A 57,671-nucleotide genomic window follows, 5' to 3' on the forward strand; every position below is an offset into this window, starting at 1 on the left:
GTTGCTGGTGGTATCCCAATCATTAAAGTGATTCGTGAAGGATTAGCGGCAAATAGAATTGACTGGCTGGCTGGTATTATTAATGGTACAGGCAACTTCATTCTCAGTGAAATGCGTGAAAAAGGGCGTGCTTTTGAGGATGTTCTGAAAGAAGCACAAGAACTCGGTTATGCCGAAGCAGACCCAACCTTTGATGTCGAAGGTATTGACGCCGCACATAAACTGACCATTTTGGCTTCATGTGCCTTTGGTATTCCTTTGCAATTTGACAAAGTCTTTACCGAAGGAATAGCAAAAATCACTGCACAAGATGTGAAATATGCAGAAGACTTAGGTTTTCGAATCAAACATTTAGGTATTGCACGTCGTGCAGCAACAGGAATTGAACTGCGTGTTCATCCAACCCTCATTCCTGATGACCAACTAATTGCCAATGTAAATGGTGTGAAAAATGCCATATTGGTTCAAGCCAATGCCGTCGGGCCAACGTTATATTATGGTGCAGGCGCAGGTGCAGGTCCAACTGCTTCGGCTGTAGTAGCAGATGTCGTAGATATTGTCCGTGACATCATCTATACCGAAGATGGTGCAGGAACTATTCCACAATTGGCTTTTGAAGCTTTAAGTGACCTCACTATTCTTTCACGCGAAGAAATGACGACTGGATACTACATCCGTATTAATGCTGAAGATCAAACTGGCGTTCTTGCAGATGTCACCACAATTTTAAGCCGTGCTGGAATTAGCATTGATGCCATCATGCAGCAACCACGCTTAAAAGATTTGATTCCGATCGTGATTCTGACCGATCCTGTGATTGAGTCAAAAATGGATAAAGCGTTACAACAAATTCAAGCATTGCCTTTCATTCATGGCGAAATTGTACGAATTCGTTTAGAATCGCTTGAAAATTAATCACGTTTTTAAACTCCTCTAAATCCCCCTTTTTGAAAGGGGGGCTTATTCCTCATATTGGAACATCATCATGTCGAATGCCAATCGTTATACTGGTTTAGTTGACCGTTATCGCGACCGTTTACCCGTGTCTGCCACTACTCGTGCTATCTCATTAGGTGAAGGTAATACACCGCTGATTAAGCTTGAGAATATTCCACGTATTATTGGTAAAGATGTTGAAATTTATGTGAAGTACGAAGGCTTAAATCCAACGGGCTCATTTAAAGACCGTGGCATGACCATGGCTGTGACCAAAGCCGTGGAAGAAGGCTCTAAAGCGATTATCTGTGCCTCAACTGGTAATACTTCTGCTGCTGCTGCTGCTTATGCTGCACGCGCAGGCATTAAAGCATTTGTTTTAATTCCAGAAGGTAAAATTGCCATGGGTAAAATGGCACAGGCGATGATGTATGGTGCAATCACCATGCAAATTCGTGGTAACTTCGATGATGGCATGCGTCTGGTCAAAGAAGTTGCAGATCAAGCTCCTGTAACGATTGTAAATTCTATCAATCCGTATCGTTTGCAGGGTCAAAAAACCATTGCCTATGAAATTTTTGAAGCTTTAGGTCGTGCGCCTGATTATCACTGCTTACCAGTCGGTAATGCAGGTAATATCACTGCACACTGGATGGGTTATACCGAAGCGGTAGCCAATCAACCTGCTGATCAATTTGAACAAGTGATTTATGATGTGGCAACCGATGCTTTTACCGGTCCTAAACCTGAACGCTTACCTATCATGGTGGGTTATCAAGCCGATGGTGCTGCACCTTTTTTACGTGGCGCTCCTGTTGAACATCCTGAAACAGTCGCAACTGCGATTCGTATCGGCAATCCGCAAAGCTGGAACCATGCCAAAGCAGTCGTACGCGATTCGAAAGGTTGGTTTGATGAATTAAAAGACAGTGAAATTTTAGAAGCACAACGCTTACTTTCAATGTATGAAGGTGTATTCGTTGAACCTGCTTCTGCTGCTTCTATCGGAGGTGCAATCCGTGATATTAAAGCAGGTAAAATTGCTGAAGGCTCTGTTATTGTCTGTACCGTAACAGGAAATGGTTTGAAGGATCCAGATACTGCAATTAAACAGTGTTCTGATGCAGTTATGCTAACCATTGATGCCACTATGAATGATGTAAAAACTTCAATTCTTTCTAATATGGACCAATAATTTCGATTGTATCCAAATCAAAAAAAGCCTCGCAATTGTGAGGCTTTTTTTATAAATAAACTGAAATGATTTGATTAGATACGCTTTGGTAATTGCGTCACCCAACCCATTAAACGCGTTGCATCATTGGTACGTGCTTGAGAGGAAGAAGCACCGAGTAAGACTACAACGGCAGGACGATTATTCAAAGTGGTATGCATCACCACACAACGCCCTGCTTCATTGATAAATCCTGTTTTTGAAATATTAATGTTCCAGCCACCATTACGTACTAAAGCATTGGTATTGTTTGATTTCAATACACGATAACCTAAATTAAAATCATAACTCGGTGTCGTTGAAAATTGACGAATGAGACCATACTGATAAGCCGCACTTACTAAAATACCTAAATCTCGTGCAGAAGCAATATTATGCGGATCAAGTCCCGTAGACTCAACATAATGGGCTGAACTCATGCCTAAAGATTTGGCTTTAGCATTCATAGTCGCAATAAAAGCACTTCGACCACCAGGAAAAGTACGAGCGAGAGCAGCCGCTGCGGGATTCTCTGACTTCATTAAAGCCAACAATAAAGCTTCTGCACGGTTCATTGAATCGCCAGCACGCAACGTTGAACTGGAATTTTTACCGCCTGCACCAGCAAAATCAATTTGTTTTAAGGTGATTTCTTCAGACATATTTAAACGTGCATCTGCAATCACCACAGCCGTCATCAACTTGGTAATAGATGCAATCGGTAGAGCTGCATTTGAATTTTTACTATACAACACCTCACCTGTTTGAGAGTCCATCACCAATGCTGCACGAGCATTGACCTGAGGTTGATTACTGTAACCTGAATTACTTAAAATCTGGACTGTTTTGGGTGCTAACTGGGTTACTACACCATTAGAACTGCGTACAGAAGTGGTAATTTTGGTCGAACCTTGTGGCGAAACCTCTTCTACCAGTGCCGAAACATCACCATTAAGCAACTGTTGTGCATCTTCCGATGACCAACTTAGTGCTGCTTGACCGGTCCCCCCGGGAGCGTCCATGATCAGTTCTGCAAAACTAGTTGAACTCACACTTAGCAAGATCGATACACCCAGCACATGCATTAAAGATTTTTTTGAATTTTTCACTTTGGTTTACTCAACTCAGGGAGGTAAGATACATTTGTGTATTACCTCAAATATGCCTTACATTTAAACACAAAGATGAATATTTTTTAAGCATGCAACTTTGTGTTCAACATTTCATTTAAAGATAGAATAGGATTGCTAATTTTGTCATTTCATTGCAAGCTTATTTTGCTTTATGTAACAAAAAAGATGCTTTTTTTTATTTGAAGGAGAATTAGGTGATCACAGTTTTAGTGGTAGATGACCATGAATTAGTCCGTACTGGAATTTGCCGTATGCTCGAAGACCATTCAGGTGTTCAGGTGGTGGGTCAGGCTGAATCTGGAGAAGAAGCGATTACCTTGGTTCGTCAGTATCATCCAAATGTGGTCTTACTCGATGTCAATATGCCTGGTATTGGCGGTGTTGAAACGACCCGACGTTTATTACAAACGGCGCCCGAAACTAAAGTTTTGGCAGTCAGTGGTTTAGCTGAAGAACCTTATCCCTCATTATTGTTAAAAGCAGGTGCTAAAGGCTATATCACCAAAGGTGCACCCGTAACAGAAATGGTACGTGCCATTAATAAAGTCATGCAAGGAGGTAAATATTTTAGTGCAGATATTGCCGAACAACTGGCCAGCTCATATCTTTCTGATACCCAGCAATCCCCTTTTGATGCATTATCTGAGCGAGAAATGCAAGTGGCGATGATGGTGGTAAATTGTATTAGTGCACAAGAAATTGCTGATAAACTGTTTGTGAGTGTGAAAACCGTAAATACCTATCGTTATCGTATTTTTGAAAAATTGAGTTTAGATAGCGATGTAAAGCTGACTCATTTAGCAATTCGTTATGGCTTAATTAAACCTTAATAATGCCTTAAATTGGGCTTGCTAGAAGACATGCATGATACAAAAAAATTATAGTTTTGAGTTAAATCAATACCATTTGGCCATTTGGTATACGACATACAGACTCATTATCACGACATGTCTTTTACTGATTTTTTTACTGACCTATCCCAGTTTAAATGCAGATTATCAATACCCCCAATTCTATTCTTATGTGTTGATGGCTTATGTGGCCATCAGTTTTATCCAACTGATTTCGCTTAAAAATTTAAAATATAAAATACCCCTTCAATTGACACTGCTTTTCGTGGTTGATGTGGTCGCTTTAAGTTTAATGACCTTAGCCTTAGATGGCCCCAACCTACATTTAAGCCTTATTTTTGTCATTACTATTTTTGCCGCTTCCGTATTGCTCGATGCCCAAAAAGCGTTGATCATTACCTTAATTGCTGTCATCAGTGTGGTTTATCAGCTTTTTTTAGGCAGTTTATTTGATCTCTCCTCGCTCAATAAAATTGGAAACAGCGCTTTATTGGCTTTTCTATTTTTTATGGTTTATGGCAGTGGTCAAGTCGCGGTAAAACGTTTTCAAATTCTAGAAAATTTAAATTTTTCTCAATCTTTAGAATTAAAACGACTACAAAATCTAAATCGCTATATTTTAGAACAAATTGAATTGGGCTATTTAGTGCTGGATGAAAACTGCAATATCGTATTGAGTAATCCTGCCGCCTGTACACTATTGGGAATTGCCCAAATTTATGTTTATGACAAATATCCCCTCATCAAAGTACAACCTGATTTATTTGAACTACTCAAATTTGATCAGCTTAAAAATGGTGAAAAATTTCAATTTGAATCGCAACTCAGCCTTTTTTCGATACACATTGAAGTACAAAAATTAATTGTTCCTCATCAAATCCTCACCCTCTTGGTACTTCAAGATGCACGTAAACTTAATCAAAGAGTTCAACAATTAAAATTAGCCGCATTAGGCCAGTTATCCGCCAGTATTGCCCACGAAATTCGTAATCCTTTAGCAGCCATCGCTCAGGCCAATGAACTCTTTCTTGACAGTGATCCTGAGCAGCAAAGGCTTTTAAGTCAAATGATTGCGAAACAAGCGCAACGTATAGATCGAATCATACAAGACACCCTAACAATGGTGCGTAATAAAGAAACTTTTCCGACTCTAATTCAATTAAATCAGTTTATTTCTCAATTTATTCAAGAAGATTTATCCGATGTTGCAACACAAATTCGTTGTACCATCCAAAGCAAAATCTCGATTATTTTTGATGAAGCACAACTGCGTCAAATTTTAATTAATTTGATTCGCAATGCTATTCGACACAACTCCCCCGAATATCCCTATATTGAACTGAATATTTATACGTATGGCAGTCATATTCGCATTGATGTGCGCGATTTTGGTCAGGGCGTGGCTTCAAAAGATCAGGCCTATTTATTTCAACCTTTTTTTAGTACCGAAATCACAGGAACTGGTTTAGGATTGTATTTATCACATAGTTTTTGCGAAGCAAATGATGCCAAACTGGACTATGTACAACAAGAACAAGGGGCATGTTTTCAAATAGAATGCCTCAATGCCAATTTAAATGAATCTTTATAAATAAATATTGCTGGGGGATAATTGTGGAACGACAACCACTTGTTTTAATCGTGGATGATGAAGAAGATTTATGTACACTGATGCAAATGACTTTATCACGGATGGGCATCAAAACGCATATTGCATATCGTCTTGAACAAGCAAAAAAGCGGTTATGCGAACATGAATACGATGCATGTATAACCGATTTAAACTTGCCCGATGGCAATGGCATTCAACTGGTCGAGTGGATTACGCAAAAAATGCCCTCATTGCCTGTTGCAGTCCTGACCGCCTATGGCAACATGGATATCGCAATTGCTGCATTAAAAGCAGGTGCTTTTGATTTTGTCAGTAAACCTATTAATCAGAAACATTTAGAACAACTTTTACAAAAAGCATTTAACAAACCCATCGAACAGCTTCAAACCAAACAAGACAGTTTAGAACAACGGTTGTTAATTGGACAATCTTTTCCTATTCAACAATTAAGAATCACTTTAAATAAAATAGCTCGTTCTCAAGCACCTGTCTTTATTACTGGTGAATCAGGAACAGGAAAAGAAGTGATTGCTAATCTGGTGCATCGCCTCAGCAATCGTAATGAAGGCCCTTTTATTGCCATTAATTGCGGTGCGATTCCTACAGAACTGATGGAAAGTGAGCTTTTTGGACACAAAAAAGGGAGTTTCACAGGTGCAACACAAGACAAACAAGGGCTGATTCAGTCGGCACATGGCGGCAGCCTATTTTTAGATGAGATTGCAGAGTTACCGCTGAACATGCAGGTCAAACTACTGCGTGCGGTGCAGGAAAAGCGCATACGTCCAGTGGGTTCAGAACATGAAATTGATGTTGATTTTCGCGTGATTAGCGCCAGTCATCAGGATTTAGAAGCTTTGGTACAGCAAGGCAAGTTTCGACATGATTTGTTTTTCCGTATTCATGTGATGGATTTAGTTCTTCCTCCTCTACGTGAGCGTGGCGATGATATTATTTTACTCGCGCATCATTTTATTCAAAAAATTAGTCAGGAATGGGGAATTCCTGCCAAACAGCTCACTGAACGCGCAAAGAAATTTTTACTGGAGCAATATTATCCAGGAAATGTCAGAGAGTTACGCAATATCATTGAACGGGCAATCACTTTAAGTGATGATGAAAAAATTGATTTATCTCAGTTACAAAGTGCACCTTTACGTTATCCAAGAATGAATCCAGTCGATCTACAGGAATCTATTGTTCTACCTCGTACTGAAAGCACACTTTCTGGTAAAAAGCTGCCTGAAGAAGGTTTAGAGCTTTATTTAGAAAATATTGAAAAAGATATTTTACTCAATGCCTTGAACTTAACGCACTGGAACAGAACCGTGGCCGCCAAGAAACTGGGGATGTCCTTTCGCTCGTTACGATACCGTTTAAAAAAATTCGGACTTGATACAGAAGACGAATAATATTCTTATTAATGATTTAAAATAATTTCTGCAACGTGTTCCAGATAATTTTCATCTTTGGTGTCATGTTGTAGAAGATATTCTTGATTGGGCTGAATACCCACTCCTTCAATCATTTGGCCCTTTGGAGTGTAATAGTGCGATACCGTCATTTGTAAAGCAGCACCATTTGGCAACGGAAAGAGCTTTTGTACTACACCTTTTCCATAACTTTTTTCACCCACTACCCAAGCACGTCCATGCTCTTTTAAAGCCGCAGTAAAAACTTCAGCAGCAGATGCCGAACGACCATTGATTAAAATGCCTATTTTTAAATTTTGAAACTCAGAACTGGGTAAGGCCTGAAACTGCTGATCACCTTCAGAACGACTTTTGGTTGAAACAATAACACCTTGATTTAAAAACAAATCTGCCGTTTCAACTGCAGCTGAGAGTAAACCACCTGGATTATTCCTCAAATCTAACAAGACCGTTTTAATACGATTAGAAGAGTATTCCTCAATTAAGCGTTTGATTTCATTGGCAGTATCTTGCTGAAAAACTTTTACTTTAATGACCAGAACCTGATTATGCACAACATGAGCTTGAATGTCGGTTTCTATTTTTTTATTACGTACCAAACTGATAGGCTGACTGGTTGAACTCTGTTGCAGGCTTAAGGTCGAACCAATCGAACCGTTCAATAAGCTCATCACTTGGTCATGATTGAGTTTTTTTAACTCCTGCCCATCAATTTTAAAAATGCTGTTCCCATTACGTAAGCCTTGCTTAGCAGAATCAGCATGAGCGTTCAAACTCTGAATCATCCATTGATGTGACTGTTGGTCATAGTTCAAACCAAAATCTACAGAAGCCAGATCACCTTCGGTATATTGCACCAATTGTTTATAGTCTTCCGCGCTTAAATAACGTGAGTAACGATCTAAACCACTGACCAAACCTTTAATCGCTTGTTGAAATAATACATCATCCGTTTTTGTATCCACATAATTGTCTTTGACAATACTGTAGATTTGAACAAATTGCTGAATTGACTCCACAGGAACTTCAGCATAGTTATCGTTAATCTCATCATCAAAATCTAAAACAGATTGATTTTTTTCAGCGGCAAAAACAGAATGGCCTCCACACAGCATGAGCAGGGTAAGGGTGACAATAAAATTGCAGCGTCGTAAGACCATTCTTTTACCTGTTTATGGTTATCACATTATGGTTATCACAAAAATTATGCTGTTAAAGTCACCAAATTGCGACCCTGCATTTCTGCTGGTACAGGAACATGCATCAGACTTAATAAAGTCGGTGCCACATCAGCAAGAATACCCCCTTCAGCAATCGTTGCAGACGTCGGCCCCACATAAATGAATGGCACCAATTCTGTCGTATGTTGCGTATGCACTTGACCACTCTGATAATCCTGCATTTGCTCGACATTACCATGATCAGCCGTAACCAACATATGCCCTTTTTGTGCCATCACTGCTTCATATACTCGGCCCAAACAGGTATCGACTGCTTCTACTGCTTTTACTGCTGCATCAAACACACCCGTATGTCCTACCATATCACCATTGGCGAAGTTGACCACCAGCAAATCAAATTCGCATGAATTAATCGCAGCCACCAATTCATCGGTGACCTCATAAGCACTCATTTCTGGTTTTAAATCGTAAGTCGCTATATTGGGGGATGGAATCAGAATACGTTTTTCACCTGGATATTCATCTTCACGACCACCACTAAAGAAAAACGTAACGTGCGCATATTTTTCCGTCTCGGCAATTCGCAGTTGAGTTTTACCCAAGTCTGATAAATATTCACCAATCGAATTTTTCAACGCTTCAGGCATATAAGCTACAGGTGCATCAATCGTCGCTTGGTAACGAGTCAACATCACAAATTTAGATAATTCTGGAATGACTTTACGCTCAAAACCTGCAAACTCTTTTTCAACAAAAGCTTTGGTGATTTCACGAGCTCGGTCAGCACGAAAATTCATAAAGACAACACTATCTTGATCTTGAATTTTAACCGCCTCACCAATACGCGTGGCTTTGACAAATTCATCACTTTCACCAGCAGCATAGGCTTGTTCTAAGCCTTCAACTGCTGAAGCTGCATGATGTGCTGCTTCAGATTCAGTCAGTAAACGATAAGCTTGCTCAACACGATCCCAACGGTTATCACGATCCATCGCAAAATAACGACCAATCATACTAACAATGCGACCTTGCCCTGGATATTGGGCAAAAATCGCATCCAATTTTTCCAGTGAGGGTTGAGCACTTTTCGGTGGCGTATCACGACCATCGAGGAAGGCATGTAGATAGACGTTTGCACCACGTTTCAATGCCAACTCACACATCGCCACAATTTGGTCTTCATGTGAATGTACGCCACCTTGCGACAATAAACCCAAAATATGTACCGCAGCATTCGCAGCTTTGGCTTTTTCTACAGCATCTATCAAAACTTCATGTTCAAAAAAAGCACCGGTACGAATATCTTTGGTAATGCGGGTAAAATCTTGATACAACACGCGACCTGCACCCAGATTCATATGGCCCACTTCAGAGTTGCCCATCTGACCATCTGGCAAACCGACATCTTCACCTGAACCTGAAATTAAACTATGGGGATGCTTGTTTTGCATAGCTGTTAAATTCGGTCGTTTCGCAGCTAAAAAAGCATTGTCTTTGACCGCTTCACGATGCCCCACACCATCCATAATGACCAATACGTGAGGAATTTTGCCAGCAGTTGCATCCGCCATAATCAATACTCTTTGTTTACAATTTCATGGTGAATATCTTACCGAATTTTCGGTGAAGACTCTATCTACAGATTAGTCCAAACTAATCTCGGCATTCTATATAAAGCTCTCTAACTCTAACTCTAACTCTAACGCGCACGGCGCAGTAAATAACCGCCAACCAACATCATTAAAATAATGGGTACAAACACAAACCACGCCGGTGAAGGCGAATAAACTAAACTTGCATAACCCAAAAAATCTTGTAAATAGAAAAAACTTAAACCAATAAACAATGCAATCACCAAACGAAAGCCCATCGATTGTTGACGCAATGGGCCAAAAATAAATGAACAGGCAATGACCACTAACGCAATTAAGGCAAATGGCGAAGCCACTTTTTGCCAAAATGCGAGTTTATAGGTTTTAGGCACTTGACTGTATTCTTCCATATAGCTCATAAAACTGATCAATTGACTAGGTGATAAATCTTCTGGATCAATCGTGACCATGTGTACATATTTAGGTTGCAACGCCAGTGAAAGCGGAAGTTGTGCAGCATTGACCAAAGTTGCATTACCTTGAGGCAAAATATCAACTTGCGATACACGTTCTAGATTCCAATCACCATCTTTTACAAATTGACCTTGCGCAGCATTAAGCACGCCTTTTAAATGATAACCTTCATCGAAATCGACCACTTGAACGTGTTTAAGCTGCCCTTGAGCATTGGCATAATCAATATAAATAAAACGCTGCCCTTCTCGGGTCCAATAGCCTTTGACTTCACCTAGTGCATTTACACTTCGGTGATCTTTAACGCCTTTGGCTTGTTCGTTAGTGTATGGAATCACCCATTCACTCAGTGCAAAAGATAAAATCACTAAAATTAAAGCAGAACGAATGACCCAACCCACAATACGCCACAAGCTAATCCCGATTGAGCGCATGATGACCAATTCGCTATTGGATGCCAAGGTGCCCAAACCAAGTACCGCTCCAATCAGTGCAGCAATCGGTAAAATTTCATATAAATATCGAGGTGCGCCCCACATTACATAGAGTAAGGCTTGCCATGCGTTATAATTCTCATTTAAAGCGCCTAATTCACCCAAGTAAGTAAACAGGACTTGTAACACCGATAAGACCGCTGTTGCACCTAACATGGCTAATGCTGTGGTTTTGGTCACATGTTTGGCGACTATTCGACGTGCTAACATTTTATGACCTCACCTGTTGAATGCGCTTTTTAATTTTAGGTGCAAGTTTTTGTTTTCTCGAAAACAAAGCTGCTGCTATTCCATAGACCGCCAACACCAATGGATAAGCTGCAATACCCATTTCATCTTTACTAACTCGTGTTTTTACCGCCATTAAGGCCACAATTAAACTGGCAAAAATAAGTAAGGCAGGAAAAAGTTTTAAATAACGTCCCTGACGAGGACTCACTTCGGAAAGCGCCAGCGCTAAAGCCAAGGCCACAATCAGAGAAAATGGAACAAAAATACGCCAACCTAATTCACTAGCCACGACTGCATCATCGCGATTGCTCCATAGCTTGGAGATAGGCAGGGCTTCAACTTCTGCACTTTCAAACTTGGCTTCACTATCACTTTCTAAACGTAAACGATAAGACTGAAATTCTGCTTGTGTATATTTAGGTTGACCGGGAAAAATTTCATAACGACGTCCTTCCACCAAATCGACAATACTGGCAGTTTCATTGGCCACTTCTACGCGAGTAGCTTCTTTGGCCAAAATCATTACATCCGGTTTATCCGCTTTTTCAGCACGCTGATAAAAAAAGACATCTTTTAAATTACGCCGATCTTCCGACAAATCGCCAGCATAAATCGTATAGGGGCCAGAGGAAATAAATTCTTTAGGTCGAACCAAGTCAAAACCCGTCCGCACCGCTTGATTGGTGGTGAGTGCTTCAAATTGACGGATTCCCCAAGGTGACATCCAGATCATTAATACCGCTTGTACAACCAAAAAAACAACGGTGATGGGAATCAATAAGCGCCCCAACTGATGTCGACTCACCCCGCTTCCATTGAGAACCGCCATTTCATGGTCGACATACAAACGGCCAAACACCAACATTAAGCCAATAAAAAAGCCCAGTGGAAGAATAAGCGTTAAAAACTCAGGCAATCGATAGCCAATAATGCTAAACAAAATACTGACATCTAAACGCCCTTGCGCTGCAACGCCAAAGTACTTGATCAGTCGACCACCCATCATGATTAAGGTCAATAAGGCAATCACAACCAAGGATGTAGACACCACTTGCTTGACCAGATAACGCCGAATAATCAAATTAATTCTTCCAAAAAAGAGGCTAATAAAAACGAGTGTTAGTTTACCCGAATGTTGAAAATATAAAACCTATACTGCTGTTGTGCATTGAAACTCTATTCATATAAATGTTTCAATGGTTTAATGGTTTGCAAACGTTCAAAGGCACGAAGACAGCACATGAAACTCACAATTAATACGTCATTTCAAGAGAATACGTCTAGTCCATATTTGTTGATATTAGTGGATTCTGAGCACTTACAAAAGGTTGCTTCTACTTATAAAATCAATGATTTAAACACTATAATAGAGGCTGCACAATTTAAAAGCAGCTTAACTGAAAGCCTAACACTGATCGGCAAAGTTGCTGATTGTAATCATACTGTACTCATGGGTATCGATAAAGCGAACGATCTTTCCCCAGCCAAATTAGCAAAAATTGCACAAAGTATTATCAAAGCGTCACAAAAAAAATTCAAACAGATCAGTATTGATATCTCTGCACTAACATCTGAACAACATTATTTATTTGCTATGGCTTTAACGCAAGCCAATTATATTTTTGATGAATACAAATCGAAGAAAAATCACTGTATTCTTGAAACGATTCATCTTATTTCAACCGATAGTGCTTTAAATCCGCAACAACTCAACTTAATTCATGCAGTACAAACAGGTCAAAGTTGGGCAAGAGATTTAGGAAATCGTCCGGGTAATATTTGTTTCCCTGAATATTTGGCTGAGCAAGCGCAAGCCTTGGCCGTAGAATATCCTGAGCTACTCAAAGTGACTGTGATTAACGAACAGCAAATGGCAGATTTAGGCATGCATGCCTTTCTGGCCGTGAGCAAAGGATCAGACCGCCCAGGTCGTGTAATCACACTTGAATATAAAGTTCAAACTGAACAAGCTCCGATTGTGCTTGTCGGGAAAGGTGTAACTTTTGATACAGGTGGTATTTCACTGAAGCCCGGTCTTGGTATGGATGAAATGAAATATGATATGTGTGGAGCTGCCTCTGTATTAGGCACCATGCGTGCACTCTGTGAAGCAAAATTGCCCATTCATGTTGTGGGTGCAATTGCAGCCGCTGAAAATATGCCTTCTGGTCATGCGACACGTCCAGGTGACATTGTGACGACCATGAGTGGACAAACTGTCGAAATTTTAAATACCGATGCAGAAGGTCGTTTGGTACTCTGTGATACCTTGACCTATATCCAACGCTATAAACCAGCTTTAGTCATTGATATCGCAACATTAACAGGTGCTTGCGTAGTGGCTTTAGGTTCAGTTCTCACGGGTATGTTCACACCAGATGATGAACTTGCTACTGAAATTCAGGCTGCGGGACAAAGCTCATTTGACCGCGTATGGCGTATGCCAGTGATCGATGATTATCAAGAACAGTTAGACTCTCCATTTGCAGATATTGCCAATATTGGTGGTCCTAAAGCAGGTGCTGTGACTGCTGCCTGTTTCTTGCAACGCTTTACTCGTGAGTATCGCTGGGCACATTTGGATATTGCAGGAACAGCATGGAACTCAGGTGCGGCTAAAGGTGCAACAGGTCGTCCTGTACCCTTATTGATGCAATTTTTAGCCAATCGTGCACAAGCAAATGGCTAAAGTTAGCTTTTATTTATTTGAAAAAAGCAATGAACGGCAAGTGGAAAGTACTTGCCGTTTATGCCGTAAGATTTTGAAGAAATCAGAACGTATCTGGCTTTATTGCGACCATCCAGAATTGCAGCAGCAACTTGATGAACAGTTGTGGACTTTTGATGCCCGTAGTTTTATTCCACACGGCATTGACCAAGAGCAGGCCACGGTTTGCATTTCCTCTCGACTGCCTGAACAAGCAGATTGGATTGTGTTTAATTTTAACAATCAAGCGCTTGAACAGATTGATAAATTTGTTCACATTATAGAAATTATTGAAAATAACGAAGCGGCCAAACAACTGGGGCGTAAAAAGTTTAAGCAATATCGACAATTCGGTATTGAACCACGAACTTTCAAGCTGTAGCCGAACAATTGAAACAAGGAGATGCATGGTGGCATTAAATGTCGGTCAAGATTTTAAACAGCGCTGGTTAAATGTGCCTGATGCTGTTCGTCAGACATTTATTGATGACCTTTATCGTGTCTGTAACGTACTTAAACCTGAAACCAATACGCAAAAATGGTTAGAAAAAGATGAACTCGCGCAAAAACAATCGTTTGAGAAAATGGAAACTGCTTATGCAGAACGCAAAGCTCAACTGATTGAAGACGCACGGTTACGTCGTCAACATGCCTTAGAACAGTCTTTAGCAAATAAACGCGCAGCACAAAAAGCATTTGCTGAAAGCTTACAACAGGATGAAGTACGACAATTTATTGAGCAAACACAGACTTTAAATTTTATTCGTCAAAATCTAGAACGTGAAACGCAAACCTATACAGCGCGGTATCATAAAAATCCTGAAGGTTCAGCGCTAAATTTTGCCAAGGGCATACTTTCTATTCAGGATAATCAAATTTTATCAGAACTCGAAAGTGTACGTTTACGTCTCGAATTAGAAGCAGAAACCTTGATTGAACAAGCAGTGACTGTATTTCGTGCTAAATTGCACCAAGCCAGCCAAGAAGAAATTCAATATATTTTAGAGCATTCAGATTTTTCAGCAGAAAAACCAAAACCTTTGGTATAAGTTTTAAACAACTGAAATTGAATTTATTTTTTGTCATCTAAATAAAATATCGATATCAAAAAATGCTTATGTCTTAAAATCAATCTATTGAATGAGATGATCTAAATTCTCGTTGAATATGATTTCATTCAGGAAAAAAAACGGATATCTTGGATTAAATTTCAACTCAGATTGCTGCATTGAACTCAGGTGAAAATGCAGTATATCTACTTAAAAATTATTCATTCTTCCTACCAACTTTCACTCAATAGCTTCTATATTTCCCGTGAAGTGAAAAGGGGGGGGTTAAGCCTCACTAGCTGCACAACTAAGTTATTGGATAAGCCCTAGCGCCCTCATTCTTACCAAAGCTTAGAATCATTTAAAATTTATAATGGATCAAAAATTGAGTTAAATAGGTTTTAAACTTAAAAGCTAGAATGAATCAACAGCGACTTCTAGCAGATTGCCTGCACCATAACCTATTCCCAACAATAAGAAGATCCAAATCAAACTTCCTGCAATATTATATGCAGTAAAACTTAATATATTCATATGCCCTGCCCCCGCAGCAAAGGGTGCAAAAGAACGTACAAAAGGAATAAAGCGCGCCACTAAAATAGTTTTACCACCATGTTTGGTAAAATAATGATTGGTCTTCTTAATATATTCTGGTTTTAAAAATCGTGAATGTGCGTGAAAAAACTTAAACCCCAATACCTTACCCATATAATAATTAACGCTATAGCCCAATACAGCTGCACTAAAAAGTAACGCACCCATATAGGGTAAATGAATGACATCTGTCGTTGAACAAAGTGCACCAATTGCGATCAGCAAACTGTCTCCTGGCAGGAAAAACATAAACACTGAACCTGTTTCTGCAAAAATAATCAGAAATAATATGGCATAAATCCACAGACCATACTGGTCTAATAAGGTCGGCAACCATTGTTCAAGATGCATTAAAAACTCAAGCATTTTTACCTTTTCCAGCTTTTCTGTGTTCTGAATACAATAGCTTAAAATGATACAAAGACACAAAAAAAGCAGCCTAATTTTTCAATAAGACTGCTTTTTTATTTTATAGATTTTTATTTCAAGAAACCATTTTCGGCTAAAAAAGCCATACTTAATTTAGAAGTTTGCTGTGTATCAGCTGCTTGATCACCCAGCATTAAACGTTCGATATAACGAGCCAAAACATCCACTTCTAAATTGACTTTTACACCCGTTTTCCACGTGCCGATATTGGTTCGATCTGCAGTATGTGGAATCAAATTCAGGCTAATGATATTGCCGCGCAAATGATTAATGGTCAGACTAATGCCATCAACCGTCACGGAGCCCTTTTCGGCCAAATATTTGGCAATTTCAACGGGCGCAGTCACTTCATAATAAATTGAACGAGCATCTTCACGTACAACGGTAATTTCGCCCACAGCATCGACATGTCCACTGACAATATGTCCACCAAAACGTGTGGTTGGTAACATTGCTTTTTCAACATTAACGCGCTGTCCAACGTTCCAAGTGCCAAGCGTAGTACGGTTTAAACTTTCACGCGACACATCGGCTGCATACCAGTTTTCACCCCATTCAATCACAGTTAAACAAATACCATTGGTGGCAATCGAATCCCCTAAATGTACATCCGACATGTCTAACTCAGTTCCAATTCGTAAACGGACATCACCACCTACGCTTTGTACGCTTTCCACTTTGCCTAAGCTTTCAATAATACCTGTAAACATAATTTTTTCTCTATTTCTCTGATGGTTTTTACCACAAAGCAAGTTGTGTACTTACACCCGTGGTATCAACACCGCCCAATTCGGCAAAATGATATAACTGACCTAAAAGTTGGCGTAGTGGTGGTCCAGATTTGGCATGTGTATCAGTAATTACAATAAATTCTAACACTCGGGCGCGTTCTGATTGACGCTGCTTACTCACCCGATAACGTGGCACATCTTGAGTGAGTAAAGTGACCCGCCCACGTTTTAAATTGGCTTGCAATAAATCTGCGGCCTCAATATTACCATCGGTTGAATAACTGGTCAGAATATAACGTGCGTTGATGGTAGACACCAACTTTTCATAAGCTTCTTTGGCATACTTAGAAGAATTGTACTGACTTGGGCGCTCTTTACGCCATGCACGATCAATTCCGCTTTTAAACCCTTTAGTGTCTGGGGTAGGTAAATCGACCTGATCCCACAGGGTCAAAGCGTTTAACACATGATAATTACTGCTATAGGCATGTTGATTATAAGGTGGATCAAGATAAGCCACATCCACCTCAAAAGTACGCATTTGATTAGCCAAATGTTGTGCATCAACACACCACATTTCTGCAGCAGGTTTTTTCGGTTCACCCATCGGACAAAAGCGACTCGGTGTGAGCCACAGTAACGATTCAATTCGCTCTAAAGCGGTTTGAGTTTTCCCCCCCCAACCATGGTGAAAACTTTTAAATACACCACTGGTGTTACTGACAAAACTGGCCGAATACAATAACGGGGCCAGCAAAGCCGACATTTCAACATCGTCAATCGCGCCTTGTGCCTGCCAAGTGGCAATTTGCTGACGAATCGCATCAATTCGCATCCCATTGCGTCGTTTAAAAAACAAACGATCACGAGAAGGATCATAAATTTCATCATTACGTGGGCAGAGGTTATGCGTCACCCAGCCTTTCACTTCAGGTAAGCGGTTTAAGTAATCAATGGCTTTTTGATAACCACCTAATTCCTTAAAAGCAGGTGCTTCTGTACAAGATAAAATAGCACTGTTTAAAGCATGACTATAGGGTTCCCAATCATTGGCAATCACCCGATAACCATTTTGACGGGCCAGACGTGAAACCACGCCTGAACCTGCGAAAAAGTCCGCAAAAATGGGCGAACGACCATTTTTGCTATTTAAAGTTCCTGTACTCTCAAGTGCTTCTAAAATAAGATGCAACAAACGACGCTTATTGCCTAAATATGGAACAAGCTGATTAAAAAGATATTCGTCTGTGGTACGTGCTGAATGACGACGCTTATGATAAACCGAAGACTCTGAATTCATATTGTCTCTTGGAAAGGAATTAACCTTAAGCGCACATCATTGCCCAACTGGGTAACATCTATAAGCTTAAATCGAAGTTGCTCTGCCATACGGGTAAAATCCGCATTAAACATTGCACGTGCTGTTTGACCTAAAAAAGTCGGGGCAACATAACTGATCATCTCATCAACCAAATGCTGTTGTAAAAAAGCAGTAGATAATGTTGCTCCAGCCTCCACCATCACATCATAAATTTGGTGCTGCGTCGCTAGAGTATGCAACAAGTCTGTTAAAGACTGGATGCTAAATTGTAGCACGCCTAAATCTGCAAGCTCCTGACGAAAAGGCCCCATAACCATCACCGTTTCAGGCTGCTGTAATATTTTTGCATGAAGCGGCAAACGTCCTTGACGATCAAGTACTAAACGTTTCGGTTGAACAACAGTACTTATATCAGCTACACCGTCTAATTGACGCACATTCAGCTGACAATCATCTGCAAGCACCGTTTCAATTCCTGTAATCACAACACTGGAAATCGCTCGCCAGTGTTGTACATCTTGGCGCGCTAAAGCTGAAGTGATCCATTTCGACTCGCCCGATGCCATCGCGGTACGACCATCTAAACTAGACGCTACTTTTAAACGTACATAAGGCATGCCGGTTGCCATAGCTTTTAAAAATCCAAGATTTAATTGACGAGCTTCTGTTTCACATAGCCCGACTTCAACATGGATGCCAGCCTCTTTTAAAATTTGTACACCTTTACCTGCCACCAATGGATTGGGGTCAGAACATGCCACGATGACTTTAGCAACGCCCGCTTCCACCAAACCTTTGGCACAAGGTGGTGTCCGACCATAGTGTGCACAAGGTTCTAAAGTCACATAGGCTGTTGCCCCTTGCGCAAGCTTACCTGCCTGACGCAAAGCAAAGACTTCTGCATGGGGTTGTCCAGCTTGAGGATGAAAACCTTCTCCGACGGATTGACCGTCTTTAACAATTACACAGCCAACATTCGGATTCGGCTTGGTTGAGTAACAGCCAAGACGTGCCAATTCAATTGCACGTTGCATCCACCTATGATCATGCTGAATGGAGTCTTGGCTGAACTTAGACATCTTTAAACTCTTAATGTTCACGTTGTTGCATTTGTTCAATTTGGTCTCGAAATGCTTCTACATCTTGAAAGTCTTGATAAACCGAAGCAAAACGTACATAGGCCACATGGTCAAGGGCAAACAAGGATTGCATAACAATTTCCCCAATGGTACGTGATTTGACATCACGCTCCCCCAAACGACGAATTTGTAATTGAATATCGCTGAGTACAGTTTCAATTTGCTCTTGTGTCACAGGACGTTTTTGTAGCGCATGCATCAAGGAACGACGCATTTTCGCTTCATCAAAAGGTTCACTTTTACCATCAGATTTTATGACCCGCGGCATCACAACTTCATAAGTTTCAAAGGTGGTAAAACGTTCTCCGCAACTGATACATTCACGACGGCGACGAATCTGACAACCTTCGGCTGCCAATCGTGAATCAATCACTTTACTATCTGCGGCGTTGCAAAATGGGCAATGCATAGCACTTTAATTGAACAAATCAAATCGGATTTAAAGTGTAGCAAAAATTCTGTGCTTTGTAGAGGCTTACGCAATATATGGAAAAAAAACAGCCCTTTCGGGCTGTTTCACACAATATATTGATAATGTATGTCTGTATTATTCTACACGTTCACCGTGTTGGCTTAAGTCCAAGCCCATACGTTCATCATCACTCGCCACACGTAACCCCATCACCACATCAATCACTTTAAGAATAATGAATGTCAACACTGCTGAGTAAGCAATAGTCGCAAGCACACCTTCTGTTTGTATCCATAATTGATGTAACATATCGGTCGGTGCTTTATCCCCCATAATGAAATCACTGGCAAATACCGCTGTTAAAAGCGCACCAACAATACCACCCACGCCATGTAGACCAAAAGCGTCTAATGAATCATCAGCTTTGAGTAAGCGTTTAAGTGCAGTAATGCCCCAGAAGCATACCACTCCGCCAATTAAGCCCATTGCAAGTGCACCACTGACGGTTACAAAGCCTGCCGCAGGAGTAATGACCACTAAGCCTGCAACTGCACCAGATGCACCACCAAGAACCGATGCTTTACCGCGTACCACTTTCTCTGTAATTAACCATGCGATTGCTGCTGCTGCTGCTGCCACTTGCGTTACGACCAAAGCATAACCTGCAGAACCATTTGCACCCAGTGCAGAACCACCATTAAAGCCAAACCAACCGACCCAAACCAAACTCGCACCAATCACCGTCAAAGTCAGATTATGCGGTGCCATAGATTCTCGGCCCAAGCCCATACGTTTTCCGAGCATATAGGCAGCAACTAGACCAGCGACACCAGAGTTAATATGCACCACGGTACCACCAGCAAAGTCAAGCGCACCATCATTTCCTAACCAACCACCACCCCATACCCAGTGGGTAATTGGTGCGTAAACAACAACGCTCCAAACCGTAATAAAGGCAACAAAAGCGCCAAATTTCATACGTTCTGCAATTGAGCCAGTAATAATGGCAACAGTAATAATGGCAAATGTCATTTGGAAAATAACAAACAAGATTTCAGGAATAGTGCCCGTTAATGCATCTGTGGTAATGCCAGAAAGCATTATTTTATCTAAGCCTCCAACAAAAGCATTGCCCTCACTAAAAGCCAAGCTATAACCAATTACAACCCAAGTTATACTGACAATCGCAGCGGCCACAAAACTGTGCGCCATGGTCGCTAATACGTTTTTCTTACGTACCATACCGCCGTAAAATAACGCTAAGCCTGGAATCGTCATCAGTAGAACCAGCGCAGTAGAAACTAATATCCACGCGGTATCACCTGTATCTAATTTGACTTCTTGTTCGACAGGTGTTGCTGCTGGAGCAGGTGCTACAGCCAATTCAGAATTCGTTGTTAATGATGTATCCGTTGTTTCAACGACTGCGACATTTTCAGCAGTTGTGGCTGCGGTTACAGTTTCTTCAGCCCATGCAACCGAACCACCTAAAAGTGCGCCAGACAAACTGAGCGCAATAAGCATTTTTTTCATTGGTATCCCCCAACCTAGTTTTTTGAGTTACTAGGTACTCAGCAAACTTCATGCCAAATTAAACAGCATCCGCACCTGTTTCACCCGTACGAATACGAATGACTTGTTCTAGATTCGTCACAAAAATTTTGCCATCACCAATTTTGCCTGTGCTGGCAACGCGTGTAATCGACTCAATGACTGAATCAACCATTTCATCACTAATTGCAATTTCAATTTTGACTTTAGGTAAGAAATCAACGACATATTCAGCGCCACGATAAAGTTCTGTATGACCTTTTTGACGACCAAAACCTTTGACTTCAGTTACGGTGATCCCTTGAACACCAATTTCAGAGAGTGCTTCACGCACGTCATCTAATTTAAAGGGTTTTACAATTGCAGTTACAAGCTTCATGTTGGTTTCCTTCGGCTTCTTTCACCAGTAAGGTTTTATGTTCAAAATTCGTGCCAAAACTTCTAAGGTTGGGGGAATAAAAGTATTTAACACGCGTTTTCTTTATAACCTATTTTACCCTTTTAGTCGGCGTTTGATTTTCAAAAATAAACTTTTTTACTATAAAATTATTGATTTTATAGATCTGGGCTTCTGATATCTGATCGATAAGCGCTATGGTCTAAGCATGACCAATGTTACACTGTGCACACTTATCCATCATTATAGAACTTCACAATGATCGAAACTTTATTACAAGCAATCATGGAACAAATAGAGCAGCCTAAAAAGGATGTCGAACATAATTTACGTGCTTTACTCAATGAAGCCGTATCCAAAATGGATCTAGTCTCCAAAGATGAAATAGAGAGACAACGTACTGCACTCAACAATGCCAATTTGCGCTTAAATGAACTGCTTAAACAAGTTGAAGCTTTAGAGATTAAGATCTACAACAATAAATAAGCGCGTTTTCAGTGCATTAAACTTTATAAAATGATTAAAAATAACGCACTTTAATGGAATAATAAAAATGTCATTTGCGAAAATTTTTACGCGGGGTCTATTGGGGCTACATGCACCATTGATTGAAGTTGAAGTTCATGTCAGTCAAGGGCTGCCTTCTTTAACGATTGTGGGTCTGGCCGAAGCAGCGGTACGTGAAAGTAAAGATCGTGTACGATCCGCTATTATTAACAGTGGGTTTCAGTTTCCGACCAAACGTCTAACCATCAACTTAGCGCCCGCAGACTTACCCAAAGATGGCTCACGGCTTGATTTACCCATTGCATTGGGTATTTTAATAGCATCGGGACAAATTCCAGAAAATGCCACAGACAATTTAGAATTTATTGGAGAACTGGCTTTAGATGGCCAACTTCGTTCAGTGACAGGAATTTTAAGTATTGCGATTGCCTGTCAGCAATCGGGACATCAACTTATTCTACCTAAACAAAATGCACAAGAAGCTTCACAACTTCCTCAGTTTGAAGTTTTCGCGGCACAGCATTTAAAAGATGTTTGTGAACATTTATCTAAGCAACAGCCTATTCCGCAATACCAAGTTCAGATACCAATTGCAGTCGATCAGTATCAGTGTGATTTGGCCGATGTCAAAGGTCAACTTCGACCTCGACGTGCATTGGAAATAGCTGCAGCAGGTGGACATTCCTTATTATTTAAAGGACCTCCAGGAACAGGAAAAACACTTTTAGCCTCGCGACTTGCCAGTATATTGCCTCCTTTAAATATGCAAGAGAACTTAGAAGTCGCACGAATTTATTCAGTTGCCAATACTGTGCACACTTTTGGACAGCGCCCTTTTCGTGCACCACACCATACTGCTTCTGCAATTGCTTTAGTCGGTGGTGGCTCACATCCTAAACCGGGCGAAATTACTTTGGCGCATTTAGGGGTGTTATTTTTAGATGAGTTACCTGAATTTGATCGTAAAGTTTTAGAAGTTCTCAGACAGCCTTTAGAATCGAAAGAAATCGTGATTTCGCGTGCTTCTCGACAAATGACGTTTCCAGCAAACTTTCAATTGATTGCAGCCATGAATCCATGCCCTTGCGGTTATGCATTTAATCAAGATGTGCGTTGTCAATGTTCAGCTGATGCTATTAAGCGTTATCAAAATCGTATTTCTGGGCCATTGTTAGACCGTATAGATTTACATTTGGATGTCCCACCTTTGCAAGCAACCGAGTTACAAGACACCACTCCTGTAGAAAATTCTCAGACTGTGCGTGAGCGTGTGATTCAAGCTTACCAAAGACAAATACAACGACAAAATTGTTTAAATCATGCTTTAAGTCCGAAACAACTTGAACAATATGTGGTCTTAGACCCACAAGCACAAAAAATCATTGAAATGGCTCAGCAACGATTAAATTTATCTGCACGTGCTTATCATAGAGTGTTACGGGTAGCGCGCAGTATTGCAGATTTGTCTGAACACAGCGAAATTCAAACGCAACATCTAACTGAAGCGTTGTCTTATCGCGCTCAACAAAATTAAATTTTGAAGCAATCATTAGAAATGGATTAAGCAAATGTCTCATCGGAATTTAGCCATCTTTTGCTGAATCGAAGCCATACGTTAAAGATAATATAATTTTCTAAGTTGTTTAATGATGGTTCAAAATTATTCATGTCCTTGAACGAACATAATAAAAAACCTCTAAAGAATTACTTTAGAGGTTTTTTATTAATCTTTAAACTTAAATTTAGAAGGCTTTGGTTAAGGTAAACACTGCACCTGTGTCTACGCCACGTTTGCCAGCATGAGTCATGCCATCGGTATCAATATCTGTACCTACAGCAGCTAATTCAGCAGATAACCCATCAACAGAAGCAAATGAATAGCTCACACCCGCTTTCCAATCGATATAACTATCTTCCCCACCAAAATAATCCTCATCCGCTTGGGTATAACCTAATGCAGCCACACCGCCAAAACCGGTGGTGCCAAAAGGTACCGCATACGTTGCATTAAGATACCAAGCATCTGTATCTAGGCCCAAGAAATCATTGGTATAATTAACAGCTGTTAATAAACTTGCACCTGGCACCAATACATCATTGAAAGTCAATTTACCGTATAGTTCCAACCAGTTTAAGTCACTTTCACTTGGGTAAGCGTAGTACCATAAACCGACATCGAGTAATGGTTTGTGAGCAAAATTATCTAAAGTCGTTGCATAACCAATATAAGGGTCGAGTTCAATATGCGCCGTCCCGCCAAAATCAACATTTGATCCCCAAACACCCGCATACGCACCTGACTCATGCGACAATACAAAACCTGCTTGTACTGATGGATCATTAAAGGTTTGAGTCATACCACGGTAACGATAATCTGAAGTTAAAGCCGCAGTTCCACTGAACGACAAACCATAAGGTAATGCTGGTGTCTCATCAGCAAATACAGTAGCCGAAATACCTGTTAAAGCAGCGATTAGACATATTTTTTTAAACATTTGAGCATCCCCATTCATTTTTTATAAACTCATGGAACTAATAGCAAATGCTGTGCCAAAACTAAGAATTAATTAAAAACCAAACTCCTACACACATATATATTATTGTTTTTAATTGGTTTATTTAAATTCACTAAAGATAAGAAAATATTCCTTCTTTGTTTTTCTCAATGTATCAAAGATAGGTTTTGATGCGCCTGACCATAAAAATAGTCACCAATTTTTATGCTGCTTCTTTTTGAGACTATTTTTTAATCAAAATATTTTTTCTGCCTAGAAAAAGTGCACGCTTTCAAAAAACTCAGTTTTATTGAATTAAATATATTCAATTATGGCAAGGTTAAAACCATGCTCATTCTTACATGCTCAATGAATGTTTTTATGATCCAAAATTTTCTTCACCTATGAGTATATGAAACAGGTCACGCTAATCCATATAACGCAATGAAGAACAGTGCATCATTTAAATTTCTTATTTATGAACAGAACCAAAACAATAGAAATAACGTAATTTTATTAAAAATTAGATGTGCGTTTAGTGGCTCTCAATAAATAAAAGATCTGCAACATAGAAAAAATTAGTTCTGGTTTTTAAACATATTTTATAACTTTTGTTCAATTATAAACCAATATTTCAGGTGTTGTTAAAATGAAAAAATCTAAAATTTCCTGTTCTAAATAACGTTGTTTTTTTAATATAATTTTAAATTATTAAGCAATAAAAATACAAAAAACTCTAAATTTTTAATCTCTAGATTGAATCAAAATCCACCAAAAACCTTATAGAACCATATATTAGACCAAAGTATAAGCAATCAAAATCCCCAAAAATATAGATCTATATGAAATATAGATTACATAAAAAATCACTTATTAACAAAATATATAATTGTTTTAAATCAAATTTTCTGAGAAAAGTTAAAATTTTAATGTTTGTTCAATTTATTAAATACTTTATTATTCAAATAATGCATAAATTTAATGAAATAAAAGCAATGAAAAAAGATTTTATTCTTCTACAATCCGTATACAATTCCTTCAATTTTTTTAATTTTGTATTGTATAAGGCTTCTCCCCCATGCAAAAAACACAAAAACTTAGTTTAGCCATTCTGATTCAAGCTGCTTTAATTTCTTCAGCTTATGCAAACGAACAAAGTGAAGCTAAGGGCTTTATTGAAGATGCTGAAGGTTCTGTTCTATTTCGCACAGGCTATGTTAATCGTGATAAAAAAACAGTCGGTGTAAAAGACCAAAGTTCGGCAGCCCAATCTGCCATTTTTAAGCTCGATTCTGGTTATACACAAGGTGTAGTTGGTTTTGGTGTAGGCGTCGTTGGCGATGCTTCATTTAAACTAGGCGCAAATAAAAATGCCAGTAACAATATGATTCCACGTGAAACTGGTCTAAATGAAAAAGGCGAATTAGCAAAACAAGCTGGTGATACTTACGATCATTGGGCACGTGGTGGTGCCAATGTAAAAGCCCGTATTTCAAATACAGACATCCGTTACGGTACTCAAGTTTTAGACTTACCTGTACTGGCCAGCAATACGGGTCGTATGGTGCCAGAATACTTCGAAGGTTTTCTAGCGACCAGTCGTGAAATTAAAGGTTTAGAATTGACCGCAGGTAAATTTACGAAAAATCAGATGTCAGAACAGATCAATAGCGATGGCAATAATTTAGACAGCGCAGTGGTTTGGGGTGCTAAATACAAATTTAATGATGCTTTAAATGCCTCTTACTATGGTCTAAACAGCGAAGATAAATTAGAACGTCACTATATCAATGCCAATTATAAACATTCTTTGGCAAATGGTAGCTCTTTAACCTATGACTTCAGTGGCTATCATACTGAATGGGATCAAGACGCGACTACTTACTCTTCAACTCTTGGAAATGAAAATATTGATGGTCGTAGCAATAATATTTGGGCAGTCTCCGGCTCTTATAATTACGGTCCTCACAATATGATGTTGGCGTATCAACAAAATACAGGTAACACAGGCTATGATTACGGTCAAAATGCCGATGGTTTCCAAAGCGTTTACTTACCGAACTCATATTTGTCTGATTTTGTGGGTAATCATGAAAAATCAGCACAAGTTCAATACAACTTAGACTTCGATAAAATAGGTGTTCCTGGTTTAAATTGGACCACGGCTTATGTCTATGGCTGGGATATTGAAGTTGCTGGTAACAATCAAGAAGGTAAAGAACGTGAGATTTTTAACCAAGTAAAATACACGGTTCAAAGCGGTTTTGCTAAAGATGCCAGCTTACGCGTACGTAACTCGATTTACCGCGCAAACAGTGCTTATGATAGCGCTTATATTGGCAGTACCAATGAATGGCGTTTATTCCTTGATATTCCTGTAAAATTATTTTAATTCATCACAAATTTTAAATTAAAAAAAACCTGCATCCTTTTGATGCAGGTTTTTTTATTCAGCTCAATTTTTAAAAAAATAAAAATTTAAACTTAATTATTTTGCAGCTTCAATGGCTTTTAAGACTTCTTGTTTAGCCACTTCAGAACCTTCCCAACCAGTCAACTTAACCCATTTTCCTGGCTCTAAATCTTTGTAGTGCGCAAAGAAATGCTCTACTTGTTGAATCAGTAAAGGCGGAAGATCCGTATACTCTTTAATATCTTTATAAATTGGAGATAATTTTTCATGTGGAACTGCGATTAATTTCGCATCGATACCACCATCATCTTCCATATTCAACTTGCCGACAGGACGGCAACGAATGACTGAGCCTGGTTCAACTGGATGTGGCGTCACAACCAGTACATCTAATGGGTCACCATCTTCAGATAAAGTATTTGGCACATAGCCATAATTTGCAGGGTAGAACATCGCTGTACCCATAAAACGGTCTACAAATAACGCGTCTGAATCTTTATCAATTTCATACTTGATCGGCGCGGCATTGGCAGGAATTTCAATAATCACGTAGATGTCGTTTGGTGCATCTTTACCTGGTGGGATATTGCTGTAGCTCATAGCATCACTCTTTAAAAGTTAAATCTTATTTAAACCGCTACGATTATAGCGTTTTTTTGAGAATTAAATAACGTGGCGATTATATATCTGGTAGGCCAAAATATATATTTGCAATCTACACCGTTATTTTACGTTAATTTAATGACCAAAAATAATAAACAAATTGGGCACAACAAAGATAAGATCCAAACAATTGAACGCAAAGTGGCCCAATTGGCTAAATAGCAAATACCATAGAGGATGCGCAATATAATATAGGCAGTCCCAAAAGTCATAATGACACTTTGATGAACAACCATATATTCTGCCATTAAAATTGCAGCGATAAATAAAGGTAAACTTTCAAAGCTATTTTGTTGTACCGCATTCGCACGTGCTGCTAAGCCATCACATTTCGCCAAAAATTCACGCGGATTTTGATTATCTCGGCCTTTAAAACCTGCTGTTTTTTTTGCGATCATCGTAAATACATAAGGCAATAAACATGCAATTAAGATGAGATAGACGATTCCGCTTATACTCTGCATTTCATTTTTCTCATTCAGATTTTCTGCCCGATATCATAGCATGGTGTTTCAATAATATTTTTTGTTAAATTATAATGTTTTTATTCATGAGGACTCAGGTTTTATTATGATCAATCCAGATCAACAAGAAATGTTTGATAAATTAGACAAGCAGCAGCAACATCAACGTAAACTTGATCGCGTACTTAAAATTGTGTTGCCTATTGTGGCCTTTTTAGTTGCGACCATTTGCGCCAATATGAATATTGGATCCCCGATTGGAACACTGATTATCTTGGTGATCGCTTTATGGATGGTCACGATTAAACGTCAAAACCTACATCTTTGGTGGGCAATTATTTTAATCTATTGCCTGATTGATAACTGGCTCAGTTATGGTGCATTTCATTTACCTGGCTTTAGTCGGCAGTTCGGTACGATGTTTATTTTTGTCGGTATTTTTGGTATTGGCCGCCCCTATATGGATCGTTGGTTAATGAAAAACCAATAAAAAAGCGCCATTGAATGGCGCTTTTTTTAGATCATATCGATTTAATTGGTTTTACGTAAATCTTTACGTAAAATTTTACCTACGTTAGATTTTGGTAATTCATCAATGAACTCGACATAACGAGGGCGTTTATAGCCGGTTAAGTTTTCTTTAGCAAACGCAAGAATTTCTTCTGTGGTCAACGATGGATCTTTTTTCACAACAAATAATTTTGGTACTTCGCCTGATTTTTCATCTTGCACCCCAATTGCCGCGACTTCCAGCACTTTTGGATGGGTAGAAATGACTTCTTCGATTTCAGATGGATAAACATTAAAACCAGACACCAAAATCATGTCTTTTTTACGGTCAACAATTTTCACATAACCACGTGAATCCATCACACCAATATCTCCCGTACGGAAGAAATTATCTGCTGTCATGACTTTTGCTGTTTCATCAGGACGATTCCAATAGCCTTTCATGACTTGAGGACCACGAATCGAGATTTCTCCTTGTTCGCCCAAAGCCACTTCGTTACCATCATCGTCTAAAATTGCAACTTCAGTTAACGGTAATGGAATACCAATCGTACCACTAAATTCAGTCGCGGCTGGTGGATTCGCAGTAGCAACAGGTGAGGTTTCAGACAAACCATAACCTTCGATAATGTTTGATCCTGTAATTTTTTTCCATGCTTCAGCCGTAGAAGCAAGAACTGCCATCCCGCCACCCATTGCCATTTTAAGTTTGCTATGGTCAAGTTGTCTAAATTCTTCATTATTGACCAAAGCATTAAACAATGTGTTTACTGCTGGGAAGAACGTTGGTTGATATTTACGTAGCTCTTTCATCACCGCAGGTAAGTCACGCGGATTAGGAATCAAGACATTTGCCTGCCCTTTATACATACCATACATGGCACAAACCATGAATGCGAAAATATGATAAAGCGGTAGCGCACAAAAAATACGGTCATCTTTAGAGCCGTCTTGTGCACCAAATTTACTTTGGAAAATACCATCACATTGCAATAAATTTGCAACCAGATTGCGATGGGTCAATTCTGCCCCTTTCGACACACCTGTGGTACCACCCGTGTATTGAAGTACTGCAGTATCACTTAAAGTTAAATTTGGACGTTTATAATTGCTGGCACTGACTTTTGACATGGCCGCATTAAATTTAATATGTCCTGGAATATCCCAAGCTGGAATTTGCTTACGTACTGACCGTAAAACAAAATTCACCAATGTGCCTTTTAATGTTCCTAGCATATCTCCGACGGAAGCCACCACAACATGCTTCACAGGCGTTTTGCCTAAAATAGCTTGGTAAACACTGGCAAAATTTTCAATAATAACTAAGCCTTCTGCACCAGAATCATTTAATTGATGTTCCAACTCACGTGACGTATACAGTGGGTTAACATTCACCAAGATTAGACCTGCACGCAGTACACCAATAGCAACCACTGGATATTGAAGGACATTCGGCATCATGACTGCAACGCGTGAACCTTTTGCCAGACCTAGACTTTGCAAATAAGTCGCAAATTTGCGGCTGGCTGCATCTAATTCGTTAAAAGTGATCACTTTATCCATGAAGATAAAGGCTTCACGGGAACCAAATTTTTTAAAATTACTTTCAAAAATGTCAACAAGCGAGGTATTTTCTGCTGGCAATTCTACAGTTTCAGGAATTCCTGTTTTTTGGTACTCAGCAAACCAAATCTTTTCCATAATGCCCTTCTCTCCAATGTAAATCCTTAGTTCTAACTGTTTTTCAATGTTATGCGTCATTCTTTAACTTGTTTATGCATAACATGACATCCATTTACACAAATACCCATCATATATAACGTATTTTGATCAATGAATGCTAGTTTTATCTTTGAATGAACAGTTTATTTGCTTTTTGATAGCCTCGTGGTAATAGATGACCTTTCGTCGCTCTTTTAGCGACATATTTTTGAAGATCATCGGTTTTTAATTTCAATTGCTGCTGTCCTGCAACCACTTGAATTATTTCATTTAAAGAACACAATTTCATCGATAAAATATGTTCTTTAGCTTCAAGTTGTATCAGTTTATTTCCTTTACCCTTATTTAAAATAGGCAATTCTGACAAATCAAGTAGTAGCAAACGTCCGACGCTACTCAAAATAGCCAAATGCGTATGCATCTCTATCGTTTGCAATGGCAAAGCCTGAGCACCCTTTGAGACAGTCAGGAAATTTTTACCTGCTTTTGCATTGGTATCCAGTTGTTTCGCCTGTGATTTAAAACCATAGCCTTGCGAACTCACAGCAATGATTTCATCTTCATCTTCAGCAATCAGCACTTGAATAAAACTGATGCCGCTGGCTGGCGCAAGTTTGGAACTTAACGGTTCGCCTAAACCCCGTGCAGAAGGAAGACTATTGACTGCAAGCGCATAACTGCGCCCAGTCTCATCCAAAACATAGACCCGTTGATTGGTTTTGCCTTGCGTGTGACTTAAGTATTGATCTCCCGCACGAAAGTTCAGATTTTCTACATCTACATCATGTCCTTTTGCTGAGCGAATCCAGCCAGCAGCAGAAAGCACAACCGTGACAGGGTCAGCGGGTGACATATCATGTTCATTAATCGCTGTTGCTTCGGCGCGTTGCACAATAGGTGAACGTCGATCATCACCAAATTTTTTCGCATCGTCTTTAAGTTCGGTAATGATCAGATTTTTGAGTGATTCTGGATTGGCCAATTGTTCACGAATAATCGCAGCTTTGGCTTCTAATTCTTCTTGTTCGCTGCGCATTTCCATTTCTTCAAGACGAGCCAAGTGCCGTAACTTGAGTTCCAAGATGGCTTCGGCCTGAATTTCGTCAATATTGAAATGTGACATCAAAACAGGTTTAGGCTGATCTTCTTCACGAATAATCCGAATGACTTCATCAATATTTAAATATGCGATGATTAATCCAGCCAAAATATGCAGGCGTTTTTCAATCTTATTTAAATGATATTGCAGTCGACGCGTAACCGTATTTTTACGAATTTCAATCCATTCCAGTAAAATTCGGCGAATGGATTTCACTTGTGGACGACCATCCGAACCAATCATGTTCATATTGACACGATAGCTCGACTCTAAATCAGTCGTAGCAAACAAATGGCTCATGACCGATTCTGCATCGATTCGGTTAGAACGCAGTACTATGACTAAACGAGTTGGATTTTTATGGTCAGACTCATCTCGTACATCACTCACCAAAGGCAGTTTTTTGGCCTGCATTTGATCTGCTATTTGGGTGATAATTTTTGAACCTGACACTTGGTAGGGTAAATCTGTAATCACGATTTCATTTTTTTCAATCGTGTACACTGCGCGCATACGGTAACTACCACGCCCAGTGGTTTGAATTTTCAACAAATCATCAGCAGCAGTAATAATTTCTGCCTTAGTCGGCAAATCGGGAGCGGGAATATATTCTGCTACTTTTTCATCGCTTAAGTTTGGGTTACGAATGAGTGCAATCGTGCCTTTAATGACTTCACGCAAGTTGTGCGGTGGAATATCAGTGGCCATCCCAACGGCAATCCCTGTGGTGCCATTGAGCAAAATATTGGGTACACGTGCAGGTAAACTCACGGGTTCTTTCATTGACCCATCAAAGTTATCCTGCCAATCACAGGTGCCTTGCCCCAGTTCAGACAACAACACTTCACTATAGAGTGATAGCTTGGCTTCGGTATAACGCATGGCTGCGAACGATTTCGGATCATCGGGTGAACCCCAGTTACCCTGTCCTTCAATAAAGGGATAGCGATAACTAAAAGGCTGTGCCATCAGCACCATCGCTTCATAACAGGCCGAATCACCATGTGGATGGTATTTACCCAATACATCACCAACAGTACGGGCAGATTTTTTTGGTTTACCGCTATTTTTTAAGCCCAGCTCACTCATAGCGAATACAATACGGCGCTGTACAGGTTTTAAACCATCACTAATATGCGGCAATGCACGATCCATGATCACGTACATGGCATAATTAAGATAAGCTTGTTCAGTAAATTCGGCGACAGAACGGTTTTCTGTTGCTTGATGCACAATGCTGGTCATGAAAGGCTAAAGTCCTCAATAATTCGTTTTTTATCTATAGCTGTATGCTATGTCGCAGATGCTAACGACACAAGAGCAGTCCACTACACTGTGCGACAATTAATGTCTTATGACCTAAAATTATTCATTTGATGCCATCGAATGGAATCAAAAAATCAATTGCTCTGTATCAAGATGCTATAAACCGATGGATTCTAGCGTTTTGCCTTTGGTTTCTTCACCTAAAATTAAAATGACCAAAGCCACGCTTAACAATACAGCAGTAAACATCATAAAGACCTGACTAAAACCATTGTCCATGACCATGAGATGAGTCACGACAATAGGGGCGACAATCCCGCCCATCCGTCCAACGGCGGAAGCCCAACCTGAGCCAAAAGCCCGAATATTGGTCGGATATTGTTCAGGCGTATAAGTGTATAAGACGCCCCATGCGCCTAAATTAAAGAATGACAGCAGACAGCCCCAAAACATAATCATGTTTACAGTATTGGCTTGACCAAAGAAGTAGGCAGCGATAGCGCACATCCCGATAAAACTTGCTAAAGTGGGTTTTCGCCCCCACTTTTCGACCAGCCATGCTGCCGCAACATAGCCTGGCAATTGCGCCAAAATCATAATCAAAACATATTCAAACGACTGTACTATGCTATAGCCTTGCTTGACCAGTAAACTGGGTAACCAAGTAAAAATGCCATAGTACGAATAAACAATACCAAACCAAATGAGCCAAAGCATCAGAGTACGACGTGCAAATGGACCTGACCAAAGCTGACGAAAAGAAATATTTTGTTTTTCTGCAACGGGCTTAACTTCAATATAGTCAATGACTTCTACGCCACATTGACGTTCCAGTTTTTGTACCAAAGCATGTGCTTCTTCAACACGACCACGATTGATTAAATATGGCACCGATTCGGGTACTTTTTTCAAAATCATAAATACATAAAGCGCCGGTAAACCGCCAATTAAAAAAGCAATATGCCAACCATAACTTGGAATAACAAAATAGGAAACCAGTGCAGCCACCAGCCAGCCCAAACCCCAAAAACTTTCCAGTAAAACAATAAAGCGCCCACGGACATGTGCTGGAATATATTCACTGACTAAAGTCACAGCAACAGGAAGTTGTCCGCCTAAGCCTAAACCAACAATAAAACGGAAGATCAATAACCACATTAAATTTGGCGCAAAAGCACATAAAGCGGTCGCAATACTATAAATCACCAAGGTCATGGCAAAGACGGTACGTCGTCCAATACGGTCGGCCAACCCACCTGAAAATATGGCCCCGATTGCCATACCCACAAAACCAATAGACACAACCCAGCCTTTTTCACTGGCACTCATGTTCCATTCTTCTGCCATACTGGTCAAAATAAAGGCAATTAAACCCGTATCCATCGCATCGAACATCCAACCCAGACCAATGACCCAGAGCAAGGTATAGTGAAACTTTCCGATGGGTAAGCGTTGTACGCGTGAGACTAAATCCATAACAGCAACTCTCATTGAGTGAAAGGCGGTGGCCTGTTTTCTCAACAGGTTTTCTTTTTATTCACTTGTTTGAATATCATCAAAAATTGATATGATCTATCTAAAATAATCATTTTTATTTCAATATTATGATGCATCTCGAGAAGATGCAGATTGATCATCATCATCTTTATAAATAAATTTTGGCATTTCCAAACCGAAATAAATCGCAATACAACGCAAAGAAAAACCGAAAATCAGGGTAAAAATAACGGTGACTTCCATAGATAAGCCAATTTCTTGACAGACCCAGTAGCAAATAACGGAAACAAAGGAAATGCTGGCATATAATTCACGACGGAACACCAAAGGCACATCGTTACATAAAATGTCGCGTAAAATCCCGCCTGATACCCCAGTCAGTACACCCGCTACCGCTGAAACAACAAAACCGTGTCCCATTTGCATCGCAATTTGGCAACCAATGACGGTAAAGCCAATTAATCCCATCGCATCTAAAATCAAGAAGATAGACCTTAAATGGCGCATCCATTTGGCAATAAGAATAGTGACAAAAGCCGCGGCACAAGTCAGCACTAAATATTCTGGATGTTTGACCCAAGTCAATGGATAGTGACCGAGTAATACATCGCGAACTGAACCGCCTCCGAGCGCCGTAACACAAGCAATCAGTGTTACTCCGAACCAGTCCATACTACGTCGACCTGCCGACAATGCGCCTGTCATTGCTTCGGCTGTAATTGCAATAATATAAATGACGAGTAGTAACATTGCCCTTGTTCCACTGAGGGGAATTGATGCGCGTATTCTAAGACAAATTTAAGCTAAAATTATAAATATTGCGCACAACATTGTTTAAATTTTTTTCCTGAGCCACAAATACACGGTTGCTTCATGGTGATCTGCATTTCTATGGTGGGATCTAAAAAATACCATGTATCTGCATAGTGAACAAAATGAGACACCTCATGATGAACATTTATATTTGTCCCATCGTGATAATGCGCTTTAAACTCAACTTGTGCATGATTTTTATCTAGTTGTTCTTTGCTCTGGACAATTTCGAGTTTAAGCCACTGATTAGATTGACTCCACTCCGCCATGGCCGCTACATCCAACTCGGATTGCTGCTCAATAGCCGTAGTTTTTACGAGATACTCAATCTCTTGCCGGGCAAATGCACTATAACGCGAACGCATTAATTGCTCTGCCGTTTGCGCTTTGATTTTTTCCTGATGTAGCGGTTGGCAACATTCACGATAATGGCCACGTCCGCAGGGACAATTGCTTTCTAACATGAATTTTCCATCTAAAAATAGCCAGATTGTCTGGCTATTTTAATGGATTGAGTAATTTAAAGTAGAAATTTTCTACCTCAATTAATCATTACTCTCTGAAGCAACATACGGCATCAAATGGACTTTATCAATTTTATGCCCATCCATAGTAACCACTTCAAAAATATAACCATCTGCTGTTAATTTTGCCCCACTTTCAGGCAAACGCCCAAGATGGAATAAAATATAACCTGACAAAGTTGAATATTGCTCAGATTCATCAACCAAGTCTTGCCCCAACAGTAAGGAAACATGACGAATATCGGTTGAACCTTCGAGCATTAGCGTTCCATCCTCTAAACTTTCTGCAGCTGTTTCCAATTCATCTTCATCAGGAAACTCACCTGCGATCGCTTCAAGTACATCAATCGGAGTTGCAATGCCTTCGATAGAACCATATTCATTCAATACAATTGCCATCTGTAACGGTGCTTGACGTAATTGCTCCATCACCATAAGCACTTGGGCATTTTCATGCACAATCACTGGTTCACGCAAATGACGTTCAAAATTGAGGACACCCGTTTCAATATATTCATTCATGACTTTATGGGTCAGTACAATACCTGAAATATTGTCTAATTCCCCGCGTGCGACAATTAGCCGTGAATGGGTCATGCTGAGCAACTGTTCTTTAATAGAGGCTTCGTCTTCATCTAAATCAATCCATTCCAGTTCTGGACGTGGTGTCATAACCGATTTGACGGGACGTTCAGAAAGTCCCAGAACACCTTGCACCATCACACTATGATAAGCACCATTTTCTTCATCAAAGACTTCATCGGCAAAGGCACGCGTAGCCAAGACATTTTCAGGTTCATTATTTTGTGAGTCGCTTTTGCCACCCAGCATACGCATCACGGCTGATGCAGTGCGATAACGTAAATCTGTGGTGGTGACCATTTTTTCCTGATTACGGCGCATGGTCTGATTGATAAATTCAACCACCACTGAAAAACCAATCGCAGCGTATAAATAGCCTTTTGGAATATGGAAACCAAAACCTTCAACAATCAGTGAAAAACCGATCATCATCAGGAAACCCAAACATAAAATCACCACGGTAGGGTGTTTATTGACAAACTCCATCAATGGTTTTGAAGCCCACAGCATAATCCCCACGGCAATAATCACCGCAATCATCATCACTGACAGCTCTTTCACCATTCCAACAGCAGTAATAACGCTATCGAGTGAAAATACAGCATCGAGTACCACGATTTGAACAATCACCATCCAAAAAGCAGCATGTACGGGGTTTTCTTCTTTTTGCGGCTGTGCTCCCTCTAGACGTTCATGTAATTCCATGGTGCCTTTAAATAACAGGAATACACCACCGAACAAGAGAATTAAATCACGACCCGAAAAAGCATGATCAAAAATATGGAACAGCGGTTGAGTCAGCGTCACGACCCAAGCGATTGAGGCCAATAAAACCAAACGCATCAGCAGTGCTAAAATTAAACCGACAATCCGCCCCGTATTGCGCTGATGAGGCGGTAGTTTTTCGGCTAAAATGGCAATAAAAACCAGATTATCAATGCCGAGTACAATCTCCAAAACCACCAAAGTGGCCAGTCCAATCCATGCAGATGGATCTGACATCCATTCAAAGATCATTGGAGATTCTCCCGCATGAAATTCAAGCTTGAGTTTAGAAAATTAATTTTATAATCGATAAATATGCACTGAACATTCTGCTGTGTAATTTTTATGTACGAATGAAAATGTTCGGTGCGATGACAACCACTGCCCATGTTGATTCATTTGTTGGAAAACAGATTTTCAGTATAACAAGCTGAATTAAAAATTCCTTCTTTTTTCAATCTACAGCGCTTTACTCTCACTAATTTTCAACAAATCTTTGCAAAGCCTCCCTATTCAGCAATATGTACTGTCATATTTTCGACCTAAACTAGAGCATGAAAAAATAAAGTGTTATGGTAAAAATATAATGATGAACAGTGTAGTAAAAATGACTCCAAAACATAAAAATCCTTCTGCCCAAACTACCCAACCTTTAATTGCACTGTATTGCGGTTCACGTTTAGGCAATAAACCCATTTATCAAGAAAAAGCGATCGCACTGGCGCAAGCACTGGCCGAACTCGGCTTTGGTCTAGTCTATGGTGGTGCAAGTATTGGTTTAATGGGTCAAGTCGCAGATGCATTCAGACAGCAAAATGGCGAAACCGTAGGGGTCATTCCTGAGTTTATGCTGGATTATGAAATTGCCCACAATCAGCTGACTGAATTGCATATTGTCAAAACCATGCATGAACGCAAAGCCATTATGGCTGAACGTGCCAGCGCTTTTGTGGCATTGCCAGGCGGTTTAGGGACGTTTGAAGAAATTCTAGAAGTTGCGACCTGGGCACAATTAAATCAGCATCAGAAACCGATGATGCTTTACAACGTCAATGGTTTTTATAATGCCTTAATTGCTCAGCTTGATCATGCCGTTGAAGAAGGTTTTTTACCGCCCCAACATCGTGCGAAACTGATTATTTGCAATCATGCCGATCAGATCATCAATGCCATTAAAAATCTGAATGCACCTAAACATTTTGTTATTTAAACAATCATCTACCTTTTAGGCTCTCAAGCCAGTATTGCTACGTTATTTTTATAAAATTTGATTGGCTGAATACTGGCTTTTTCTTGCCGTGTTTTATCTATAAATTTGAAATAAAATGATAAAACCAAGGCAAAGTTGTCGCTAACACAATACTCATGATTAAACCAAACATCAGTTTCATGGCATCTTTACTGACATTTCGTGAGGTTCGATATTTATTCACTTCAGCCAAGTGCATCGACATCGCAAATTCACGACCCGCCAGTAAACCCAAGAATACCCAAGTGGTACTCATCGGAATATTGCTCCACTCTTTAAAAATCAATAAAATAATGGCATAAATAAAATCAATAATTGTGGCAGAACGAATATCAGCAACACCCGTTTTGGTGTCAATAATTTTTTGAATAGCGCCACCGCGTTGATAAAAAATCATGCCCAACAAAATGACAAAAACCAATATGGCAAACACCAAAAATGAAAATGGCACTTGACGTGGAACATAAACAAAAATGTTGGCCAAGTCTTGAATCAGCCACTGACTCCACAAAAAGGCGGTAGATACCCATTGCAGCCCCACCCAAATATGAGCGGGTTTATGGTCACGCGTTTTACTGAAATAAACTGAAATGCCTTTAATCACAAAGCGGTAAACAATGATTGCGACCACAAAAGCAACTGCATAGCCCATCATTGACTTGGTGAGCATTGCTCCCAAACTGCTGGGCGAGAAAATGGTCAGCACCAAAAATGTAGTACTGACAGGAATGCCATATTTGGTTAAAAGAATCAGTAAGACGGGTGGAACAATATATAACCAAGTGATACCCGTTGCAGGGAAAGGAATGGTTTCTAAACGTCCATATGAAGCATCACCAATACCTGAAGCCCACCAACCATAGAGTAAAACAAGAGTTAAAATACTACTGGTATACAGCCACAACATCCACCAAGGGCGGTGTGCATTTGATGAAATAAAAGTACCTAAAGTCTGTGGTACATCATTTCCGACAATTGAATACGCGGCCAAACAAAAGCCTACAATCATCAAAATTTCGATTGTCATAACAACAAAACCTATTTCACCAATGAAAAATCCAATTCAGTACAACTGAAAAGTGTGAAGGAGATTATGACATAACCGTGACAGGATATTCTGAAAGCCATAAAAAAAGCCCCCAGTCGATCAGATGAAATGTCTGAAATGCAGGAGGCTTTAAGATTACGGATTTAAATCATTATTTTATTTTAGCTTGACTTCAAAAATCGCAGTGCTGCCACTCACTTCATTACCAACAATTAATAAAGGCTTACCATTCGGCGCATCTTTTGCTGCCACAAAGACCAAACCTTCTGGCCCTAGATCACCCAAAGCTGAACCACGACCTGCTTTAAATTCTGTTTCAGGGTCTTTCACAAAGTCTTCACGCGTATTTAAATAATCTTGAAAAATAGGTTTTTTCGGATCAGTGATGTCATAAACCATCACCCCACCTGTACGTTCTAAACCAATAAAGGCAAAGACTTTTTTACCAATTTGACCAATCGCAATACCTTCAGGCTCTGGGCCTTTGGCATCTGAACGTGAGTCAAAGGCATCACCTTCATCATGTCCTGTGTTAAAGAAATCTTTGGCATTGATGTTGCGGTTTTTACCAAACTTGGCAAGATCACTGGCGAGATATTTTTCAAAGGCATCGCCCGAATCCCACACTAATACGCCGTTTTCATCCCAAATTGAGAATGAACGTGCACCATAAGAATAAAGATTCTTATACAGCAAGCGATTCCCCGCTGGGTCTTTATCACCATTTGCGTTGTACATAACGGGTGCACCAGTTATCGCATCAGTTTCATAACCCATCGTCCAAGAGATGTTTAAACGTCCTAAAACATCATCATTGCGGCAGTTCCCGACTTTGCCTTTTTCTGCACCACACCATGCAAAGTTCACTGGATCGAGCAATGCGCCAGCAGCTAAATCACGTAATTGCGGCGGTAAGTCATCGTTCGCACGGCGATCAAAACCATCTTTATGTACCAAGTGTTTGACGCGGAATTCCTCGACAAAACCTTTGCTACGATTGCCCGCCCAATAAGCATCGTCATCTTCACCCCATGCACGTGAGTCACCTTCATTGGCCGTCACAAGATAGGTTTTTCCAGCCACTTGATAGCTACCAATCGAATCCGGTAAATACATGCCATAGACGCTTGGTTGAGTTTTAATATCAATGCCTTTGGGATCATCACTAGCATCAATGCCGTTACCCGCTGTGCCATAATTTTTGTAGCCGAATGGCAGCAGGTCGAGCACTTTAGCCGTCGCAAGATCAATTTTTGCCAATGCGTTATTTTCCTGCAAGGTCACCCATGCGGTTTTATTATCGGCAGAAACGGTGATGTATTCAGGTTCCAAGTCTTTGGCCGCACTGGTCAAATTATTTGCAGCATAAGGCTTGGTATTGTCTTTTGGCCCATAAATACGAATGCCTTTGGCGCGTAATTCCGCTTCTTTGCCATTAAAGGCTTTGAAATCGGCTGTTTTTAATACGGGTTTATTCATATCGCCAAGATCAATGATGCTGACTGTCCCTTCTGGATCAATACTATAATCCTCATTTGGTTCACCTTCATTGGCCACCAAAATGGTTTTACCATCTGGGCTGAAGACGACATTGTCAGGCAACGCACCTATTTGAATTGGTGTAGTCAATGGTTTCGTTAAATCGTTGGCTTTATACAAAATCACCCAACCATTATCGGTTTTTTTCGCTGCTTGAACCGCAACCGCAACGATGCCATTTTTGACAGCGACACTGTTAATCTCAGAACCTGCAAATAAGGTGCGACTGGTAATTTCACCAATATGTACGGGATTTTCTGGTTTAGATAAATCCAGTACATCCACTGCACCTTTTTTGGCATTGACAATAAAACCACGTTTTGTTGCTGCATCATACGCAGGAATCTCAGCTGCCCCTTCAGCAAAAACACCCGTTTCATACCGTCCAATTGAACTCAGTTCAATACTGTTGGGTGTGGTTTCTTCAACAACAGGTGGTGTAGTGGCTGCTGTTTTATCACTGTCGTCATTGCACGCGACCATCCCCACAGAAAGTAATGCCATCATCAGCACAGAAATTTGAGTTTTCATTGTTATCCTATTGTCTTGGTTTTTAAATTTTGACCAATTTATAAAGAAAGCATGTCATCTCAATGACGATTTAATGTCAGTTTTATTGCATTTTATTGACCATCTAAAATTGAACTTTTTCTTACAACATTTATTCCAGATTGCTTTACACTATTTTAAAAATACTCTTTTGTACTTTTATGAATGTCAGTCCTTCACATCAAGCCGTACAACCTGAATATCGACTTTTAGTCTTTTTAGTTTCGATTGGCTTTTTTATGCAGGCGCTAGACACCACAATTGTCAATACAGCCTTGCCCATCATGGCCAAAAGCCTGAACGAAAATCCTTTGCATATGCATAGTGTGGTGGTGGCTTATGTTCTTTCTGTGGCCGCTTGTATTCCTTTAAGTGGCTGGTTCGCAGATCGCTTTGGTATCCGTAATACTTATTTTTCATCTATTGTGATTTTTACACTGGCCTCGTTGGGCTGTGCATTGTCTCAAAGTTTAGAGCAACTGCTATTTTTCCGTGTCATTCAAGGTATAGGCGGAGCTTTATTGCTTCCCGTCGGCCGATTGGCCATGCTGAAAGTAATTCCAAGAGTTCAGTTTTTATCTGCCATGAGCCTGATGAGTCTAGCAGGATTGATTGGTCCGCTCATCGGTCCAACTTTAGGCGGCTGGTTGGTGGAAGCTGCGACTTGGCACTGGATTTTTCTGATCAATCTTCCAATGGGTCTGTTGGGTATTTTTGTCACGTTTAAAGCCATGCCAAATATCAAGGAAGCACAAGTCAAAAAATTTGATTTCAGTGGATTTATACTTTTGGTGGTGGCGATGGTCGGTATCTCCTTAGGTATTGAAAAATTTTCCAGTGCGCAAAATTCTCTAGGCTTTAGTGTCGGTTTAATTTTAATAGGGCTGGTGGCAACGGGAATCTATACCTATCATGCACATACCCATCAAAATGCACTATTTCGCAGTACATTATTTGAAAATAAGATCTATGCGATTGGTATCATCGGCAATTTTTTTGCACGTTTGGGTGGAAATGCACTCCCCTTTTTATTACCCTTAATGCTGCAAGTCGCTTTCGGTTTTAGTCCACTGGTTACAGGATTAATGATGATCCCTACTGTTTTGGGATCCTTGGTTTCAAAACCGATCATTCGACCTTTGATCCAACGCTTTGGTTACAGACAAGTATTATTGGTCAATACCCTGTTGGTTGGAACATGCATTGCCAGCCTTGCGCTGACCACTGCGGACACACCACTCTGGCTAAGAGCCTTACATTTTTTTATTTTTGGTATTTTAAACTCACTACAATTTGTTTCCATGAATACGCTGACCTTAAAGGACTTAGCCCAATCGCAAGCCAGCAGTGGTAACAGTTTTTTATCCATGATTATGATGTTATCGATGAGTATCGGGGTGGCATTGGCGGGTACTTTGGTGAATCTTTTCACTGTATATTATGGAACAGCACAAATAACAGCAGCGTTCCACAGCACTCTCATTTGTTTGGGCTGTATTAATTTGATTACCGCTTGCATTTTTTGGCATATTCCTCGACACACCCCCATATAATGACGTCATACACGCCAGTTTATGTAAAATTATTGACTGTGCGATGACCTTTAGACTAAGCCAGCGTCAAAAAATTATGCCAAAACAACGAACAGCTAAAAACAGCTATAAAAAAATTTATGCTTCTTGCGCGGGTTTAGGCATCGCGTGTTTGGCTCTTTTCGTCTATACATTTTTTTTACATCACAATCCTGCATCGGCACAAGAATATCCCATTAAAGGTTTTGATGTTTCACATCATCAGGGTGAGATTGAATGGAGAAAAATATCACCCAAAACCTTCCAATTCATTTATTTAAAAGCCACAGAAGGTGGTGATTTTAAAGATCGAAAATTCCAAGATAACTGGATACAAGCACGTGAACAGGGTTTTCTAGTTGGTGCATATCATTTTTATCGTTTGTGCCGTGATGGCAGGATTCAAGCACAAAATTTTATTGAAACGGTCCCCAATAAAGCAGATGCCTTACCCCCCGTTATTGATCTGGAATATGATAGCAACTGTATCAATACATATACCAAAGAACAGCTACTTAAAGAAATTCAAGTGATGCACGACCAACTTTATCAACACTATGGCAAACAGCCGATTTTTTATATTTCTAAATCCTTTTATAATATTATTTTAGCAGGTCAATTTACAAAAACCCCGCTTTGGGTACGTGAATATCGAAGTAAACCCGATTTGAAAAATAATCCTGCATGGCTATTTTGGCAACATACCAATCAAGGCAAAATTAAAGGAATTTCTAAAGAAGTTGATCTAAATGTTTTTTATGGCAGTCAATATGAGTGGGCGCATTTTCTAGAACAAAATGGCATTGATCGTTCAAAATATTTTCAAAATCTGCCGTCAAAATAATATGCTTATTTTCCCCATTTAAAATACTTGAACATGCTCAAGATGCGTTTTAATTGCGAGCTTCTATTGTACAAATGATAGAGTGAAAATGAGATACTCAAGCTTGGAACAGCGCAAAGACTAAAACCGCTTGTATGAGAAAAATTATTCATATTGATATGGATGCTTTTTTTGCATCTGTAGAGCTCAAAGATCGCCCCGAGTTAAAAAACTTACCTGTGGTTATCTCGTCGCATCATGCACGAGCAGTCATTGCAGCGGCGTCTTATCCTGCCCGCAAGTTTGGTTTACGCTCTGCCATGTCGATGACCCAAGCCAAAATGCTCTGTCCACAATTGATTATTATTGAACCCAATTTTGAAAAATATCGACAAGTTTCTCAGCAGCTTCATCAAATTTTTCAAACTTATACGGCTTGCATTGAGCCGTTGTCGCTAGATGAGGCCTACTTAGATGTCACCGAAAATTTAAAAAATATTCCGAGTGCCACTGAAGTCGCGATTCAAATACGTGAAGATATTTTCAACGTTACAGGATTGACTGCCTCTGCTGGCGTTGCCCCGAATAAATTTCTTGCTAAAATTGCTTCAGACTGGCATAAACCCGATGGACTTTGTGTAATTAAACCGCATCAGGTTCAAAGCTTTATCCAAAATTTACCTTTAAAAAAAATTCCTGGTGTAGGGAAAGTAACACAAGAAAAACTTAAAGTACTCAATCTGCACAGTTTAGGAGATTTACAACGCATTGAAGAAACGGTTTTAATTCAACATTTTGGAAAATACGGCCATCAACTTTTCATGTATGCACAAGGCATTGATGATCGACCTGTACAGGTGAGCCGAGAACGGCAACAAATCTCTAAAGAAACCACCTTTGATACTGATTTAAGTTTAGATGAATGTCGTGAATATTGGCCTCAATTAATTCACCAAGTCTGGAATAGTTTGAATAAAAAAAAACTCTGTGCGCGTGGCGTTTCTGCCAAATTAAAACTTAAAAATTTTCAAACCTTACAACACAGTAAGAGCTTCAAACAACCACTTCAAACGCAACAGGATTTAGAGCATGTTCTTCAACAATTACTGCTTGAAATGCAAATTCCAAAACATTTTCAATTACGTTTGATTGGGATTGGGGTCTATCATCTTTCCGAACAAAATGATCAGCCACAACTTTCTTTATGGCCATAATTTATTTTTTTTAAGTAAAATAACAAAATGTGAGCAATTTTTTACCCATCCACCCTTTTTTTACGGTACTCTATCGGCGCGATGCATTTATCCATGTCATCGCTGATGATGCTAAAAATCACCTTCACTTTTAGCATCCTTGTCCTGTGATTAACGTGACGATCAAATCCGAACATTACAGGGCAACGTTGTCGTCCAGCATGGAAATTTTCTGCTTCTGCATCTCTATACCCTTAGTTACTTTAAAAAATAATCAACAGCTAAAAACCCTCATTTATCCTTGCTCATGTTGCTTAGATCTTATATTTTTCTTTTCCTACATTCCAATTGAATGAATATTACTGCAAAATGCGCAAAATATAGGATTGAATCTTTATGACTATTCAACGTCTACATGTCGAAAAACGTTATTGCGAAGTGGCTATCTCAGGAAATCTGGTGCATTTAGCCGGTCAATTGGCCAATGATACCTCACTCGATATTAAAGCCCAAACACAAGAAACTTTGGCCAATATTGATCGTTTATTATTAGAAGCAGGTACAGATAAAAGCCATATTTTATCGATTTTAATTTTTTTAAAAGATATTGAGCAAGACTATGCGGCAATGAATCAAGTATGGGATGCTTGGGTTGCAGATGGTCATCCGCCCGCACGTACGTGTGTTGAAGCCAAACTCTATACACCAGAAGTTCTTATTGAAATGACGGTAACTGCTGTTCGTTCAACAATTTGAAATAAATGATAAAAAAAGCATGAACCTTAATTCATGCTTTTTTATATTAACTAAAAAGACGTACTTTTTTACGCTTTAAGTCTGGATAAAAACTATATTTTTTACGATCGTCCTCTAAATGTGCATCTAATATATGATGAGGAAATTTCTCAAGCAGAAAATCTTGTTTCAACTGATAAAACTCAGGCACGCTTGAATAGCGAATCACTTGATATCCTGCCATTTCTAAAAGGGCATCTTGATATTGAGCATCTTGTGGACGCTTTAATGCCATCGGATCATCTAACGCAATAATGGTTTTTATTTGATGGGCATCATCAAGAATCACAAAGTCTGCCGCCATATTGCGATATTTATGACGAGTACGTGTATATTTTGTGGTCAACAAAGCATCAAAAGATACATGTGCAAGAATAGTGCTCTCAGGCAATATTTCTTTTAAACGCATAAAAGTGATTTGTTGATTAATATTAAAAACAGCTCTTTGTTTTAATACGCTGTCCTTTTTCTGAGTACGGCTGTTTAAACTTTTCCAAGCCATGTACAGTACATAACAAAGCACTAAAATTCCAATGAGAATATAAATGATCATTTTCTTAATCCTTTAAATTTTTTATAATCTTTTCGGTATCACACCGATTTTTTCTATTATCGATCATGAGTATATACCGAGTCTTTTTATTAAATATTTCAAGTAAACAAACTGCATTTAATTATGACGAAAACATCATAAAAACTGACAAAAAATTGCACTTATTCTAATATTCATCCCTAATGTGCAAATCAAATCCTTTCATTGACACTATAAATACTTTAGCTCAAGCCTGTGTATGCTTGCAATAGAACTTTAGGCTATTGTCCTACAATTCCGATAAAATGCACTATTCATTTTTTTGTCATAAAAAAGAACGCTGATGCGTTCTTTTTTAATCAGAATATTAAGCTTTTATCTTAGATTTAGCTTTGCCTTTCGGTTTCGCTTTTCCGAATGGTTTTTGCTGATCACTTGTTTCACGCGGAGGCAATCCAGTATGCTGAGTCAAAATTTGTCCTCGTTCAGGACGTTTTTTGGTATTGGATGGACGCGATTGATTCGTTGTCTGATTACTTCCAGTCGCATGATCCGTACTGCGTTTTTGTGAATCACCAGCAACCGTCGAGTTCTTCTTACGTGCCGATTGATACTGCCCTTCAGTTCCCACAGGTTGATAAGTCGGAATCAAATGCTGTTTCGAGTTACCAATTAAATCTGCACGACCCATTTCCTTCAATGCTTCACGGAGTAATGGCCAGTTATTTGAATCATGGTAACGCAAGAATGCTTTGTGAATACGACGACGTTTATCACCTTTCACAATATCGACATTTTCGGTATAACGTGCCACTTTTGCCAGTGGGTTTTTACCAGTGTGATACATGGTGGTTGCCGTGGCCATAGGTGATGGATAGAAGGTCTGTACTTGATCCGCACGGAAACCATTCTTCTTCAACCAAATCGCCAGATTCATCATGTCATATTCGGTTGTACCCGGATGTGCTGCGATAAAGTAAGGGATAAGATATTGTTCTTTACCTGCTTCTTTACTAAAACGATCAAACATCTGTTTAAAACGGTCATAAGCACCAATACCCGGTTTCATCATCTTGGATAATGGCCCTTTTTCGGTATGTTCAGGCGCAATTTTTAAATAACCACCGACGTGATGCTGTACCAGTTCTTTGACATATTCAGGGTTTAATACCGCAAGGTCATAACGCAAACCTGAACCAATTAAGATTTTTTTAATGCCTTTGAGTTCACGTGCTTTACGATATAACTGAGTTAACGGTGCATGATCAGTATGTAAGTTCTGACATACCCCTGGATATACACAAGACGGTTTACGACAATTCTTCTCAATTTCTGGATCTTTACACTGCAAACGATACATGTTTGCCGTTGGCCCACCCAAGTCTGAAATAATGCCCGTAAAGCCCGGTGCTGTATCACGGATTTTTTCAACTTCACGCAAAATTGATTCTTCAGAACGGTTCTGAATAATGCGTCCTTCATGTTCTGTAATAGAACAGAAAGTACAGCCGCCAAAACAACCACGCATAATGTTCACAGAGAACTTAATCATATCAAATGCAGGAAAACGTGCTTCACCATAAGATGGATGCGGCAGACGCGCATACGGCAAATCGAACACATAATCCATTTCTTCCGTCGTCAACGGAATAGGTGGCGCGTTTAACCAAACATCACGTTCGCCATGCTTTTGTACCATGGCCCGCGCATTGCCTGGATTAGTTTCCAAATGCAAAATACGGTTGGCATGCGCATATAATACTGGATCTGCTGACACTTCTTCAAAGGCAGGTAAACGAATTACGGCCAACTCACGCGGCGGTAATTTATGTTTAATCGCTTTCGAAGCAGGCTGTAACTGAACAATTTGGGTGTCTTGATCTAAGTTGTCGCCTTCACGCAAAATCGGATTAGCGACAAATTCTTTTTGGAAATTTTGATATTTAGTCAGTGAATTGCCTTTATCTTGTTCAATTTCACACCCATCTAAATCCTCTGTCATCACGTAAGGATTAATGATCGGATCAACACGGCCTATGCTATCAACATCATTCGAGGCGATTTCAACAAATTGAGCTTTCGATGCACGATTATGTTTATTCACAATAAAAGCAGTTCCACGAACATCGGTAATTTCGTGAATCTTTTGACCTTTCGCAAGACGATGCATGACTTCCACAATCGAACGTTCGCCATTACCGTACATGAGTAAATCGGCTTTTGAATCCATTAAAACTGAGCGACGGACTTTGTCTGACCAATAATCATAATGTGCAATACGACGCAATGACGCTTCAATTCCACCGAGTAAAACTGGCACATCAGGAAAGGCTTCACGGCAACGCTGACAATATACGGTAGCTGCACGGTCTGGGCGTTTATTCGGTTGATTATCAGGTGAATATGCATCATCCGAACGAATTTTACGATCTGCCGTATAACGGTTAATCATCGAATCCATATTACCTGCGGTTACACCCCATGCAATCGTTGGTTTTCCCAGTACTCGAAAAGCCTCTGGATTGGTCCAATCTGGCTGCGCAATAATACCAACGCGGAAACCTTGTGCTTCTAATGTACGACCAATAATGCCAGAACAAAATGAAGGATGATCAATATAAGCATCCCCACAGACCAAGATAAAGTCACATGCATCCCAACCCAGCACATCCATTTCTTCGCGTGACATTGGCAAAAATGGAGCGGGTTCAAAACACGATGCCCAATATTTGTCATAATCAAACAATGCAGTGGGCGCTGTCTGAGCGGTATAAGCGGTAGACATGATTTATTATCTCGATTGGCAGATGGCGATCGGGAGAGATCAAAGATGAAAGCCGATCATTTTAGCATGAATTTGATTCAGGTTCTTGATTAAAAAATAAACACAAACAGACGCTTAAATTTTAATTTTTATCTATTGAGATCATGGCTTGACGAGATAAGTTCACAGCGAAAAATAAACCCAAAAACAGAATGACACTAATGAATGCCGTCAAACCATTCCAACCAAAATATTCCCAAACCAAACCACTACTACTGCCTAAGAAACTTGAACCCATATAATAGCTAAATAAATATAAAGACGAACCCACTGCGCGATATTGCAATGCTTGTACAGCGACCCAACTACTGCAAGTCGAATGTGCTGCAAAAAATGCAAAAGTAAAAATGCCTAAACCCAATAAAACTAAACCGATAGATGTTGTTCGCATCAACCATAAACCGGTTAGCATACAGATTAACATTACAGGCAAAACTCGATGTCGACCAAATTTTTCACCCCATTTTGCTGCACGAGGTGAACTATAAATTCCTGCTAAATATGCAACAGAAATTAATCCAATCCATATTTGTGATAATTGGAAAGGCTTTTGTAAGAGGTGATAACTCATATAATTAAATATCGTTACAAAGCAACCCATTAAAATAAAACCTTGGGCAAACAATAAACGAAGCTTAGAGTCACTGAAATTTTTGATAAACGACTTTTTAAAGCGTGAAAATGCAATCGGATAAGCTTTAAAATGTTTAGATTGAGGTAAAATAAGATAAAAAATTACTGCGCTGATGAAATTTAATATACCAATCAATAAAATAACTGTTTGCCATGCCATAAAATCGATCAATACACCTGCAATCAAACGGCCACCCATTCCACCAATTGCAGTTCCTGAAATATATAGCCCCATCGCGAGACCTATATCCTGTTGGGCAATTTCCTCACCAATATAAGTCATTGCAACCGCAGCTACTCCGCTAACTGCAAATCCTATCAATACACGTGTGCCAATAAAAATTTCCCAAATTGGAAATAATGAACTCAGGATCAGTAAAAGAGCCGTTAAAAGTAAGGCCCAAACCATAATCACCTTACGACCAAAACGATCTGAAATGAGTCCACTAAACAGTAGTCCTACTGCTAAAGCAATTGTGGAAGCAGATAAAGGAAAACTACTATGCGTAGGGGAAACAGCAAAAAACTGTGAAAAAATGGGCATCATGGGCTGCACACAATACAACGATGAAAAAGAAGAAAAGCCCGCTAAAAATAATGACAGTAAAATGGCAAAAAAAGGACGTGTACCATACTGAATATGAGTGGAAATATCAGGGGAATCAGACATAAAAGCTCCATATGCCTATTTAGTATAACCCTGTTTCAACCTAAATTAAGGAAAGAACAAATTGAAGTTACGGCTTACTCTAATTTTTGAAATCATTAAGAATCAACTTTTTACTTTTTAAATTATGTATAGAAAAACCCCCCTCAGTCTTAAGACTGAGGGGGGGTTAGAATAATGAGCTGGCGATGACTTACTCTCACATGGGTAACCCCACACTACCATCAGCGCGAAGAGGTTTCACTTCTGAGTTCGGGAAGGGATCAGGTGGTTCACTCTTGCTATTGTCGCCAGCACAACTGTTTATGGACTTGTTCGGGTCTTATTTACGGGATTTATTTCGTAAGCCTTACTTTGTACCAAAAGAGTTATTAACAGACATTAAATTTGAGTTGAGATTTTAGTTTGTAGCGTTAACTAAATCAAGGGTATATTGCTTGGTTTTGAATCACTTAGATGATGCAATACAACTGTTTGGGTGTTGTATAGTCAAGCCTCACGAGCAATTAGTATTGGTCAGCTTCACATATCACTATGCTTCCACATCCAACCTATCAACGTCGTAGTCTTCAACGGCTCTTTAGGTGACATAAAGTCACAGGGAAATCTAATCTTGAGGTAGGCTTCCCGCTTAGATGCTTTCAGCGGTTATCCCTTCCGAACATAGCTACCCGGCGATGCAACTGGCGTTACAACCGGTACACCAGAGGTTCGTCCACTCTGGTCCTCTCGTACTAGGAGCAGATCCTCTCAAATTTCCAACGCCCACGGTAGATAGGGACCGAACTGTCTCACGACGTTCTAAACCCAGCTCGCGTACCTCTTTAAATGGCGAACAGCCATACCCTTGGGACCTGCTTCAGCCCCAGGATGAGATGAGCCGACATCGAGGTGCCAAACACCGCCGTCGATATGAACTCTTGGGCGGTATCAGCCTGTTATCCCCAGAGTACCTTTTATCCGTTGAGCGATGGCCCTTCCATACAGAACCACCGGATCACTAAGACCTACTTTCGTACCTGCTCGACTTGTGGGTCTCGCAGTTAAGCGCGCTTTTGCCTTTATACTCTACGCGTGATTTCCGACCACGCTGAGCGCACCTTCGTACTCCTCCGTTACTCTTTAGGAGGAGACCGCCCCAGTCAAACTACCCACCAGACATGGTCCTCGCTCCAGATTATGGAGCAGAGTTAGAACCTCAATATTACCAGGGTGGTATTTCAAGATTGGCTCCACCGAAACTAGCGTCTCGGTTTCAAAGCCTCCCACCTATCCTACACAAGTAAGATCAAAGTTCAATGTCAAGCTGCAGTAAAGGTTCACGGGGTCTTTCCGTCTAGCCGCGGGTACACCGCATCTTCACGGCGAATTCGATTTCACTGAGTCTCTGCTGGAGACAGCGCCCCCATCATTATGCCATTCGTGCAGGTCGGAACTTACCCGACAAGGAATTTCGCTACCTTAGGACCGTTATAGTTACGGCCGCCGTTTACTGGGGCTTCGATCAAGAGCTTCGCTTACGCTAACCCCATCAATTAACCTTCCAGCACCGGGCAGGCATCACACCCTATACGTCCACTTTCGTGTTTGCAGAGTGCTATGTTTTTAATAAACAGTTGCAGGGGCCTGGTTTCTGTGGCTGTCAACCGCTCAGGGAGTAAATCCCATCACCGTCGACAGCGTACCTTCTCCCGAAGTTACGGTACCATTTTGCCTAGTTCCTTCAGCAGAGTTCTCTCAAGCGCTTTGGTCTACTCGACCTGACCACCTGTGTCGGTTTCGGGTACGATTCCTGTGTAACTGAAGCTTAGAGACTTTTCCTGGAAGCATGGTATCAGCCACTTCACTGTACAAGTACAGCTTGCTATCAGTTCTCAGCATAGAGCACCCCGGATTTGCCTAAGATGCATGCCTACAACCTTTCACCTGGACAACCAACGCCAGGCTGACTTAACCTTCTCCGTCCTCTCATCGCATTACACAGAAGTATTGGAATATTAACCAATTTCCCATCGACTACGCCTCTCGGCCTCGCCTTAGGGGTCGACTCACCCAGCCCCGATTAACGTTGGACTGGAACCCTTGGTCTTTCAGCGTGCGAGTTTTTCACTCGCATTGTCGTTACTCACGTCAGCATTCGCACTTCTGATACCTCCAGCAGACTTCTCAATCCACCTTCATCGGCTTACAGAACGCTCCCCTACCACTTGCAATAAATTGCAAATCCGCAGCTTCGGCATATAGTTTTAGCCCCGTTACATCTTCCGCGCAGGCCGACTCGACTAGTGAGCTATTACGCTTTCTTTAAAGGGTGGCTGCTTCTAAGCCAACCTCCTAGCTGTCTATGCCTTCCCACATCGTTTCCCACTTAACTATAATTTTGGGGCCTTAGCTGGCGGTCTGGATTGTTTTCCTCTTGACTACGGACGTTAGCACCCGCAGTCTGTCTCCCGGATAGTACTCATTGGTATTCGGAGTTTGCATCGGTTTGGTAAGTCGGGATGACCCCCTAGCCGAAACAGTGCTCTACCCCCAATGGTATTCGTCCGAGGCGCTACCTAAATAGCTTTCGGGGAGAACCAGCTATCACCGAGTTTGATTAGCCTTTCACCCCTATCCACAAGTCATCCCCCGGCTTTTCAACGACGGTGGGTTCGGTCCTCCAGTTAGTGTTACCCAACCTTCAACCTGCTCATGGATAGATCACCCGGTTTCGGGTCTACACCCAGCAACTAAACGCCCTATTAAGACTCGATTTCTCTACGGCTCCCCTATGCGGTTAACCTTGCTACTGAATGTAAGTCGCTGACCCATTATACAAAAGGTACGCAGTCACCGAACAAGTCGGCTCCCACTGCTTGTATGCATGCGGTTTCAGGATCTATTTCACTCCCCTCACAGGGGTTCTTTTCGCCTTTCCCTCACGGTACTGGTTCACTATCGGTCAGTCAGGAGTATTTAGCCTTGGAGGATGGTCCCCCCATATTCAGACAAGGTTTCACGTGCCCCGCCCTACTCGTCATCATTATCTAAGCCCTTTCGTGTACAGGACTATCACCCACTACGGTTGCACTTCCCAGAGCATTCCACTAAAACTTAGATAACTTAATGGGCTGATCCCCGTTCGCTCGCCGCTACTAAGGGAATCTCAATTGATTTCTTTTCCTAAGGGTACTGAGATGTTTCACTTCCCCTCGTTCGCCTTGCATGACTATGTATTCATCATGCAATACCTACCTTATGGTAAGTGGGTTTCCCCATTCAGAAATCTCCGGATCACAGGATATTTGCCGCCTCCCCGGAGCTTATCGCAGGCTATTACGTCTTTCATCGCCTCTGACTGCCAAGGCATCCACCACATGCACTTAATTACTTGACTATACAACCCCAAACAGTCGTTAACACCCTACAAGTGATGTAACAACAGAGTCAGCCTTACGACCTTCTCATACAGTTTGTGGTCTGTAGATTTAACTACAGTACAGCTTCAATCTAAATTCATCTACCAAAACGCTTGATTCAGTTAATTTCGCTAGTTCTCAGTTCTTCTTCGTCATTGAAATGAAATACTTGCGTATTACAGTCAATGCTGAATTAGTTCTGAGTTCAAACAATTATTTCAACTCAAATTCTCAATCTGTTAATGATTAACTACGTCTTCGTCAGACCGTAGGTAACTGTGATAAATCACAGAACTTAATAAATTAAAAAATCATTTAATCATGATCTTATTTATTAAATTCTATAATCTAACTTCTTAGCTTATATATTGAAGAACAATATATGGTGGAGACTAACGGAGTCGAACCGTTGACCTCCTGCGTGCAAAGCAGGCGCTCTACCAACTAAGCTAAGTCCCCAGCTTATCACTTATTAGCTTTATGTATCTCTCGTTTGTAACTCAACTCCAAGACTCTCATCTCTTCATTATTTCAGTTAGTAGACTTGGTGGGTCTGACAAGACTTGAACTTGTGACCCCACGCTTATCAAGCGTGTGCTCTAACCAACTGAGCTACAGACCCATCGATACATCATGAAGAACAACTTGTTGTGGATTCTTACCAATCGTCAATCTTTCGTTAAGGAGGTGATCCAGCCGCAGGTTCCCCTACGGCTACCTTGTTACGACTTCACCCCAGTCATCGGCCACACCGTGGTAAGCGTCCTCCTTGCGGTTAGACTACCTACTTCTGGTGCAACAAACTCCCATGGTGTGACGGGCGGTGTGTACAAGGCCCGGGAACGTATTCACCGCGGCATTCTGATCCGCGATTACTAGCGATTCCGACTTCATGGAGTCGAGTTGCAGACTCCAATCCGGACTACGATCGGCTTTTTGAGATTAGCATCCTATCGCTAGGTAGCAACCCTTTGTACCGACCATTGTAGCACGTGTGTAGCCCTGGTCGTAAGGGCCATGATGACTTGACGTCGTCCCCGCCTTCCTCCAGTTTGTCACTGGCAGTATCCTTAAAGTTCCCGGCTTAACCCGCTGGCAAATAAGGAAAAGGGTTGCGCTCGTTGCGGGACTTAACCCAACATCTCACGACACGAGCTGACGACAGCCATGCAGCACCTGTATGTAAGCTCCCGAAGGCACCAATCCATCTCTGGAAAGTTCTTACTATGTCAAGACCAGGTAAGGTTCTTCGCGTTGCATCGAATTAAACCACATGCTCCACCGCTTGTGCGGGCCCCCGTCAATTCATTTGAGTTTTAGTCTTGCGACCGTACTCCCCAGGCGGTCTACTTATCGCGTTAGCTGCGCCACTAAAGTCTCAAAGACCCCAACGGCTAGTAGACATCGTTTACGGCATGGACTACCAGGGTATCTAATCCTGTTTGCTCCCCATGCTTTCGTACCTCAGTGTCAGTATTAGGCCAGATGGCTGCCTTCGCCATCGGTATTCCTCCAGATCTCTACGCATTTCACCGCTACACCTGGAATTCTACCATCCTCTCCCATACTCTAGCCAACCAGTATCGAATGCAATTCCCAAGTTAAGCTCGGGGATTTCACATTTGACTTAATTGGCCACCTACGCACGCTTTACGCCCAGTAAATCCGATTAACGCTCGCACCCTCTGTATTACCGCGGCTGCTGGCACAGAGTTAGCCGGTGCTTATTCTGCGAGTAACGTCCACTATCCCTAGGTATTAACTAGAGTAGCCTCCTCCTCGCTTAAAGTGCTTTACAACCAAAAGGCCTTCTTCACACACGCGGCATGGCTGGATCAGGGTTCCCCCCATTGTCCAATATTCCCCACTGCTGCCTCCCGTAGGAGTCTGGGCCGTGTCTCAGTCCCAGTGTGGCGGATCATCCTCTCAGACCCGCTACAGATCGTCGCCTTGGTAGGCCTTTACCCCACCAACTAGCTAATCCGACTTAGGCTCATCTATTAGCGCAAGGTCACAAGTGATCCCCTGCTTTCTCCCGTAGGACGTATGCGGTATTAGCATTCCTTTCGAAATGTTGTCCCCCACTAATAGGCAGATTCCTAAGTATTACTCACCCGTCCGCCGCTAAGTTAAGTAGCAAGCTACTTTTCCCCGCTCGACTTGCATGTGTTAAGCCTGCCGCCAGCGTTCAATCTGAGCCATGATCAAACTCTTCAGTTTAATATTGCTTAGTGCCTTAAAGGGCACCAATCTTGGCTCATCAATTTTCTGACAAATATTTCTCAAATAAACTTCGAGTAATTTCTACCATCAATCAATGAAAATAATTTCGATCAATCAATCAGTAAAAATCCACACAAGTTGTTCTTCATAAGCTCTTAATGATCTTCTTGCTGATTCGTCACCAGCAAGCTAGGTCGGCTATATTACTCTTTATTCATAAAGAGTCAACTGGTTTTATTGATTATTTTTAAACTTCTTTAAGATCCTTAGATTTAACCCTTTAAGCTAAATCCTTGTTTCTCAACAAGTTTTAATCAACATCACCGCCGATGGATGTGCATTCTACAGCATTTTAATCACCATACAACCCCTTTTTTATATTTATTCATTTGAGTGTTTATTTTTCAAACCAATAAAATTCAAGTTATTGATTTTTAAAGTTAATTTATTTTAATTATATTTTTCACTCATTCTCATGGTCTAGGTAGGCCAAAATCATAGTACTCAATTCTCGCTTAAGCTCTTGTTCTGAAATAAGAAATTCATTATTGCTAACATAGCGCATCATCGTAAACAACGTACTATTGATGATGACAAATGATTTGTTTTTAAGCATTTCAAAGTCCCAATGTCGATAGAAACGATTAAATACATACAAACCAAGCTCAAAAAAATGTTTTTCCAAAATTTTAGCGGCATTTGAATTATTATAATTATGCCAATATTTAAGAATTTCAATAAAAAATCCTTTGTCTTCTCTCATCACATCAAATCCAAACTGGATACTCGATGGAATTATGTCGTGAATACTCTGTTTCTCCATCACCATGTGTTTTAAACGTAATCCCAAGCTTTCACTTTTTCGTAAAAGTAACTCTTCAACAATTTGTTCCTTATTTTCAAAATATTGATAAATAGACCCGACGCCAACCCCAGAGCATTCTGCAATTTTGGGTGTAGTCAAACCAGCCAGTCCATATTCTGCAATACATTGTTGAGTGGCTTGTAAAATATCATCCACAATCATTTTGGCACGTTGTTGTTTCGGTTGTTTTCTCATCGTTTTCCTGATTTTTTTTTAGTTTTATAAATACGAATTGAATACGAATAAATATTCATATTAGGGTGGTATGAAATAATATACTTGGTATAAAAATAATGGAACTACTGAATCCCAGCCGTTTAGCTTCTTTTCAAAGCATGCAAAAAACCAACTGGCAAAGTCAAATTCTGAGTCATTTGATCAAACAGCCTTTACAACCAACCTATAGTGAATATTTGTCACTAAATGATGCGCTGACCAAAGGTGATGATTTAATGGAACCTTTAATGCAGTGGATGATGCAAAATCCGAAATTACATCGAACTTATTTTGAAACTGCGCTCTTTCATGGCTTAGATCAATTGCCTCATGCTATTCCCGAAATAGAAACTTTTTTTCAACAGGTCACCACGAAACCCAGCTGGTTAGATGAAAATAAATTACAACACGCTCTGACCTTTACCCACCGATTAGGGATTAACAATGGTTTTATTTTACGTGACTTATCCTTAATGGCGGGCTATTTGTATCCAGGTTTCAATCAACCTTTGATCCTAACAGGTGCTTTAAAGAAACAGGCAGGAACGCGTCTGGCTGAAACCACAAAGTGGTGGGTCGATATTACTGAACCCAATGGACTTGAACGTTTTAATTCAGGATTTACCTCCACCATTTATGTCCGATTTATACATGCTTTAGTTCGATATTCACTCAAAAAAGGCAAGCAATGGGATGCTGAAACGTGGGGGATGCCGATTAGCCAATTTGATTTAGCCATGACT

General features: G+C 40.3%; 45 protein-coding genes, 2 tRNA genes and 3 rRNA genes (2 of these 50 running past the window's edge). 18 read left to right on the plus strand and 32 right to left on the minus strand.

Features of this window, described 5'->3' with window-relative positions; genetic code table 11:
* Nucleotides 1-915 carry the 3' portion of a homoserine dehydrogenase gene (locus tag H0S58_RS12375; RefSeq protein ID WP_053578962.1) on the plus strand. It extends 390 nt beyond the left edge of the window, so only the last 915 of its 1,305 coding nucleotides appear in the window; its start codon lies beyond the left edge, outside the window; its stop codon occupies nt 913-915.
* A gap of 70 nt (nt 916-985) precedes the next feature.
* Complete coding sequence (gene thrC, locus H0S58_RS12380) at nt 986-2,131, plus strand: threonine synthase (RefSeq protein WP_195726666.1); 1,146 nt, start codon at nt 986-988, stop codon at nt 2,129-2,131.
* Between the two features lie 74 nt (nt 2,132-2,205).
* Here thrC and H0S58_RS12385 read toward each other — a convergent pair whose 3' ends face one another.
* Nucleotides 2,206-3,258 carry a serine hydrolase gene (locus H0S58_RS12385; protein ID WP_053578964.1) on the minus strand — a complete coding sequence of 351 codons (1,053 nt, stop codon included), beginning with the start codon at nt 3,256-3,258 and terminating at the stop codon, nt 2,206-2,208.
* 218 nt (nt 3,259-3,476) lie between these two features.
* Here H0S58_RS12385 and H0S58_RS12390 point away from each other — a divergent pair, with 218 nt between their 5' ends.
* The 3 genes from H0S58_RS12390 to H0S58_RS12400 are packed head-to-tail and all read left to right on the plus strand — an operon-like array spanning nt 3,477 to nt 7,157.
* Nucleotides 3,477-4,112, plus strand: a complete 636-nt coding sequence (locus H0S58_RS12390) for a response regulator (protein ID WP_053578965.1) — start codon at nt 3,477-3,479, stop codon at nt 4,110-4,112.
* A 34-nt stretch (nt 4,113-4,146) separates the two neighbouring features.
* Nucleotides 4,147-5,724, plus strand: a complete 1,578-nt coding sequence (locus tag H0S58_RS12395) for a sensor histidine kinase (RefSeq protein WP_195726667.1) — start codon at nt 4,147-4,149, stop codon at nt 5,722-5,724.
* A 20-nt stretch (nt 5,725-5,744) separates the two neighbouring features.
* Nucleotides 5,745-7,157: a sigma-54-dependent transcriptional regulator gene (locus tag H0S58_RS12400; RefSeq protein WP_195727620.1), complete on the plus strand. Its 1,413-nt coding sequence runs from the start codon at nt 5,745-5,747 to the stop codon at nt 7,155-7,157.
* An 8-nt stretch (nt 7,158-7,165) separates the two neighbouring features.
* Here the strand turns inward: H0S58_RS12400 and H0S58_RS12405 are convergent, their stop codons facing one another.
* The 4 genes from H0S58_RS12405 to lptF all read right to left on the minus strand — a co-directional run bounded on the left by H0S58_RS12405 (nt 7,166) and on the right by lptF (nt 12,231).
* Nucleotides 7,166-8,293 carry a S41 family peptidase gene (locus H0S58_RS12405; protein WP_411164412.1) on the minus strand — a complete coding sequence of 376 codons (1,128 nt, stop codon included), beginning with the start codon at nt 8,291-8,293 and terminating at the stop codon, nt 7,166-7,168.
* 89 nt (nt 8,294-8,382) lie between these two features.
* Entirely contained in the window at nt 8,383-9,930 is a 1,548-nt protein-coding gene (gpmI, locus tag H0S58_RS12410) for a 2,3-bisphosphoglycerate-independent phosphoglycerate mutase (protein WP_193889670.1), read from the minus strand.
* Between the two features lie 128 nt (nt 9,931-10,058).
* Nucleotides 10,059-11,129, minus strand: a complete 1,071-nt coding sequence (gene lptG / locus H0S58_RS12415; RefSeq protein WP_193889668.1) for an LPS export ABC transporter permease LptG — start codon at nt 11,127-11,129, stop codon at nt 10,059-10,061.
* Between the two features lies 1 nt (nt 11,130).
* On the minus strand, nt 11,131-12,231 hold the full coding sequence (gene lptF, locus H0S58_RS12420; protein WP_193889666.1) for an LPS export ABC transporter permease LptF: 1,101 nt from the start codon (nt 12,229-12,231) through the stop codon (nt 11,131-11,133).
* 159 nt (nt 12,232-12,390) lie between these two features.
* On the opposite strand from lptF, the gene H0S58_RS12425 reads away from it, so the two are divergent.
* The 3 genes from H0S58_RS12425 to H0S58_RS12435 are packed head-to-tail and all read left to right on the plus strand — an operon-like array spanning nt 12,391 to nt 14,906.
* Nucleotides 12,391-13,839 carry a leucyl aminopeptidase gene (locus H0S58_RS12425; protein WP_193889664.1) on the plus strand — a complete coding sequence of 483 codons (1,449 nt, stop codon included), beginning with the start codon at nt 12,391-12,393 and terminating at the stop codon, nt 13,837-13,839.
* A complete protein-coding gene (locus H0S58_RS12430; RefSeq protein ID WP_193889662.1) occupies nt 13,832-14,239 on the plus strand; it encodes a DNA polymerase III subunit chi in 408 nt (135 codons plus the stop codon). The genes H0S58_RS12425 and H0S58_RS12430 overlap by 8 nt, the downstream gene beginning before the upstream one ends.
* A 25-nt stretch (nt 14,240-14,264) precedes the next feature.
* On the plus strand, nt 14,265-14,906 hold the full coding sequence (locus H0S58_RS12435; RefSeq protein WP_227552571.1) for a hypothetical protein: 642 nt from the start codon (nt 14,265-14,267) through the stop codon (nt 14,904-14,906).
* A 414-nt stretch (nt 14,907-15,320) separates the two neighbouring features.
* On the opposite strand, the gene H0S58_RS12440 is transcribed toward H0S58_RS12435, so the two are convergent.
* The 7 genes from H0S58_RS12440 to glnK form a co-directional block, all read right to left on the minus strand.
* Nucleotides 15,321-15,866: a VTT domain-containing protein gene (locus tag H0S58_RS12440; protein WP_195726668.1), complete on the minus strand. Its 546-nt coding sequence runs from the start codon at nt 15,864-15,866 to the stop codon at nt 15,321-15,323.
* Between the two features lie 113 nt (nt 15,867-15,979).
* Nucleotides 15,980-16,639, minus strand: a complete 660-nt coding sequence (locus H0S58_RS12445) for a riboflavin synthase (protein WP_193889660.1) — start codon at nt 16,637-16,639, stop codon at nt 15,980-15,982.
* 28 nt (nt 16,640-16,667) lie between these two features.
* Complete coding sequence (locus H0S58_RS12450) at nt 16,668-17,960, minus strand: DNA adenine methylase (RefSeq protein WP_193889658.1); 1,293 nt, start codon at nt 17,958-17,960, stop codon at nt 16,668-16,670.
* Complete coding sequence (ribD, locus tag H0S58_RS12455; protein WP_195726669.1) at nt 17,957-19,060, minus strand: bifunctional diaminohydroxyphosphoribosylaminopyrimidine deaminase/5-amino-6-(5-phosphoribosylamino)uracil reductase RibD; 1,104 nt, start codon at nt 19,058-19,060, stop codon at nt 17,957-17,959. Before ribD ends, H0S58_RS12450 begins: the two co-directional genes overlap by 4 nt.
* A gap of 10 nt (nt 19,061-19,070) precedes the next feature.
* Entirely contained in the window at nt 19,071-19,529 is a 459-nt protein-coding gene (nrdR, locus tag H0S58_RS12460; protein ID WP_053578978.1) for a transcriptional regulator NrdR, read from the minus strand.
* A 138-nt stretch (nt 19,530-19,667) separates the two neighbouring features.
* Nucleotides 19,668-21,065, minus strand: coding sequence for an ammonium transporter (locus H0S58_RS12465; protein ID WP_053578979.1), 1,398 nt, complete (start codon nt 21,063-21,065; stop codon nt 19,668-19,670).
* Nucleotides 21,066-21,123: 58 nt separating this feature from the next.
* Nucleotides 21,124-21,462: a P-II family nitrogen regulator gene (gene glnK, locus H0S58_RS12470; protein ID WP_004650081.1), complete on the minus strand. Its 339-nt coding sequence runs from the start codon at nt 21,460-21,462 to the stop codon at nt 21,124-21,126.
* Nucleotides 21,463-21,738: 276 nt separating this feature from the next.
* Here glnK and H0S58_RS12475 point away from each other — a divergent pair, with 276 nt between their 5' ends.
* Nucleotides 21,739-21,966 (plus strand): accessory factor UbiK family protein, encoded by a 228-nt coding sequence (locus H0S58_RS12475; RefSeq protein WP_053578980.1) that lies wholly within the window; start codon nt 21,739-21,741, stop codon nt 21,964-21,966.
* 67 nt (nt 21,967-22,033) lie between these two features.
* Entirely contained in the window at nt 22,034-23,521 is a 1,488-nt protein-coding gene (locus H0S58_RS12480) for a YifB family Mg chelatase-like AAA ATPase (protein ID WP_195726670.1), read from the plus strand.
* Between the two features lie 208 nt (nt 23,522-23,729).
* On the opposite strand, the gene H0S58_RS12485 is transcribed toward H0S58_RS12480, so the two are convergent.
* Complete coding sequence (locus H0S58_RS12485) at nt 23,730-24,482, minus strand: TorF family putative porin (protein WP_092720566.1); 753 nt, start codon at nt 24,480-24,482, stop codon at nt 23,730-23,732.
* A 1,078-nt stretch (nt 24,483-25,560) separates the two neighbouring features.
* Between H0S58_RS12485 and H0S58_RS12490 the strand changes: the two genes are divergently transcribed.
* Nucleotides 25,561-26,874, plus strand: coding sequence for an OprD family outer membrane porin (locus H0S58_RS12490; protein WP_195726671.1), 1,314 nt, complete (start codon nt 25,561-25,563; stop codon nt 26,872-26,874).
* Between the two features lie 96 nt (nt 26,875-26,970).
* Here the strand turns inward: H0S58_RS12490 and ppa are convergent, their stop codons facing one another.
* Together ppa and H0S58_RS12500 are read right to left on the minus strand one after the other, a co-directional pair.
* The gene (ppa, locus tag H0S58_RS12495; RefSeq protein WP_053578984.1) at nt 26,971-27,495 is read right to left on the minus strand and encodes an inorganic diphosphatase; all 525 of its coding nucleotides are present in this window, start codon (nt 27,493-27,495) and stop codon (nt 26,971-26,973) included.
* A gap of 128 nt (nt 27,496-27,623) precedes the next feature.
* On the minus strand, nt 27,624-28,022 hold the full coding sequence (locus H0S58_RS12500; protein ID WP_053578985.1) for an MAPEG family protein: 399 nt from the start codon (nt 28,020-28,022) through the stop codon (nt 27,624-27,626).
* 106 nt (nt 28,023-28,128) lie between these two features.
* Here H0S58_RS12500 and H0S58_RS12505 point away from each other — a divergent pair, with 106 nt between their 5' ends.
* Nucleotides 28,129-28,512 carry a hypothetical protein gene (locus tag H0S58_RS12505; RefSeq protein WP_053578986.1) on the plus strand — a complete coding sequence of 128 codons (384 nt, stop codon included), beginning with the start codon at nt 28,129-28,131 and terminating at the stop codon, nt 28,510-28,512.
* Nucleotides 28,513-28,553: 41 nt separating this feature from the next.
* Here the strand turns inward: H0S58_RS12505 and H0S58_RS12510 are convergent, their stop codons facing one another.
* The 6 genes from H0S58_RS12510 to H0S58_RS12535 form a co-directional block, all read right to left on the minus strand.
* Nucleotides 28,554-30,233, minus strand: a complete 1,680-nt coding sequence (locus tag H0S58_RS12510) for a long-chain-fatty-acid--CoA ligase (RefSeq protein ID WP_053578987.1) — start codon at nt 30,231-30,233, stop codon at nt 28,554-28,556.
* Nucleotides 30,234-30,378: 145 nt separating this feature from the next.
* Nucleotides 30,379-32,598: a DNA topoisomerase IV subunit A gene (parC, locus tag H0S58_RS12515; RefSeq protein WP_053578988.1), complete on the minus strand. Its 2,220-nt coding sequence runs from the start codon at nt 32,596-32,598 to the stop codon at nt 30,379-30,381.
* A 177-nt stretch (nt 32,599-32,775) separates the two neighbouring features.
* The gene (locus H0S58_RS12520) at nt 32,776-34,095 is read right to left on the minus strand and encodes an MFS transporter (RefSeq protein WP_053578989.1); all 1,320 of its coding nucleotides are present in this window, start codon (nt 34,093-34,095) and stop codon (nt 32,776-32,778) included.
* A 126-nt stretch (nt 34,096-34,221) separates the two neighbouring features.
* Nucleotides 34,222-34,866 (minus strand): trimeric intracellular cation channel family protein, encoded by a 645-nt coding sequence (locus H0S58_RS12525; protein WP_053578990.1) that lies wholly within the window; start codon nt 34,864-34,866, stop codon nt 34,222-34,224.
* Nucleotides 34,867-34,925: 59 nt separating this feature from the next.
* Nucleotides 34,926-35,393, minus strand: coding sequence for a YchJ family protein (locus H0S58_RS12530; protein WP_195726672.1), 468 nt, complete (start codon nt 35,391-35,393; stop codon nt 34,926-34,928).
* Nucleotides 35,394-35,474: 81 nt separating this feature from the next.
* The gene (locus H0S58_RS12535; RefSeq protein WP_053578992.1) at nt 35,475-37,052 is read right to left on the minus strand and encodes a TerC family protein; all 1,578 of its coding nucleotides are present in this window, start codon (nt 37,050-37,052) and stop codon (nt 35,475-35,477) included.
* A 337-nt stretch (nt 37,053-37,389) separates the two neighbouring features.
* Between H0S58_RS12535 and H0S58_RS12540 the strand changes: the two genes are divergently transcribed.
* A complete protein-coding gene (locus H0S58_RS12540; protein ID WP_053580269.1) occupies nt 37,390-38,010 on the plus strand; it encodes a TIGR00730 family Rossman fold protein in 621 nt (206 codons plus the stop codon).
* 97 nt (nt 38,011-38,107) lie between these two features.
* Here H0S58_RS12540 and H0S58_RS12545 read toward each other — a convergent pair whose 3' ends face one another.
* The gene (locus tag H0S58_RS12545; RefSeq protein ID WP_053578993.1) at nt 38,108-39,076 is read right to left on the minus strand and encodes a hypothetical protein; all 969 of its coding nucleotides are present in this window, start codon (nt 39,074-39,076) and stop codon (nt 38,108-38,110) included.
* A gap of 177 nt (nt 39,077-39,253) precedes the next feature.
* On the minus strand, nt 39,254-41,167 hold the full coding sequence (locus H0S58_RS12550; protein ID WP_195726673.1) for a choice-of-anchor I family protein: 1,914 nt from the start codon (nt 41,165-41,167) through the stop codon (nt 39,254-39,256).
* A 179-nt stretch (nt 41,168-41,346) separates the two neighbouring features.
* Here H0S58_RS12550 and mdtD point away from each other — a divergent pair, with 179 nt between their 5' ends.
* The 4 genes from mdtD to H0S58_RS12570 all read left to right on the plus strand — a co-directional run bounded on the left by mdtD (nt 41,347) and on the right by H0S58_RS12570 (nt 45,528).
* Nucleotides 41,347-42,738, plus strand: coding sequence for a multidrug transporter subunit MdtD (gene mdtD, locus H0S58_RS12555; protein WP_195726674.1), 1,392 nt, complete (start codon nt 41,347-41,349; stop codon nt 42,736-42,738).
* A 43-nt stretch (nt 42,739-42,781) separates the two neighbouring features.
* Nucleotides 42,782-43,600 (plus strand): GH25 family lysozyme, encoded by an 819-nt coding sequence (locus H0S58_RS12560; RefSeq protein ID WP_413784406.1) that lies wholly within the window; start codon nt 42,782-42,784, stop codon nt 43,598-43,600.
* Nucleotides 43,601-43,734: 134 nt separating this feature from the next.
* The gene (gene dinB / locus H0S58_RS12565) at nt 43,735-44,793 is read left to right on the plus strand and encodes a DNA polymerase IV (protein ID WP_195726675.1); all 1,059 of its coding nucleotides are present in this window, start codon (nt 43,735-43,737) and stop codon (nt 44,791-44,793) included.
* Nucleotides 44,794-45,168: 375 nt separating this feature from the next.
* Nucleotides 45,169-45,528, plus strand: a complete 360-nt coding sequence (locus H0S58_RS12570) for a RidA family protein (RefSeq protein WP_053578998.1) — start codon at nt 45,169-45,171, stop codon at nt 45,526-45,528.
* A 46-nt stretch (nt 45,529-45,574) separates the two neighbouring features.
* Here H0S58_RS12570 and H0S58_RS12575 read toward each other — a convergent pair whose 3' ends face one another.
* From H0S58_RS12575 to H0S58_RS12615, 9 genes are all read right to left on the minus strand, one after another.
* Nucleotides 45,575-46,120, minus strand: coding sequence for a DUF2726 domain-containing protein (locus tag H0S58_RS12575; RefSeq protein ID WP_092720558.1), 546 nt, complete (start codon nt 46,118-46,120; stop codon nt 45,575-45,577).
* 346 nt (nt 46,121-46,466) lie between these two features.
* Nucleotides 46,467-48,884, minus strand: a complete 2,418-nt coding sequence (locus H0S58_RS12580) for a YgiQ family radical SAM protein (RefSeq protein ID WP_092720559.1) — start codon at nt 48,882-48,884, stop codon at nt 46,467-46,469.
* A gap of 121 nt (nt 48,885-49,005) precedes the next feature.
* On the minus strand, nt 49,006-50,226 hold the full coding sequence (locus tag H0S58_RS12585) for an MFS transporter (RefSeq protein ID WP_195726676.1): 1,221 nt from the start codon (nt 50,224-50,226) through the stop codon (nt 49,006-49,008).
* A 177-nt stretch (nt 50,227-50,403) separates the two neighbouring features.
* Nucleotides 50,404-50,518 (minus strand): 5S ribosomal RNA (rrf, locus tag H0S58_RS12590).
* 190 nt (nt 50,519-50,708) lie between these two features.
* Nucleotides 50,709-53,602 (minus strand): 23S ribosomal RNA (locus H0S58_RS12595).
* Nucleotides 53,603-54,007: 405 nt separating this feature from the next.
* Nucleotides 54,008-54,083: transfer RNA gene (locus tag H0S58_RS12600), tRNA-Ala, on the minus strand.
* Between the two features lie 86 nt (nt 54,084-54,169).
* Nucleotides 54,170-54,246, minus strand: a tRNA-Ile gene (locus H0S58_RS12605).
* A gap of 58 nt (nt 54,247-54,304) precedes the next feature.
* Nucleotides 54,305-55,844 (minus strand): 16S ribosomal RNA (locus H0S58_RS12610).
* The 16S, 23S and 5S rRNA genes sit together here with 2 tRNA genes alongside, the layout of an rRNA operon.
* Nucleotides 55,845-56,310: 466 nt before the next feature.
* Nucleotides 56,311-56,907 (minus strand): TetR/AcrR family transcriptional regulator, encoded by a 597-nt coding sequence (locus H0S58_RS12615; protein ID WP_195726677.1) that lies wholly within the window; start codon nt 56,905-56,907, stop codon nt 56,311-56,313.
* Between the two features lie 95 nt (nt 56,908-57,002).
* On the opposite strand from H0S58_RS12615, the gene H0S58_RS12620 reads away from it, so the two are divergent.
* On the plus strand, nt 57,003-57,671 hold the 5' portion of the coding sequence (locus tag H0S58_RS12620; RefSeq protein WP_195727622.1) for an oxygenase MpaB family protein. The gene runs 540 nt beyond the window's last position; 669 of the gene's 1,209 nt are visible here — the first part of the coding sequence; the start codon lies at nt 57,003-57,005; its stop codon lies off the right edge, out of view.

Source organism: Acinetobacter sp. TTH0-4, from assembly GCF_015602665.1.
In the GTDB taxonomy this organism is placed as follows: domain Bacteria; phylum Pseudomonadota; class Gammaproteobacteria; order Pseudomonadales; family Moraxellaceae; genus Acinetobacter; species Acinetobacter albensis.

What these genes read in the sequence shown, in the direction of transcription:
- thrC (WP_195726666.1), top strand. Translation starts at nt 986, where the DNA reads ATGTCGAATGCCAATCGTTATACTGGTTTAGTTGACCGTTATCGCGAC.
- H0S58_RS12395 (WP_195726667.1), top strand. Translation starts at nt 4,147, where the DNA reads ATGATACAAAAAAATTATAGTTTTGAGTTAAATCAATACCATTTGGCC.
- H0S58_RS12405 (WP_411164412.1), bottom strand. Translation starts at nt 8,293, where the DNA reads ATGCTGTGTGGAGGCCATTCTGTTTTTGCCGCTGAAAAAAATCAATCT.
- gpmI (WP_193889670.1), bottom strand. Translation starts at nt 9,930, where the DNA reads ATGGCGGATGCAACTGCTGGCAAAATTCCTCACGTATTGGTCATTATG.
- lptG (WP_193889668.1), bottom strand. Translation starts at nt 11,129, where the DNA reads ATGTTAGCACGTCGAATAGTCGCCAAACATGTGACCAAAACCACAGCA.
- H0S58_RS12425 (WP_193889664.1), top strand. Translation starts at nt 12,391, where the DNA reads ATGAAACTCACAATTAATACGTCATTTCAAGAGAATACGTCTAGTCCA.
- H0S58_RS12430 (WP_193889662.1), top strand. Translation starts at nt 13,832, where the DNA reads ATGGCTAAAGTTAGCTTTTATTTATTTGAAAAAAGCAATGAACGGCAA.
- H0S58_RS12435 (WP_227552571.1), top strand. Translation starts at nt 14,265, where the DNA reads ATGGTGGCATTAAATGTCGGTCAAGATTTTAAACAGCGCTGGTTAAAT.
- H0S58_RS12440 (WP_195726668.1), bottom strand. Translation starts at nt 15,866, where the DNA reads ATGCTTGAGTTTTTAATGCATCTTGAACAATGGTTGCCGACCTTATTA.
- H0S58_RS12445 (WP_193889660.1), bottom strand. Translation starts at nt 16,639, where the DNA reads ATGTTTACAGGTATTATTGAAAGCTTAGGCAAAGTGGAAAGCGTACAA.
- H0S58_RS12450 (WP_193889658.1), bottom strand. Translation starts at nt 17,960, where the DNA reads ATGAATTCAGAGTCTTCGGTTTATCATAAGCGTCGTCATTCAGCACGT.
- ribD (WP_195726669.1), bottom strand. Translation starts at nt 19,060, where the DNA reads ATGTCTAAGTTCAGCCAAGACTCCATTCAGCATGATCATAGGTGGATG.
- nrdR (WP_053578978.1), bottom strand. Translation starts at nt 19,529, where the DNA reads ATGCATTGCCCATTTTGCAACGCCGCAGATAGTAAAGTGATTGATTCA.
- H0S58_RS12465 (WP_053578979.1), bottom strand. Translation starts at nt 21,065, where the DNA reads ATGAAAAAAATGCTTATTGCGCTCAGTTTGTCTGGCGCACTTTTAGGT.
- glnK (WP_004650081.1), bottom strand. Translation starts at nt 21,462, where the DNA reads ATGAAGCTTGTAACTGCAATTGTAAAACCCTTTAAATTAGATGACGTG.
- H0S58_RS12475 (WP_053578980.1), top strand. Translation starts at nt 21,739, where the DNA reads ATGATCGAAACTTTATTACAAGCAATCATGGAACAAATAGAGCAGCCT.
- H0S58_RS12480 (WP_195726670.1), top strand. Translation starts at nt 22,034, where the DNA reads ATGTCATTTGCGAAAATTTTTACGCGGGGTCTATTGGGGCTACATGCA.
- H0S58_RS12485 (WP_092720566.1), bottom strand. Translation starts at nt 24,482, where the DNA reads ATGTTTAAAAAAATATGTCTAATCGCTGCTTTAACAGGTATTTCGGCT.
- H0S58_RS12490 (WP_195726671.1), top strand. Translation starts at nt 25,561, where the DNA reads ATGCAAAAAACACAAAAACTTAGTTTAGCCATTCTGATTCAAGCTGCT.
- ppa (WP_053578984.1), bottom strand. Translation starts at nt 27,495, where the DNA reads ATGAGCTACAGCAATATCCCACCAGGTAAAGATGCACCAAACGACATC.
- H0S58_RS12500 (WP_053578985.1), bottom strand. Translation starts at nt 28,022, where the DNA reads ATGCAGAGTATAAGCGGAATCGTCTATCTCATCTTAATTGCATGTTTA.
- H0S58_RS12505 (WP_053578986.1), top strand. Translation starts at nt 28,129, where the DNA reads ATGATCAATCCAGATCAACAAGAAATGTTTGATAAATTAGACAAGCAG.
- H0S58_RS12510 (WP_053578987.1), bottom strand. Translation starts at nt 30,233, where the DNA reads ATGGAAAAGATTTGGTTTGCTGAGTACCAAAAAACAGGAATTCCTGAA.
- parC (WP_053578988.1), bottom strand. Translation starts at nt 32,598, where the DNA reads ATGACCAGCATTGTGCATCAAGCAACAGAAAACCGTTCTGTCGCCGAA.
- H0S58_RS12520 (WP_053578989.1), bottom strand. Translation starts at nt 34,095, where the DNA reads ATGGATTTAGTCTCACGCGTACAACGCTTACCCATCGGAAAGTTTCAC.
- H0S58_RS12525 (WP_053578990.1), bottom strand. Translation starts at nt 34,866, where the DNA reads ATGTTACTACTCGTCATTTATATTATTGCAATTACAGCCGAAGCAATG.
- H0S58_RS12530 (WP_195726672.1), bottom strand. Translation starts at nt 35,393, where the DNA reads ATGTTAGAAAGCAATTGTCCCTGCGGACGTGGCCATTATCGTGAATGT.
- H0S58_RS12535 (WP_053578992.1), bottom strand. Translation starts at nt 37,052, where the DNA reads ATGATCTTTGAATGGATGTCAGATCCATCTGCATGGATTGGACTGGCC.
- H0S58_RS12540 (WP_053580269.1), top strand. Translation starts at nt 37,390, where the DNA reads ATGAACAGTGTAGTAAAAATGACTCCAAAACATAAAAATCCTTCTGCC.
- H0S58_RS12545 (WP_053578993.1), bottom strand. Translation starts at nt 39,076, where the DNA reads ATGACAATCGAAATTTTGATGATTGTAGGCTTTTGTTTGGCCGCGTAT.
- H0S58_RS12550 (WP_195726673.1), bottom strand. Translation starts at nt 41,167, where the DNA reads ATGAAAACTCAAATTTCTGTGCTGATGATGGCATTACTTTCTGTGGGG.
- mdtD (WP_195726674.1), top strand. Translation starts at nt 41,347, where the DNA reads ATGAATGTCAGTCCTTCACATCAAGCCGTACAACCTGAATATCGACTT.
- H0S58_RS12560 (WP_413784406.1), top strand. Translation starts at nt 42,782, where the DNA reads ATGACCTTTAGACTAAGCCAGCGTCAAAAAATTATGCCAAAACAACGA.
- dinB (WP_195726675.1), top strand. Translation starts at nt 43,735, where the DNA reads ATGAGAAAAATTATTCATATTGATATGGATGCTTTTTTTGCATCTGTA.
- H0S58_RS12570 (WP_053578998.1), top strand. Translation starts at nt 45,169, where the DNA reads ATGACTATTCAACGTCTACATGTCGAAAAACGTTATTGCGAAGTGGCT.
- H0S58_RS12575 (WP_092720558.1), bottom strand. Translation starts at nt 46,120, where the DNA reads ATGATCATTTATATTCTCATTGGAATTTTAGTGCTTTGTTATGTACTG.
- H0S58_RS12580 (WP_092720559.1), bottom strand. Translation starts at nt 48,884, where the DNA reads ATGTCTACCGCTTATACCGCTCAGACAGCGCCCACTGCATTGTTTGAT.
- H0S58_RS12585 (WP_195726676.1), bottom strand. Translation starts at nt 50,226, where the DNA reads ATGTCTGATTCCCCTGATATTTCCACTCATATTCAGTATGGTACACGT.
- H0S58_RS12615 (WP_195726677.1), bottom strand. Translation starts at nt 56,907, where the DNA reads ATGAGAAAACAACCGAAACAACAACGTGCCAAAATGATTGTGGATGAT.